The organism is Chryseobacterium sp. 27AL, from assembly GCF_057815395.1.
In genome coordinates this window covers 57,451-115,121 of record NZ_JBYRIW010000008.1, presented here as the reverse complement: position 1 = coordinate 115,121, position 57,671 = coordinate 57,451, and the positions used below count along the sequence as shown (strand labels likewise).

The window sequence follows — 57,671 nt, the reverse complement described above, 5'->3', positions numbered from 1 at the left end:
AAAACTATCAATCTTATCGTTGGCAATCGCATTACCCACATGCCTTTTTGCCCAGGATTCGCTTCAGGTAATGAATAATACGCAATATCCGAATACTTTTTCTTCGGGATCTGCTGATGTACAACCGTTCACAAACTCTTCAAAAAGATTCAATGACTGGTCAATTTCATTCGGGGCAGGTGTTCCATTAATGGAAGGTGCTGATCTTAATTCTATCAAAACTAACAGCAATAGTGGTAAAGATTTATTTGGATACTCTGCGTATGTAAGTGTAGATAAAGCAATTACTCATGCGTTCGGTTTAAAATTACAGTATGATCGTGGAGAAACAAGACAAGGTTATTTTAACACGAAAGATGCTGCGCCGGCAAATGCTGCGGCTAATATGCAGTACGGAGCAAGAACGCAATATGATGCGATCTCTATTTTGGGGGATATTAATTTCTCAAACTTACTAAGAAGAGTTGATAATAAGTCACCATTCAGATGGGCATTGCATGGTTATGCAGGTATTGGTACATTAGCATATAGAGCTTATCTTAAAGATGAAATGGGACAAAGATTAATGACAGAAGTTAAGCCATTTAAAATAAACTCAATATTTGGTCAGGCTGGGGCTGGTTTGAAATATAAAATCAGCAACCGCATAGATCTAGAAGGAAGAGTAATGTATGTAATAACAACTGATGATACATTTGATGGTGGAGGTTACAGAAACAGTGCTATAAATAATAGAAATGATAAAAACTCTGATAACTTCATCAACACAACTTTAGGTCTTACTGTAAACTTAGGTAAGCATGAGTCTCACCTGATGTGGCATGATCCTTTACAGGAAGCTTACTACAAAATCAATGTTTTGGAATCAAAAATCACTGATCTTGTTGTTTGTAAAAACGGAGATGCTGATAATGACGGAGTTTGTGACGACTGGGACAGACAGCTTGATACTCCTGCAGGGGCAAGAGTTGACGGTTCTGGTGTAGCATTAGACGTAGATTTAGATGGAGTAATAGACCTTTATGATAAGTGTGTAACAGTTCCTGGAAGCGTTGAAAATAACGGATGTCCTGACCAGACTCAGGGACAGGGAGCTGTAGCTGAGACTGAAACTAAATTAGAAGGAATCGAGTTTGATCTTAATTCAGACAGAATCTTACCTTCAAACACGCCGATCCTGAATAATGCAGTGAGCTATATCAACTCTTCAGATGGTTCTTACACTGTGGTAGGAGCTACCGATACTAGAGGAACTGAAGCTTACAACCAGAGATTATCTGAGAAAAGAGCGAATAACGTAAAAAATTATCTGATTCAGAACGGAGTACAGTCTGGTAAACTTGATGCTCAGGGTAACGGAAAAAATGACCTTAAATACCCTGAATGCAACCCGGCTTCTAAATGTCCTGAATGGAAAAACAGAGCTAATAGAAGAGTATATTTTAAAGCAAAATAAATAATAAATAACTTCTAAGTGAGAGGCTGCCATAGTAATGGCAGTCTTTTTTTATTTGATTCAGGAAATTATCTACTGTTCAGTACGTTGCTGATGCTTTGAATATTTCTCCCAAATACTTAAGTGTTCTTCTGAAAGCCCATACAATGATATTAAATACTCTGTAAACTAGACTCTACAGAGGATTTTTTGTTTATGCCAAACACTGTTTTATCCGTTGATTTTCTGTAGAGATCGTTGGTGATTCTGCTATTTTAATGCTTAAATACTCATGTGTTCAATTCACCTTCGTTAATGTTCATTTCACTTTAAAATTTAAATAATAAGGTATGATCTGATAATAATTTTGTGGCTGTTAATTCATTTAATATTAAAATTTAAAATATGAAAAACCTATTCAAAACTGCAAGAATCCTTTTTCTATTACTGTTTGTATTTCTGGGAATGAATGTGAAAGCGCAAACTTCTCAAGATAAACTCATTGGAAATTGGACAAACGAAGAAAAAACGAGAGTTATAGAATTTGTCAAAAACGGAAATTATTATGATGCCATTATCAGAAAAGCAGAAGATGGCAGCGTGATCGGTAAAAAGCAGATTTCCGGGTTGAAGCCAGCGGGAAATGGTAATTATACGAACGGAACGGTATATATTATTAAAAAAGGAAAAACAGCATCCTGCTCTGCTCAGATTACCAAAGATGATTTGCTAAACATTAAAGCTTCTTATGGAATGATGTCTAAAACTCAGGTCTGGAAGAGATTATAGATCTATGAAAGCATCATTTTTACTAATATTTGTCATGCTCTCCGGTCTTCCGATAAAGGGACAGATCGTATTTAGATCTTTTCAGGAGGTGATGAGCTATGCCGACAAACATAATATTTCCATACGTATTTCTGAAGCACAGCAGGAAATAAACCTGATAAAGCAAAAACAGTCGAAATCATTTCTCTACCCATCTGTCAACGCATCGGCAGGATTTAATGATAATATTACTTTGCAACCTACTTTAGTTCCCGCAAAACTTTTTAATCCCATGGCCCCGGAAGGAAGTTTTGAAGAGTTGACATTTGGTAAAACTTATCTTTATACGACCTCATTGCAGGCTCAGTGGAACATCATTGATTTTCAAAAGATCTTTGCCATTAAAACATCACAGTTCCAGTCGGAAGCGGGAAAGCTGAACACGGAAGTAAACCGGTTTAATACCTATAATCAGCTGGCTTCTGTATATTATTCGATCGTACTGGCTCAGCAATCCCTTGAAATTGACGAAAAAAACGGGAGTGTTACCAAAACAATGCTGGGTAATGCTTCAGAAAAATATCAGAAGGGCATTATTAGTGAATCTGATCTCAACCGAGTTTCGATACAACATTTACAGAATGAAAAGAAAATTAAGTCAACAAAAAGTAACCTGGACCAACTTTACCGCCAACTGCAGAGCATTCTTGATCTCCGCGAAGAAATTCAGATATCAGATCTCGGAACTGATGAGGATCGTATTACTGATTTTGATTTTCATGCTGTTCATACGGAAGTTCTTTTTCAGGAAAAACAGATCGATATTTCAAAGTCGCTTGTAAAGCAAAGCGAAGCCATGCGATATCCGACGTTGGGATTTGTCTATCAATATAATTATAACTGGGCGACAGACCGTCTTGCAGATTTTTCTAATGCAAACAATCTTCCCCAGCAGTTTTTCGGAGTTAAAATTAATCTGCCCGTTTTTAATGGCTTTTCTATAAGTCAGAAAATTAAAGAATCAAAGACTGATCTGAAGATTCAGCAGATGCAATTGGAAAATACGAAGATTGTAAAAGATAAAGAAGACGAAATACTCAAGATTCAGTATGATCAGTCTATTGAGGATCTTGAAAAAAGTACAGCGATATTGCAATTACAGGAACGAAATGATATTCATACCCAGAACAAATACGATAGCGGAATCATCGGTCTGGATGAGCGTCTTGATCGTTATTCTGATCTTTTATCTGCACAGTATGATTATCTCCGGAGCCTTTCTGATCTGTCTTTAGCAAAATATAAAATGTATTTACGCACCCTAGATTTCCATAAACCATAGCACGATCATGATAAACAGAATGAAAAGTACAAGCCTTTTATTATTGGCATTAATGCTTGTTTCCTGCACCAAAACAGAGAAAACCTCAGCGGTAAGAAAGAATATTGAAGACGCTGTTTTTGCAAGCGGATATATAGAAATGGAAGATGAATATATGATCTCTGCCAAGATCAGTGGAAATATATCAGATATTCCAATTAAAGAAGGTGAAATACTGACTGACAATAGTCTTATCGCAATCATCGAAAGCAATGTACAGGCAGAGCAGCTGAAAGATGCAGAAGCGGTTTACTCACAATCTAAGCAAAATGCATCCGGAAATTCTCCGCAGCTGTTGCAGCTCCAGGCACAGATTGATCAGGCTCAGCATCAGGTGGCTCAGGACCGGATAAATTTTCAGCGATATCAGGAACTCAGAACAAAAAATTCTGTTTCCCAGCTGGATCTTGAAAAGGCACAGCTTCAGTATCAGTCTTCACAGAATAATTTAATTTCTCTTCAAAAAAATTATCTGGATACAAAAAATGCTCTTGATCTTTCGAAGAGGAGAAGTGCAATAGGAGTAAATCAGCAACAGGATGTTTTAAAAGATTACACCATCCGTTCAGAAGGTAATGGTGAAGTTCTGAATGTTTTCAAAAAGAAAGGTGAACTGGTAAAGCAGGGTGAGAATATGGCAAGGATCGGCCGTGGAGATTTTAAACTAAAATTATACGTTTCGGAAGACGATATTGCTAAAATAAAAATTGGACAAAAAGCGGCAATTCATCTCAATACTTATCCGGACCAGGATTTTACGGCAACAGTTGTTAAAATATTACCAGCATTTGACGAGACAGAACAATCATACATTGTGGAAGCAAAATTTGACAAGACTCCCGAAACTGTTTTTTCCGGTACACAGCTTCAGGCAAATATTGAAACATCAAAGCGAAATAATGTATTGGTGATTCCCACTTCATACATTTCCAAAGGAAAATTTGTTACCCTGGAAAATGATGAGAAGAGAGAGGTGGTGATCGGCTCAAAAAATAATGAATGGACAGAGATTCGAAGTGGGATATCCGAAAAAGATATTCTGATAAAACCTAAAGATTAACAGAATGAATACAAATAGGAAAATATCCTGGGTGCATCTCTCATCCAAGGTCAAACAACTTTTTGTTGCTGTGCTGAGTGTGACGTTCGGAATATCAATGTACATTTTTATGAACAGTTTTATGTCCGGTGTCAATAGTGCCCAGACGCAAATAACTTTTACTTCCATGTCGCATATCAGAATCTACAATGATCTTCCAACTGATGTTCATCAAATTCTGAGAACAAAAGAAAATAACACGTTGGTGATCGTAAACAATGCCAGAAACATACGATATACCGAAGGAATAAAAAATACAGCGCCTATCCGGGAATCTGTTTCGAGGCTGAAAGAAATATCAGCGATAACAGAGCAGCTTAATGAGAATATTTTTATCAGAAATGGGGTTACAAAGATCAATGCATCCCTTTCCGGTGTCGATGTGGAAAATGAAGATCGTCTGTTTCATACCTCAGAGTACATGCAGCAAGGGAATTTTTTTGACTTGGAAAAGCGTGCGGACGGAATTATTCTGGGCTATAAGCTGGCACAGAATCTTGGGGTGGAAATGGATGATAATATTACAGTCCTTACTTCAGACGGGATTTCAAGAGTTTTTAAAATTATCGGAATTATGGAGACAGGCTCAGCAAGTGTAGATAAAACCAGAGCAATCATCTCCATTCGTACCGCACGACAGCTTTTCTCAAAGAACAGAAGTTATGCAACAGATATTCTGATTAACATCAATGATTTTAATAAGTCCAAAGAAATCTCAAAAAAAATAGCGGCAATGACCGATTACAAAGTCGAGGCCTGGCAGGAAGGCAACGCACAGCTGGATTCTGCAAATGTTCTCCGAAATATTCTTGCGGTGGCAGTTTCTTTCACAATCCTCATTGTGGCGGGCTTTGGAATTTATAATATTATGAATATGACCGTTAACGAAAAGATCAAAGAAATCGCCATACTGAAAGCAATGGGGTTTAATGGAAGCGATATTGTTGAGGTTTTTCTCACGCAGTCGGTTATCATAGGTCTTATCGGCGGTTTTACAGGTCTTGCATTCGGATATGTTGTTTCGATGATCGTGGATCAGATACCTTTTAAGATCGGTTCATTTACCACTTTACCGATAGATTACAGCCTTACCGATTATGTCCTTGCGTTTTCGTTTGGTCTTCTGATAACGGCAATTGCAGGTTATCTGCCCGCAAGAAATGCATCAAAAATAGATCCTGTAGCAATTTTAAGAGGATGAGAAATAATAGCATGGAAAGTATCATTAAAGATCTGATTATGATTTTGAAATTACTGATACTGTTTATTTACATTACGATGTTCGAAGCAGCAATTATCACATTTTTTTATGGATGGAATGTACAGAATGATATATAAAATTTACCACAATGAAAGCATTATCAGTGAATCAAATCAATAAATACTTTTATGAACCGGAAAAATTCCAGGTTTTGAGAGAAGTTTCTTTTGATGTAGAAAAAGGAGAATTTGTCGCTGTCGTAGGAAAGTCGGGCTCTGGGAAATCAACATTATTGTATCTTCTTTCTACGATGGATACCGATTATGAAGGAACGATTTTCATCAACAATACTTTAGTAACCGGTCTGAAACAGAATCAGCTCTCCGCTTTCCGGAATGAGCATATTGGCTTTGTTTTTCAGTTCCATTATCTTTTGCCTGAATTTTCAGTGCTTGACAATGTGATGCTTCCTGCGCTGAAACTTAAAAAATATCCAAAAGAGCAAATAGAGCACAAAGCGATGGAACTTCTCAGTTTATTGGATATAAAAGGGCACGAGCATAAAAAAGCTTCAAAAATCTCAGGCGGACAGCAACAGCGCGTGGCAATTGCAAGGGCCCTGATCAATGATCCGGCCATCATCATGGGAGATGAGCCAACAGGAAATCTGGATTCTAAAAATACAAAGATTGTTTTTGAAATATTCCGTGAGCTTGCCAAGGAAAGAGGGCAAACAATTATTGCAGTGACCCATGACGATGAGTTTGCCGCAAATTGCGATCGTATTATTGAAATGGCAGATGGAAAAATTATCGTTTAATAACTATAAAGTCTATAAATATTGCAACTCTTTATACAAAAAAAAAGATGAATTATATGAGAGTATATAAAGGGTTATTACTAATGCTGACCGTATTTTTTAATGATAAAATTTATGCCCAGGAAGGGAAGCCTGATCTCTTTGGAGTGAGTTATGGTTATGAAAAAATAAAGAATGATTCTGTCCAAGGAAAAATAAAAGATATTGATGCCTTTCTGAATTTTCCAATATATCGTGATGAGAAAAGAACAGCTGGTGGTAGACTTCAATTCAAATCAAGAAGCATTTCCGGGCTTGATCCTACGCTTTCTAAAGATCTTTACAATGCGGATGTTTTTGTTTTCTGGCAGTTAAAAATAAAGCAAAAATATAAAGTGTATTTCTTTGCCCAGGTTGGTGCTTATTCTGATTTGAAGGATATCAGCGAAGAAGATTTCCGCTATTCTTTCGGAGCAAGATATACTATTCAGCATAACGATAATCTTAAGACGGGCTGGGGAATCTCTTACAACAGGCAGTTCTACGGACATCAATTAAATCCTTTTATTTCTGTTGATTATCAAATCACACCAAAACTACAGCTGACGGGCTTGCTTCCGATCCGTCCGAAGTTGATTTATGCCATTAATGATAAGCTTTCCTGGACCAACGAGATATCTGCAAGTGCAGCAAGTTACAGGCTTTCGGCAAGTGAAGAAAGCAGCCGTTTTCTAAGAATAAACAATTGGTTTGGAATAAGCAGCCTGGAATATAAGCTTGCAGGCCATCATAAGTTTTCGCTGGGATTTGGATATGATTTCGTCAACAATCTGAAGCTTTATGAAGATACTGCCAGCAACAACTGGAGTATTTTCACTTTTGATTTTCGTCAAAAGTCAAAACCTATTCAGGAAATCAAGACGAGGGGATTGAGATTTAATGTCGGATATAGTTTTGGGCTTTAGATAAATTATAATAAACTTAAATCTTCGGTAAATGTTTACTAGATTTGAATGCAAAAGCAGGATTAATTCTGATTAATAAGAGCGTAATGTTGATTTAAAATGAAAAAAAGAATACATATCATACTGCCTGTAGCCTTGGCCATTATTTTGCCGGGACTTAATTTCTTTTCCATTTCGGAAACTTCAGGTATTCAGCCGGACGGATTTGCAGAGAAATGGCTGTATGCCTCTATTGTTTTGTATGTTCTCTGGTACATTTTACAAGCGGTCTCCAATATCAAAACAAAATATAAGAATCTTATTATTACAGGAGTTGTTGCATCTTTTGTCTTTATTGTGTATGTCCTTTTTGCCTTGTTGATATTTAAAATTCCTAATGCTATCAAATGGGTATTTATTGTTAAATTGTTTTTTGCCGCAGTATTGTTTTTTATCATTCAGTATGCACTGAAGGCCAATGAAAACATTTCAAAGCTTCAGCTGGAAAAAGAGCAGATCATGAATGAAAACTACAAAGTCCAGCTTCAGGAACTCAGAACAAAGGTAGATCCCCATTTCCTGTTCAATTCGTTCAATACCCTGCGTACTATGATCAGAAATCAACATCCTTCTTCGGAAAAGTTTGTTATGAGCCTTTCTAATTTTTACAGGCTGACACTTTCTTTAAACAAAACTTCAACCACCTCTTTAAAAGATGAAATCGACGTCCTGAAATCCTATTTTTTCTTGATGCAAACCCGAAATGAAGGCGCTCTCAAAATATCAATTGATATTGAAGATGCACTTTTACAGAAACAGCTTCCTACGCTGAGTCTTCAGATCATCGCAGAAAATTGTTTCAAACATAATAGAATTTCTTCATCAAAACCGCTGGAAATCAATATTTATACCGATAATAATTATATTTTTATAAAAAATAACAGATTACCGAAACTTACAGTTGCTGAAGTTTCCGGATTTGGACTTGAAAATATAGCGCAACGTTATGCTTTGCTAAAAATATCTGATGGAATCTTAAAAAATTCAGATGATGAGAAATTTGAAGTACAATTAAAATTGATTTAGCGATGAATGTTTTGCTGGTGGAAGATGAGCATCACACTGCACAGATGTTGCAGGAAATCATAGAAAGTGACAATGATTTCATTGTTATTAAAACCTTGGATTCTATCGCGGAGACCGTTTTATATCTTGCAAAATACGGACAGAATATAGATCTGATGTTTCTCGATATCCATTTGTCAGACGGGCATAGCTTTGAAATATTCCGTCATATTGACATCAGTATTCCGATCGTATTCTGTACAGCTTACGACGAATATGCACTCGATGCCATCAAAAACAACGGAATAGAATATATCCTTAAACCTTTCGAGGATGATGAAATACTGAATGCGCTTCATAAATTTAAACAACTGGCAGGAAGATTCAAAAGACAGATGAATTTTGAAATTCCTATGGAAACCCACAAGATGCCTGTGTATCAGGAAAGTTTTCTTGCCCGGCAGAAAGACCGAACAATTGTGGTCCTGACAGAAAATATCGCCATGTTTGCCATAGAAGATGATATTGTTTACCTTTATACATTCGACAGAAAGAGATATCCTGTTTTCAAAAATATAGAATATATAGCGAATGTCTGTGATCCCCATATTTTTTTCAGGATTAACCGGCAGATGCTCATTAACAGGAACGCTATTGTCACTATTCAGCCGTATTTTAACAGGAAGGTAATCTTAGAACTTAAAGTAAAATCTGAAAATCAGCCCATTGTCAGCCGCTTAAAGGTTAGTGTTTTTAAAGAATGGCTTGAAGGAGGAAAGTGATATATGATAGAAATATTTTAACTCATATTGATATTTTATAGATTATTATTTAAAAAATGACAGCCAAACAATCATTACAGTTTCATTTGATAGAACCTCATCATCAGATTGCTGATTTTGTATATTGTTTTTCCTCTTTCACTAATATGTCGACGATAGAGGAAGGAATCATTATCCCAAACGGCAAGATAGATCTTATTCTGTCTTTAACTGAAAGTGGAGTTTTTCATATTACCCTTTTGGGCCTGGAAACACAGCCCAAAATTGCACCCAAGCAGCCCATATCAAAATTTTTCTCTGTCAGCTTTCATCCTCTCGCTGTTGAATACATCCTTAAAATGCCTGTTGCTGACTTGCTCAATACCGGCAGGGTATTACCCGATAGTTTCTGGGAATTCACTGTTGATGATCTTACTGATTTTGAAGCCTTTTGCCTAAAGGTTACCGATAAGGTAATCTCTCTTCTTCCCGATGCTGTTGATCAGCGTAAACGGAATTTATTTAATCAAATCATAGCGGCTGATGGAGATGTTAAAGTTAACGAACTCGCCGACAACATAGGATGGAGTCCCCGCCAGATCAACCAATATTTTAACCGGCAGTTGGGTGTTTCGTTAAAATCATATTGTAATATTTTACGATTTCAGGCTTCACTGCAACATATCTGGGAAGGAAATCTTTATCCACAACTGAACTATACCGATCAATCGCATTTCATTAAAGAAGTTAAAAAACTTTCCGGTGTTTCCCCAAAAGAGCTGAATAAAAATGAGAACAGCCGATTTTTACAATTTTTGGTGTACGATAAGAAATAGCTTTGCAGTATATAAAATTCAATTATGCTGTTAGAAAACAAAAACGTAGCGATAGTTGGCGGAGGCCCTGGCGGTCTGACATTAGCCAAATTGCTACAACAGAATAACATCAATGTTAAGGTTTATGAACGGGATTTTGATGAAAATGCCAGAGTGCAGGGTTCACCACTTGACCTTCATTATGATTCCGGTCTGGCTGCTTTGCGTGAAGCCAATTTGCTGGACGAGTTTAAGAAAAACTTTCTTCCCGGAGCAGATCGTGAAAAAATCATGAATGAAAAGGCTGAAATTTTTTTCAGTGATCATGGTCATAAGCTGGAAGAAGATTTTAATAACATATATTTCCGTCCTGAGATCGACCGTGGCGTACTCCGAAAGATCTTACTGCAGTCATTAGAACCGGAAACTGTTATATGGAACAGCCATTTTCTTTCCATGGAACCACAAAACGGAGGTTGGCTTTTACATTTTAAAGATCGACCATCCGTATACGCAGATCTTGTGATTGGGGCAGACGGAGGAAACAGTAAAATTCGTCCGTACGTTACAGAAATTAGGCCTTTTTATACCGGAATTATGATGCTTGAAGGCAATATTCCCAATGCTTCTCAAACTGCTCCCGATATCAACGCTCTTTTAGAAGGTGGAAAAATCATGGCTTTCGGCAATAACCAAAATCTGCTCATGGGGCAGAAGGCAGATGGTGAAATAGGTTTTTATGCGAGCTTCCGTGCGCCGGAAGACTGGAAAACAAAGAATGGCATCATCCATTATAATAATGATGAAGTATTCCGATGGTTTAAAGATTCTTACAGTGAATGGAGCAGCATTTGGGATGAACTGTTTACGGCGGCTGTTTCACCATTTATACCGAGACCGATTTACTGTATGCCGTTGGATCAGTATTGGGAATCACAATCTAATGTAACCATCATTGGGGATGCTGCTCATGTCATGCCGCCATTTGCGGGAGAAGGAGTTAACATGGCCATGCTGGATGCACTGGAATTAAGTCACAATCTGCTTTCTGGTGATTTTGAATCTACGCATCAAGCGATTGCCTGCTATGAAGAATCTATGCGTAAAAGGGCATCGTTGATCGCAGGTGAATCTCTGGCCAATGGAGAGTTTATGCATTCTGAAAATGCGTTGCAGTCGATGGTCAAAATGTTCGAAAGGCATTAAAAATGCCGTTCAGCAGCTATCATTAAAATAACAACCTCTCGCTAAGAAAGGTTGTTTTTTATAATTCAAAATAAATTGTATCAATGTTTAAATATTAATACCCCTGATTCTGTACCAGGTAGCCCGGAACACTGGATGCTCCGTCGATCGCCGTCTGAGGAATCGGGAAAAGTCTTTTTCTTACATCTGTATTGGTTTTTGAAGTGTACGTATCTTCATAATGTCCAAAACGGATCATATCGGTTCTTCTTGAATATTCCCAGTAAAACTCAAAACCTCTTTCGCGGTAAAGGGTATTTAAATTAATACTGGTCAATGCAGGAGGCGTAAGTGAAGGTCTGGCAGTTCTTGATGCTCTTACGAAATTTACATCTGATAAAGCAGCCGCAGCATTTCCTTTTCTTAGCTGCGCTTCGGCTCTCATCAAATAAATATCGGCCAAACGTAAAAGAACGATATCTGCATTTCCTCTGTTTCTACCCGTATCAGAAGTTCTGCTGAACTGATATTTTGAAACCCTGTATCCGTCGGCATAATCTTTATGTGAAGGATCTTCCAGGTCTACTTCCAACACATGGTTTACGTAGTTTGTAAATCCATTTCTCTGCTCGATCATCGGATAAATTTTATATTGTCCATTCAACGTTTGAAAAGGCTGTCCATTCGCAGAATTTCTCAGCCCCCACTGAATTCCTCTCTGGATTCCTCTGTTGATTTCATACGTAGGACCATCAACAAGGAAATAATGATTGGCATCGTTGGCAGGGGTAACACCTGTTAGATCCTTTAAATTCTGAGGAACAGTGAAATTTTCTTTATAAAATCTGGCATCTGCCTGTGCCGGATCTGTGCTTCCGTACGCCTGTACCCAGGTCTGGTAGAAATCAGGAGTAATGGCAGGCCCATCTGTTCCGTTTGCTTTTGGAAAAGCTGCCAACGGATACTGACTTCCGGACAGCGACCAATATCCTAATCGGTTATGAGATGTGTTCAGATCCTGACGCTGATCGATGGCAAAGATCAGTTCTTTATTAGTGTGATTGTTATCATCAAAAATGGCAAAATATTCTGCAGATAAACTGAATAATCCCGAATTGATTACCTTGTTGGTATATTCAATGACTTTATCCATATCTGCTGTTGTAAATGAAGGTGTTCCGTAGGGATCTCTGTACACAGCGGCATTAAGATAAAGCTGTGCCAAAAATCCGTTAACAGCAGCCTGTGATATTCTTCCCGGTCCGTGAGTATTATCAAGGTCATTGACGACAGCAAGAAATTCACTTTCAATATATGAAATGGCTTCCTGTCTTCTTAAGATCTGGGAATTCTGACCGGTAGCATCTTTTTTAAAGGCTATTCCCCAGTAATCAAGGAACAGCATATTGTAGTAAGCTCTTAAAGCCCGCATTTCGGCCACAGCTTTGGCTGCATTGGCATCAGTAGCAGCAAGCGGCTGCAGTTTTTCAATCGCTGTGATAGTTCTTGAAATCATTAGCCTGAAAGCATCCCAGGTCTGTTGAACCACAACATTGGTAGTCGTCATCGTATGCTGATGAAGTTCGATATATTTCCCGCCGTCATACCAGTCGTTTCCGCTTCCTCTCGGAGGCAGGATTGCCTCATCTGTACTGATCAGCTGGAGACCGTAGTTTTTGGTATGGGTAAAGGCATCCGGAAGCGGGCCATAGGCAGGAGCAACAAAAGATTCCACTATATTGCTGGATGGCGCATCCACCGATTCATCGATTACCTGTTCATCAAGGTTCGTACATCCTACTGCGACCAATGCACTTAGACTTAGGATAGAGATTAAAAATTTATTTTTCATTGTTTTCTTTTTTAAATAATTAAATTAAAACGCTACATTAACCCCGAACATAAAGCTTCTTGCCTTTGGATAGGTACTGTAATCAATACCGAAAGACTGAATTCCTCCCTGAGAAATCCCTGTATTGATTTCCGGATCAAAACCTGAATATTTGGTAATGACAAATAAATTCTGAGCAGTTACAGACAGTCGTATGTTTCTTACATGATCGCCGATTCCTAAGATTTTAGGATCTAGACTATATCCAAGGGTGGCATTGTTTAATCTGAAGAAATCTCCTTTTTCAAGATACCTTGTTGAGATCACATTGGTGTTATTGGTACTTTCATTAGGAAACTGTGTTGCAGCATCTGTGGTGTTTTGTGAAAGGCCCAGTCGTCCTCTCGTAAAGAGGGTAGAAGCTGTGTTGTTGTAGATCATATTTCCGGCAACGCCGTTAAAGTTTAGTCCTAAATCGAAATTTTTATAAGCAGCTTTTAAGTATAAATTATATGTGAAATCGGGAAGAGCACTTCCTGCAGCAACCCTGTCATTATCCGTGATAATACCGTCTCCGTCGACATCTCTGAAGATATTGGTTCCGTCGGCATTTAATCCTAAAAATTCTTTAACGTAGAACGTCCCGATCGGTTCACCGTTAATATAACCATTGATCACGGCATTGGTTGTTCCCGGACCTTGTGCCTCTCCTGTAGAAATGATTTTGTATGGTGAATTTTTGATCACATTTTTAATAAAAGAAGCATTTCCGCCGATGCTGTAGGTGAATGCTTTATTAGGATTACTGTTGTAGTTTAAAGAGATTTCCCAACCGGTATTGTTGATCTTCATATCAGGAATATTCTTCCACATTTTGGGTGCAGGTTCTATGGGATCTACAGTATCAATCTGCAATACAATGTTGTTAGAAACTTTTCTGAAGAAATCAACCGTACCAGTCAGCCGGTTGTTAAGGATTCCGAAATCCAACCCAATATTGGTCTGGGTTGTTACTTCCCACTGAAGATCAGGATTGTCGGCTCTTACCAGGTAGATCCCTACAGGATAATTTCCACTGTCGTTCAAAGGATATGTCGATTGTGCCGTTCCGGCGGAATCAGCCCGATAGCTTTTTTTGGTAACTTTCCCCGGAATTTCCTGATTTCCGGTTTTACCCCAGCTTGCCCTTAATTTCAAATTGCTGATTTCCTGTACATCGGAAAGAAATTGCTCTTTGCTGATGTTCCATCCGGCGGCTACCGAGGGGAAAATACCATATTTGTTGTTGTCCCCGAATTTAGAAGAACCGTCGGCTCTCAACGTAGCAGTCAGTAAGTACTTGTCATTGAAATCATAATGTACCCTTCCGAACCATGATTGTAGTTCATTCTTATTGGCATCAATCGATGTGGTAGAATTATTTTTTCCGGCTGCAGGAATCTGATACTGTGGCTCAATGCCGTTGATTGGGAAATTTTCGTAGTACCATCCTCTAGCCGTACTCTTTAATCTTTGATAAGAATGTCCGGCCATTACATTAAAATGATGCGTATCAAGATTAAATTTGTAAGTAAGCGTATTTTCAACCAAAGTATTATTGTTGGAATAGTTACTTAAATTTAAAGTTCCGATTTCCAGAGGAATAGCGTGCGGCATATTCTGAATCACCCTTTCTGCCGAAGAATAATCTACTCCTAAGTTTAATTTATAAACTAAGCCTTTGATAATTTCTACTGAAGGCGAGAAATTAGCTAAAATTCTGTTATTGGTTGTAAAATCCTTGTAAATGTCCTGACGGATCAGCGGGTTGAAAGATCCATTATTGAAAACCGTTGTCGGAGCGCCGTTGGTGTAAGCAGGATATGTAGGATTTAAAGTAAGCATTGTAGAAACCATGCTGGTAACGCTTGGTCTGTTGTTTTCAGTTCTGGCACCACTGATATTAAAATCAACATTTACCCTTCCGTCAAAAGCTTTCTGAGAAACATTGATACGTCCTGAATATCTTCTCAGATTGTTATTATACAAAATACCTTCCTGATTTTCATATCCCAACGTTGCATAATAGTTCGAATTTTCCGTAGCTCCTGATGCTGAGAAATTGACATTATTAGAGATTGCAGTTCTTGTAAGCTCATCCTGCCAGTCTGTATTTCCGCCCATATCATCAAGCTTCGCACCCATAGCGGTTACCTGTCTTCTGAATTCGTCGGCACTGAAAACATCCATTTTATTGGCTAAATGGGAAACAGTAAGGTTTGAAGAAAGATTCATCTGCATTCTTCCTTTTTTACCTTTTTTGGTGGTGATGATGATAACCCCGTTTGCTGCTCTTGCCCCATAAATAGCAGCAGCAGAAGCATCTTTCAGAACATCAATAGATTCGATATCCTGTGTATTGATGAAGTTCATCGGGTTGTTGGCAACTCCTGTACTGCTGTTGTCGATCACAAAACCATCGATCACATAGAGTGGAGTAGTTCCTGAACGCAAACTTCCGACCCCACGGATCACGATATCCTGATTGGCCCCCGGCTCACCACTTACATTCGCAACATTTACCCCGGCAATCTTTCCCTGCAACAGTTGTCCTACATTGGCAACCAATCCTTTATTGAAATCTCCACTTCTTACAGATCCTATCGCACCCGTCACGTCAGATTTTTTCTGGGATCCATATCCTACCATCACGATTTCTTCAATATCCTTGAGTTTGTCTTTACTCTTGATGGTATCAGTTTCTTTTTTTTGTGCAAATGTTAAGCTGACACAACCCATCAAAACAGTTGGCACGAGGTAAATACGCTTCATTCCTTAATTATTTTCGTGCAAAATTAGGTTCGATTCTTCCCAATTGTCGTTAACTTACCGTTAAGTAACTACTTTTTAAATTTAACAAAATGTAAACTTTATTGCGAAAAATTAAATTATAGTAAATTAATTGTTAAGCCCGGACATATAAATGCTTCATAATGAATAATACGGCTGTTAACATTGGTTAATGAAATATTTCACTTCATTTTTAAGGGGTTCTTTTATCTAATTTTGCCCATTGTTTTTCAAATGTTTAATTATTAAAATAATAATCATTATGATTTATTCTTGTAAAAGTATTAACGCAAAGGTTTTTACGTTTTTCGCTATGTTTCTTTTTGGATCCATGTTGTTTGGGCAGCATCAAAAACCGGTTAATATCATTTTTATGATCGGTGACGGAATGGGCGTTTCGCAGGTGACCTCTGCTTTATATTTTGGAGACGGGAAACCAAATTTTCAGAATTTTAAATATGTCGGACTTTCTGAAACTTCCAGCATCAGCGACCGTGTGACGGATTCTGCGGCGGGAGCTACGGCTCTGTCAACGGGACAAAAGACGTACAAAAGGGCAATCGGAGTAGATAAAGATTCCCTGGCAATTCCCACGATTTTGGAACAGCTTCAGAATAAAGGATATAAAACGGGATTGGTTTGTCTTACGAGCATTACTCATGCTACCCCGGCGGCTTATTATGCCCATGTAAAAGACCGTGATCTTCATGAGGATATTGCTTTGGACTTTATAAAATCTGACGTTGATTTTGCAGCTGGAGGCGGTTTAAAGTTCTTTAATAAAAGGAAAGACCACAAAGATTTGCTGAAAGATTTGCTGAAAAAAAATTACAGAATTGATACAATCTCTCTGTCAAAACCTTCAGCAGGAAAGAGAAATCTGTATTTAATGGCACAGGACGAACTACCTAATAAAGTACAGGGAAGAAAAGATTTTCTTCCGGAAGCCACACAACTCGCACTGGACTTTTTATCGCAGAAAAATGAACCTTTTTTCCTGATGGTAGAAGGCTCGTTCATCGATTGGGGAGGTCATGCAAACAATGCTGAAATGATGGTAAAAGAAGTCCTTGATTTCGACAAAACAATTGGTGTGGTTATGAATTTTATTAAGAAGAATCCTAATACCTTACTGGTGGTCACTGCCGATCATGAGACTGGCGGTGCAAGCATAGGAAAATTTATGGAAAAAGATGCTTCAGGAAAGCTGCAGGAAGTAAAAGATAAACTTCAGGTGAATTTTATCGACGGGCAGCATACAGCAGCTTTGGTTCCGGTTTTCGCCATGGGAAAAGGAGAAGAACTGTTTTCAGGGATATATCCGAATAATACGATCTATCATAAACTGGTTGAGGCTTTAAAAAGATCCGGAGTTAACATAAAATAGAAACTATGCTTTTACACTTTAAAAAAATAAATATTGCTGTTGCATTAACGATAGGGAACTTTGTTTTTGCACAACATTATGCTGCCCATTCACACAACGATTACGAACAGAAAGTTCCTTTCTGGTATGCTTTGGGAGCGGGCGCAACATCTATTGAAGCCGATGTTTATCTTGTTGATAATCAGCTTTACGTGTCACATGAGCGGAAAGATCTTAAAAAAGAAAGAACTTTCGATAATCTTTATCTCAAACCTATCCAAAAAGCTTTAGAATTGGGTATTATAAAAGATCAGCCGGTACAGGTTTTAATTGACCTGAAGACAGAAGGAGAATCTACCCTGAAAAAGATCGTTTCCGAGCTATCAAAATATCCTGACATAACCGCTTCAAAAAAGATCAGTTTTGTCATTTCCGGCAATAAACCATCTCCTGAAAAGTTTTCGGCGTATCCGGATTTCATTACTTTCGATTATCAGTCAGTACAGAATCTTACCCCAGAACAATGGAAAAGAGTAGGACTTGTAAGCTTAAATTTTAAAGAATATTCTGGCTGGAATGGGAAGGGCGGACTGACGGTGGAAGACCTTCCGAAAGTAAAGGCAGTCATTCAAAAAGCAAAAGCCTTTCATAAGCCTTTCAGGTTTTGGGCCATTCCTGATGGTAAAACTTCGTGGGAATTCTTTGCACATGCAGGGGTGGATTACATCAACACAGATCATCCAAAAGAATGTGCCGATTATCTGAAAAAACTTGATGAAAGGACTTTTAGAAATACGTTGACCAGTGATGTTTATCAGCCTAAATTTTTATATGAAAATAAAAATATCCCGGTAAAAAACGTGATTCTTCTGATCGGTGACGGAAACGGACTTTCGCAGATTTCGTCTTCTGTTTTAGCAAATAAAGGACAGCTGACGCTGACTCAGCTTAAAAATATTGGATTGATAAAAACGACATCAGCTGATAATTTTACCACTGATTCTGCAGCCGGCGCAACTGCTTTTGCAACCGGAAAGAAAACCAATAACCGTTTTATTGGCGTAGACCCTTCAGGAAAAGCGATTTCGAATATCACTGAAATCCTTTCTGAGAAAGGCTTTAATACGGGAGTTATTACAACAGATGAGATCGTAGGAGCAACTCCGTCTGCGTTTTATGCTCACCAAAAAGACCGCGGCATGGAAAAGGAAATTGCATCAGACCTCATCACTTCAAAATTGAGTTTTTTTGCGGCAGGAGGAAAGTCGAAGGTTTCCAGTCTGAATAATTTTAAAGTGGCAGAAAACACAAAAGAAATTGCAGGAAGCAAAGCCGACCGGCTGGCCTATTACTTTTCCGATAATGGCGTGCCGCAGGTATTGAAAGGCCGTGGAAATATTCTGGCAGAAACCGTAGAAAGCAGCCTCGAATTTTTAAAAAATAAAAATAAACCATTCTTCATCATGATTGAAGGGGCACAAATCGACAGCGGCGGCCATGCCAATAATGTCGGAACGATTGTAACCGAAGGAATTGATTTTGACAGGGCTATTACAAAAGCCATCCGGTTTGCCGATAAAAATCCGGGAACATTGGTGGTCATCACTGCAGATCATGAAACAGGGGGCTTCAGCATCCCGCATGGTGATATGGCAACGAGTACCATTGAAGGTGATTTTACGACAGAAGATCATTCGGCGACACTTATTCCGGTATTTTCGTACGGACCAGGCACGGAAAATTTTATGGGAGTTTATGAAAACAATGAAATTTTTCATAAAATATTAAAATCTCTGAAGATCAAGGAGTGAGAGGCAAAATGTGATTAGTCAATACTTAATCTGTTAAAGTTATTCAATTTAATTGTAACTGTTAGATTAAGTATTGACTAATTCAATTTACACATTATAAAATTGCCAAATACCCTCTAAAAACAGCATATATCTTGCCGGCTGATATTCTCCATACGAGAATAGATAAATGGAATCATTGTTTTTTAAATAATGTATTTCTAAACCTTCTTCAGATGTATATTTTTCAATAAATCCTGTATTTACGTTAAATCTGTTTTCTTTAATGATGATATCAAAACTTTCTTCATCTATTTCTTTTTTTAGATCCCGCAGCGGTTTATTGTAAAAATCAATCAATTTGATTTTCTGATTTTCAATTTCAAAAACTTCCTGTAAACATTTTTTCTCATCACCATCAAATAGTTTTTGTCTGGTTATTTCAATTTTTTTGATCATATTTTTTTAGATTTAATTTATAATTACTAAAGGACAGTCTTCCTTAAACCTCAATTTAAAACTATTCTGCTTCTGAAATTAATTTCTCTATTAATTTCCAATCTACATTTTCATCAAAATGATCCCAATCTAAAATTTGATTTGGTCTGTTTTCAGAGGCTAAAGGAGATACATAAATTATACATCTATAAGCTGTTTCCCTAATACTAACATCAGTGTCTTTATCTTCTAAAATTGAATAGAGTTTTTTCATAACTGATGCTTTATTCTCCTTACGATATGTATTTGCCCAACTCATCAGAGCATCAGATCTTACCTCATCATCTTCATCGTTGGAAAACATTCCCCACGCTTTATCTCTAAATTCTTCCATTCCCCAATAGAAACATAAAACCCTGATGGATGCGCTACGAGCTTGTTCGCTTGGATGGTCACATAATTTTACAATGATATTCTTTAACTCATTTTTCTCCTGAAGTGTCCAATGATATTTTTTTCCGCAATCTATTAGTAAATCATATAATTCATTTCCGTCTGATTCATTTTCTAGTAATTGCTGCATTTCTTTTACGTTCAACCGATTCATGTGTGTTTGTGCAGTAGCTAAGTTTTAAAAAAACGGATAACTTTTTAGTTAACCGTTTTTTGTATTTTTATACTTGTTCTTGTACAGTAAAAGTATAATCTTATGATGGTGATACTTCCATTAGCAAATAGCGATTATTCAAATATATCGGTATAATCAACCAGCCCTTCTAAAAACTCATTAAAAGATGAAGCTAAAAATTCTAATTCTGCTTCTGAGTAATACACAAAAATATTTCCATAATCTTTTTCATCTAGAGATATTGCTAGATAACCGGTTTCTATATAACCAATACTTAGATAATTTTTTGTAAATAGTCTTGTTTTTCGACAAGAGAAGTACCATATTTAATAGATTTAAAACCGGATAACAGTATGCCATCATCAGGCTCTCCAAAATAAATATAGTAACTCAATGGAGATCCTCCATTATATTTTAACATATGGTCTTTATAATCTTGAGGTAGTGGTAGCCCTATTTCTTTTTCAAATTCATTTAATTCTTCTGGGGTAATGAGTTTATTTTCTATTTCAAAATCAATCATATTCTTATATTTAAAATTAGTTTATACCTAAAACAGTTTTTATTTGAACATGGCTTCCCATATGGGGTAAAGTTTTTTCATGGATGTCTCGTATAATTAATTGCATAGTACCTTTTAAATTTCCGTCTAAATCATCTAAATGATGCCATGTCAATTTTAATTTAGTTAAAATTTTTGAGCCGATTGATGGTTCAATCCCCATAGCTTTCCATGCATTGGCAAAATCGGCAGGACTTTCTACTCCTGTTATAGGATCTATCCCTAGTGTTTTGGATCTAGTACATTTGTGAAACAAAAACTACTCTTAATTGATTAAAAGTAGTTTTCTGCATTTATATATTCTTAATCAAATACAATCGGAACTTTAGCATCTTTAGTTTTTTCCTCAATTAATCTAATTATTTCTAATTTATCGTCTTCTGATATTAGCATTTTCGTGTGGTGACTCCCAATTTTTTATAGAATCTGTATCAGCATAAAATACTGGTGTAACAGTTAGTTCTCCAGTTATAATGATTGTCTTATCATCTATTTGCACTGTAATAGAGCCTCTTGTTCCTGTAATATTTTTAATTTCCATGAGGTTTATTTTTATTCGTTCAAATATATTTGCTTATTTCTGTTGAAACTTGATCTGCATAGGCGGCGTTAGTGTTTATATTTACGTTTTTATCTTCCTTTTTCAAAATTTTCAAATACAAACTAGAAAAAAATATTTTTAGCTTGGCACGAAAAGAGACAGCCCTTTTGAGACTGTCTCTTCTGTTTTATCTATTCTTGTTCCGGAGGAAAAGGATAATCTGCCAATGGTAATAATTCTTCTCCTCTCTTTGCTAAATAGTTTTGAATTCTACCTAATTCATAAGAGTATTCGAATACTAAGTCCTGATTAGTTTCTTTAAAATCAATTGTAACAAAAGGAGAACCATCTAAATATTCAACATTTTCTCTTTCTATATTTGTATTATTTTCTTTATTGAACTTGTAGGTAAATTGAACAACTGCTATCGGAGCATACATTATCTTTTTTATTTTCATTTTTTATTAATATTTTAAGTTATCTATTAAATTAATTTTTACATTTGGAAACATTTTACTAAAATCTTGTATCACTCCTTGGCAAGACATACAATAGGGTAGTTCTGATACTATTGAGATTTCCCCTTTTATTTGAGGATATATTCCTCCTTTTTTTGCTCCTAATTGTTCCGCTATTTCTGATAACATTACATATTCTGTATCAGCATTTCTTAACCAAGCATCAGGTGTATTTATTCCTCCTACTTTATCTACTTTATAAGCTTCAAAAATTTGTTTTCCAATATATTCATCACCACTCTTTCGTACTTCCATTTTATTAAATTTTAGATTTTCAATATTACCTTCGATATAAGCTTTATTTTTTCTCTGAAGATTTGCAATTAATTCTAATTTGGCTTCTTCAGGAATTTTCATTTTCTTTATTTTATAAATTTCCCCTGTTATATATTCATTTAAATGTTTCTTGGCTAGCGAATACTCTTTTGAAGAGCCTCTATAAATATTTTGATCTTCTACTAATTTAGAAGGCAGGTTATCTTTTTCCCCCAGCAAACTTTTCACCTTCGCCACATCATTCTCAGCAATAGCTTTCTCAAGTTCAGCAATTAGTTTTTCATCTTTGGCTAAAGTTCTTGCTTCTTCAAAAGCATTTTTCACCGCAAGCAGCTCTTCGGGGTTTAATCCCGTTTCTTTTATTACTTTGGCTAATTTTAGCTCGGCTATAAAGCTATCAAATGTAACAATTCCTTTTCGAATAGCAAATACTGCTCTGGCTAACAATTCGCCTGCCTGGGGAAGTCCGGGAATTGTGGCATAAGTAAGCTGTCGGGCTTTTACAAAACCGTCTAATATTTTTTTCTCCTGAGCCTGGGTTTTGGCCTGTCTTACAATATTTTGCTGTACTCTTTCCTCAAGACCTTCAATTTTAGCCAAATCACTTTCAAGTTTGGCTATTGCATTTGTGGCATCCTCTGCTTCATTAAAGGCTTTGCCGGCTGCGGCAATAGGCTTCGCAGATTTTAATACAGCTCCCAATGCTGCTGCATCTAACGCAACTCCTGCAATGGCAACGACTACCCAAACCAAACTCGGATCATCAGAGAGTAAACCGACATCATGAAATTCTTTATTGTCTTTGTATTCTTTTATTGTGTTGTAGGCAACATCAATACTCACTGCTAAAGACAAGGCACCCCCTGCAATGACTACCGGAGTGGCGGCGCCCCAGGTTACCACGATAAGCGCAAGTGCAAAAATACCTTCGCAAATAGCTAACAGTATTTCTAAACCTTTTAAACGGTCATATTTTGCGGTAATAATACGATCATAAATACTTCCTTTTTCAATATGTTGTTTTTTGTAAGAATCTTTGAATAAATTGTCAAGCTCATAAATATGCTCGGGATTCTCTGTGATATTATTGATTACACGATCTACTTTTTCGTTTTGTGAAGTGATGTATTCACTCAGAAATTCTTTTAAATCTTTTTTATTACTTATTTCTGCAAACTCTTCTTTATCAAAAGCCGAATCGTTAACTAGCGGATTTATAGATGATAAGTTGCTTATTGCTTTATTGCCTTCAGTTTTTTTACTTTTGGCATGAGCTTCCATTTTATTTTTAAATTCTCTCTCGGCTTCGGATAATTTATTGTCATAAAAATAAGGTTTAGAATCTGAGGATTCTTTATAGCTTTCTTTAGCCTCAGATTTTATAATCCCTTGTAGTAGAGAGTCTAAAAAAGCGTTATTGTTTAACCTCTTTTCTTCTTCATATAACGTATGTTTGTAACGCTGCAGCATTTCAACGCCAATGCGAATGGTTTCGGTTTCAAAAGCATTTTCGTAACGTCTAATATAATCTTCAAATTCTTTGATACTGGCAAAACCATTGGCTTTCATTGCTTCAGTAAGTTCCTTTTCTGCAAGTGAGTGCATTGGATTCTCGACAATAATAGGTTCTTTAATACTTCCTATGTTGGTAGTCGTAGAAATACCGAGATATTTAATATATTTATCATACAATTCTTCTAAACCATAAAGTTTGGTTTTTACAGATTCTAATTCATCACGGTTTTTAAGGTTTTTGTCCCGTTCTTTGATATACGCTTTCAGCGACTCTTCAATAGCCGTTAAATTATCTGTTTCCTTCGATACTTTACTTTTATAATCGGCTATTTCCTCCTCCGACAATTGTTTTAAAAGGTCTAGAATACGTGTATTTTGAATATAATCTGCAGTACTTGCCGGATTCCGGATAAATTGTTTTTTATTGGGTGATAAAGCTTCAGTTTCTTTTTCTATGGTATGTTCTTTAGCCGATATTCTGTAATTTACAGATCCTCCTTTGGCAACTATATCTTTCACCTTTTCATCAGTAAATTTTGGATTCCACTTCAGATGGCGGGTCAACTTCATTTGTTGCTCTGCAAAATGGTTAAGATCTTCATCGGTCTGAATGAGTTTACCATTAAATTTCTGGTTTTTTGCTACAACAATAGTATGAATAACAGAGTCATCATCTATAGAATTATTGGTTTTAGGTTTTTCTGTTGCTGATAAGACGGCATCATCCTTTTTAGGTTTTTCATCTTTAGTTTTCCCCAACACCTCATCCATTTTCAACAATGTCTCCCTGTTAAAAATTCCTGTTGCAGTAATATTATTCTTCTGTTGAAAACTTATAAGTGCCATTTTCGTCTCCTTCCAAAAAGAAGATCCGTTTCCAACGGCTTTATAGCCTAGTGTATTGAGCGCTTTATGGAGAATTAAAACATGCGGCCCTTTTTCTAAAAACTTTATAGTCACTGAACCATTTTCTACCTTTTTAAATGCTCTGTTTCTAAAAAAACCGTACGTTATTTGGGTGACTTCTGTTTTGGCGAGGGAGATGGTAACATCCTGACTGGTAATTTTTTCTTGATTTTCTTCATCTTCTTTACGATGGATATTTTGCGATCCGGACCTGCTGGCCCTGGGCGCAAATGTTTTTTTATGTCTGCTCATGGTATTGGTTATTAGATAAAATTCATTCTGCCGGACAAAGTCTTATTCTGATTTTTGGACAAACGGAATGAGGCGGGACTGGTTTTTCCCAAAAGCTTTTTCGTTTTCTATGGTTAAATAAGTGCTTAGTAATGAATGCGTAATTATAGTTTCCTCACGGTCATGTAGTGCCATGGCCACATTTTTCATAATATTTCGGATATTGGCTCCGGTGTACGCATATTCTTTAGCCAAATGTTTTAAAAGTTCATCACTTTCAAAGGTTATATTATTAGGAAGATAATGCTTCCAAAGTGATTCTCTGGTAACTTCTGTGGGTCTTATGACATTGATAGAAACGTCTATACGGCGCTTAAAGGCATCGTCCATATTGTTCTCAAAGTTAGAAGCAAGAATGGTTAATCCGTCAAATTTTTCTATTCGCTGCAATAAGTAAGAAACTTCCTGGTTGGCATAACGATCGTGAGCATCTTTTACATCAGAACGTTTTCCAAACAAGGCATCCGCTTCGTCAAAAAACAGCATACAGTTTTTTCCCTGTAGCCGGTTGAACAGCACTTCAAGATTTTTCTCCGTTTCACCAATGTATTTGCTGACTACCTGAGAGAGGTCCACATGGTACATGTCGATACCATACGTATTGGCAAGAATTCCTGCCAGCATGGTTTTTCCTGTTCCCGGTGCTCCGTAAAATAAAGCAATAAAACCGGGTTTAAAGCCATGTTCATTATTTTTAAAAAAGCCATTTTCCAAAGCATTGATATAATGTCCGATAGGTTTTATTTGCTCCCTGACGTTATTTTCCAGAATAATATCGTCCATGGTCAGGTCAGATTTATACAGCTTCCCCGGAAAGTAAGAGCCATGGTCCAGTTGCGGTTTTTTGCCTGATAAAAAATAATTCAGATAGGCCGTATCCAATTCAATTTTTCCATGAATGAATTCTGATGAAGAGCGGTTATAAACAATGTCGTTTTGTAAAAGAACACTTCCGTTGATGAGCTGTGCGCTGTAGTGTGACCATAACGATAAATTTTTCCCGGCCAGCAAAAAAAGCGCAGTCTGGAAAGTTGGTTTAAAACTGCGGTTAAACTTATTGTATTCGCCACCCGCCTCAATCGCAAAAGCATTACTGCTTTCTTCTATTTGCACAAATATTTTTAATATCGACGGATAATGCGCTGAAGCAATACCCAGAGCTAAAATTACCCTGTCAATCGCCGTGAGCTGAAGTGTATTTACAATAACTGAATAAGGAGATTCACTATCTGATTTCGGTGGCTCAGGAACTTCAGACACAATATTTAATTCTGCTTCATCTTCTAAAAACAATTGTTTGCACCGCATTTCAATAAGCGATTCCAGCCATTTCATTTCTTCACTTAAGGAATGATGGTCTACTTCATTGATTTGAAATAAATGATTAAATTTTTCGGCTTTTTCATTGATCTTTGTTTTCATCAATGATTTTTCGTAGGTAACAGGAGATTTCATACTTATAAGTTGAGGTTGTTGGAACAATATTTTAATGCGGGAGAAATATTCGGAAACTGTGTTTTTAATGCAAAACTGTCATTACCAATTCACAAAGATGAATTTTTCCTTCCAGGGCAATTTTACCAGACCAATTCCCCAGGCTAGTTTTTCGAGTAAAATATCCTGCGTTTTCCGCTCTACGGTGAGGGTATAATCATGGTCGGTGACAACCAGTTTACCCGGACGCTGAAAAAACTCATTTTGCAATAATGCTACGGATGAATGCTTCATCGGATTCCAGTTGTGCTGAACACTATCTATCACATTCTTAGCTTGCGTTTTATGCTTGCGTGAAAGTTTAATATGCCTGTTGATGGTTTGATTCATCGGAATATTACATAAGAATTTTTCAAAAGTCATGTCATATTCAGGAGCATTTGTTGTTCCGGTGGCAATATAATGTAATAAATGCGCACACAATTCAGGATCAATAAGTTCCTGAGTTTCTGCATGGATAAGATCACAATGTTCAAAAAAGGTTTTGATGAACGGATGTATCAGGATAAGTCCTGCGTTTTGAATGTACTGCCCGTCATTTACATTTACGTTTACATCATCATGGATTGCTGAATTATTTTGATGCATTATTTCTTCAGGAGTTTTTACATTTTCAACCTGATCTTTTATATCCGTTTTAAAACTTTCAATCCCTTCAAGAATTTCTTTTTCTTTCATAAAAGGAAATATATCAACAACCGTTTTCCAATTTTCAAAACCTTTTACATCGGAAAGCCCTGCTTTTAAAATTTGTCGTAAAAAATATTCCTGGAGATTACTGCCTGATGACATCAGATATTCCGACAGCAAACGCAAAACAAGTCGCCATACAGTGATTCTGTCCGGATGATTTAATTTTGATATATGCCGGATAATTTCAGCTTCCAAATTGATCTTTAATTCTTTATTTTCTAAAACAGCCAGGCACAATTGGGAAATTTGTCCGTCAGAAAGCTGATTAATGATCCTGTCCTGAACATGTTGCTTTGCCAAAACAGAAATTATACTTTTCTGAAAGTTTTTAGCTGCAATAATATTTTCAAATACCGGTTTTTCCAGGAAACCAATAGCTTTTTTATCAGAGTTCCACCAGGGCATAGATCCGTTTTCCAAAAAAAAGATAAAGGTCTGGATCATTTTTTCCTGAGTATCAATCCGATATGCTTTAGAATCCTTTTCAGTTTGCAAATCGGACATTTCACTGTCCATGGCTATTTCTGACAATTCTTCTTTAAAAAGTTGTGTGATTTTATCTCTTAATTCAGTATTCAGCGAGCTGTTTTTTATATTCAGATTCAGTTCCAGCCGGGGAATTTGCAAAGTGTGACCTCCTAATTTATGCTCAATACTATTGATGTATTTTTCTATTTCCGGGAAAACATCTACGGACAAAAAGCTGCTGATATCATCTTTTATGCGATAGGCTTTTTCTTTGTTGCTGACGGTAACTTCAACAAAAACTTTCTGAATGATATGATCCTGCTTCACTTCAAATAGATTAAATTATGTAATACTGATAGCTTTATTTCTTGTCAAATTCTCCTCCCCAAAAACCAGCCGGGCAAAGGCTCAGTTTTGATCTTTGCTTGGCGCTTAATCTGCATCCGCAACCTCGGATAAATCCGTTTTTTTGCGCATCTACAACTTCCAGTGTATCAGGATTCATCCATTTCATGGCGTTGCAGTTATTGCCGTTTTTTAGAGGACAGGCATTACAGATTTCTTCACGTAAAGAGAAAATATCTTCTTCATTTTGATTCGCCATGCCCAGTTTTGAACGTAATTCATTAAAATGGCCGCCAATGATTTCATTGCGCTTGCCAAAAAGTGTTTTAATATTCATACGATTTAAGTTTTAAGATTATTATTGGGGTCAAAATTAGAGCAAGAAATTCCATCTGACTAATTATGAGGGTTCTCCGTTCTGTCTTTGCAGTAAAAATCAAAATCATCTTTAAGGAATCATCGTTAGAATTTTAGAAAATGTCTGATTATAAAACGAATACTACTTCTTAAAAAAATTGCCATTGAATTTTACTTATACTTTTATCCCTAGATAAGAATTTTTTTCTGTCAAAATGAGACGGTATCATTTCACCATCGCTGGAATAGGAGAATTTTTAATTTGAGTTATTATTTTTATTTGAATATTTAAAATATTGATTAATAATCATTTATAAATCTATTATTTTTGAATTTTTATAAAATGTTAAAATTTTATTTACTGCAAAGACAGGTTTGAGACCTCAAAATATTTGTCTTTTGATTGGGTGTAATTGTATGTTTGCACCATAATAATAAAGAGCAAAAAATTATGATTGATAATGTACTAACGGTTTTAAAAGATACGCTCAATGGTGCAACTGATTTACATGATATTGTAGTTGTGGATAACATAGGGAAGCATGAAGATGATACCTCAGGTCTCGACAATAAAGTGGTAATCACTTTAGTGAGCGTTGAGGAAGAATCTACAATGAAAAACGCTTCAAGATATAATCAGGTAAAAGTAGACAATATACCGGTTCGCTATGAATTGGAGCCTGCCCCGGCTTATTTGAATTTATACGTAATGATCTCCGCAAACAGGACGCGATACTCAAATGCTTTGATAAATATTTCAAAAATTATCGAGATATTTCAGGCAAACAGTGTGTTGCAATACAATGATTTAAAGTTCAGAATCGAATTGCATTCTATTCCTTTTGAGCAACTAAGCTATGTCTGGGGACTGCTGGGCGGAAAAGTAATGCCTTCTGCATTCTATAAAATAAGTGTAGTAAAAATTGCAGCAGAAACACCACCAATCAATATAGAATTAATTGATGAAGTAGATGTTAAAAGCATCAAAGTCGATTGATCATAAAACTAAAACTAAAAACTAATAACCTTTAACTTAAATTTTTAAACATGCTAAATCCAACAACACCCGGTGTTTCAGTTGAAGAAATTACCAGGCTTCCCAATTCAGTTTCATTAATTGATACGGCTATTCCGGTATTCATTGGGTATACTGAGCTGGTACCCGCTGATCATACTGAGCCTTTGAATATCAGTTCTCTTTTGGAATATGAAAAAAAATTTGGAAAAGCGAAGGAAGAACATATTCAAATCAAGGATAAGCAAGATAAAGGCATAGAACTTATAGCTCCGGAAGCAAAGTTTTTAATGTATTATTCACTTCAAATGTACTTTGCTAATGGTGGCGGTCCGTGTCAGGTTTTTTCAGCAGGAACTTATGCCTCCGGAGAAGTTGAACTTGCCGATTTAGCTACCGGTTTGGGAGTGATTAAAGATACGCATGATCCTAAAATTATTGTTTTTCCTGATGCTGTGTCGTTGAACGAAGCCGATTTTTACAATATTTATAATCAGGCAATTGATAAGGTTGAATCATTAGCGAAAAACTGGTTTATATTATTAGACACGTATCACGGAAATTCTTTCATCCAATCAAACAATCTTAATACGATTGGTAATTTCAGAAAAGAAATAGCACTTACGACACACGCTGCAGCGTATTTTCCCCACCTGACAACCATTCTGAATTATACGTTTGATGAAACAAATACGCCTATCGTTCATACCGGACTGCAAGAAAACGGACAGACCAGCGCCAGTTTGTATGCAGGTGAAATTGCAGCTTTGGAAGAATTAAAAAATCTCGCAAGTGAAGAAATTATAACGGGATCTGCGAATGGTTTTGTATTGGCCGATTTATTAAGCCAGGCGATCGCCATCGCAGAAGAAATCAATGAAACTGCTGACGAAGGTAATGCAAAAGATAATTTAGTCCATTCCATCGGAGAGTCAAAAGCTGTATTGGAAGCCATTTATGACGGGACAATCGATGATTTTGTGGTGCCTGATGATTTGGATGCTGAGACACCGGTTTTCAGTGGCGAATTTGAAGCGTTGAAAACGGCGATTCTTGCTGTAAAAGATGAAGTAGGGGCAGCAAACGGTATCACGATGAAAGATTTAGAATCAGTCAATTCCGCATTATACAATCAGATAAAAAAAGAAATGGCATCTCTGAAGGTTGTATTACCGCCATCTTCAGCAATGGCAGGCGTATACGGAAGGATAGACAGTACAAGAGGAGTCTGGAAAGCGCCGGCCAATGTCAGTCTTAATTATGTTATTTCACCGACCGAAAAAGTTTCGGATAAAGAGCAATCGGATCTGAATATAAATGATTCAGGATCAATAAATGCCATCAGAACTTTTACCGGAAAAGGGACTTTAGTCTGGGGAGCCAGAACCTTTGATGGAAGAGACAAAATAGAGACTGAAGACAATGTATGGAAATATGTGCATGTACGTCGCTATTGTGATATGATGGAACAGTCGATAAACATTGCCCTGCAAACTTTTATTGATGAACCTACCATTCCTTTCACCTATTTACGTGCAAAAACTATGTTGGAAAATTTCCTCAACCAACAATGGATCGAGGGTGCATTAGCAGGAAGCACTCCGAAAGAAGCTTACAAAGTAGAGGTTGACGGAACCAAAGATGAAATTAATGATATTAATATTCTAAATGCAAAAATCGGAATAGCACTGGTACGTCCGGCAGAATTTATCGTATTAAATTTCTCGCACAAATTACAATTATCTTAAAAGAATATAATCAATCACGAATAAACATTCGAAGTTCTGCTTCGAGGTAAATTAATCTTAATTAAAAATTTTAACAAATGAATTACAAAACCCCTGGAGTTTACGTGGAGGAACATGAAAAATTTCCGCCTTCCGTAGCGCAAGTTGAAACGGCTATTCCTGCATTTATCGGATATACCGCAGACGGCCCGAAGAATAAACCAACAAGAATTTCTTCTATGTTGGAGTATGAACAACTTTTTGGAAAAGCAAATCCGGAAATGTTTGCTGTAGCTTTCAAAGACGGCGTTGCTACGGCAACACAAACAAAAGTAAGCGATTATAAAATGTATTATGCCTTGCAGATGTATTTTGCGAATGGTGGAGGACCTTGCTATATTGTTTCAGTAGGCAGTTACTCAGATCCTGTGCTGGTAGAGTCTACGACATCAGATAAAACGCTATCAAAAGGTCTTGAATTACTTAAAAAAGAAGACGAGCCGACACTTATTGTTTTCCCTGATCTTCAGGGGCTGGTACCTTCCGGTGCTGACGTTACTGCAGCAGGACAAGCCGCTCAGGTTGCGGAAGATAATGAGTTGTTAGCCTCTAAAGCTAAAGATGCGGCCAATGCTGTTGCTAATGTTGTTGTTATAGCTGTTGCAGGAGGAGAAGATCTGCAGACTACTATTGCGGCTGTCAAAGCTGAAGTTGCTAATTACCCTATTTCTGATTCAAGTACTCTTAGTCAGATTACCGAAAATCAGGCTGTCAAAGCTGTTCAGAATGTTGTTCAGAATGCTGATAATCCTGCAGATGCCGAATCGGCCGCACTAGCTGTTGCAAATATTTATAATACTCTCCTTATTACTGCTACAGCTAACGCTCAGGCTTCGGTTGAATATTATGATGTGATTTCTGATATTAGTGCTACTAATATTGCTGAGGTTTACGCTCTGTACAACAGTGCTTTGAATCAGGCAGAAGCGATGAAGGACAGATTTGTCATTATGGATGTACTGGATAATGATATTAACTTCAGAGACAGAGTCAATGCATCGGGTCTAAAATATGGTGCTGCTTATTATCCAAAATTAAAAACAGTTTTGAGCTATGATTATAAAGAAGATGATGTTTTGGTTACCGGTACATTTGGTATCTCCAGCTTAGCAGGATTAAAATCAACAAATTCGGATTTCTACAACCAGGCAAAAAATGCTATTGAGTCTAAAAAAGTAGTGTTGGCTCCATCATCATCAATGGCGGGAGTTTATGCTAAAGTAGACAGTACCTCAGGCGTATTTAAAGCACCTGCCAATGTCGGACTTAATTTCGTAGAAGCACCAGCAGAAAAGATTTCTGGCAGACAGCAAGATGCTCTTAACGTAGATCCTGAATTCGGAAAATCAATCAACGCAATCAGATCTTTCACAGGTAAAGGAACCCTGGTTTGGGGCGCAAGAACATTAGACGGAAACAGCAATGAATGGAGGTACATTTCGGTACGTCGTTTCTTCAACATGGTGGAAGAGTCTGTGAAAAAAGCAACAGAACGTTTTGTTTTTGAACCGAATACAGCCAACACATGGATTAGAGTACAGGCAATGATCGAGAATTTCCTTAATCAGCAGTGGCAGGACGGCGCATTGGCCGGAAGCAAGCCCGAAGAAGCGTATTATGTGAGCGTAGGCTTAAACAAAACCATGTCTGCCCAGGATATCCTTGAAGGAAGAATGAACATTGAGATCGGTATGGCTGCCGTACGTCCTGCAGAATTTATCGTGCTTCGTTTCTCACACAAATTGCAGGAAGCATAAAAATTAAACTAAATAACAATTAAATATAAAAAATTATGAGTACATATCCATTAGTAAAGTTTGCCTTTGAAGTAGATTGGGGCGGAACGAAGGTAGGTTTTCAGGAAGTATCGGGATTGAATATTGAAGCAGGTCTGATCGAGTACAGACACGGAGCCAGCCCACATTTCAGCAAGATGAAAATGCCTGGATTGATCGTAAACAACAACGTCACATTAAAAAGAGGAACCTTCAAGGCAGATAACGAATTTTTTGAATGGTTCCAGTCGATTCAGCTGAATACGGTGGAGAGAAGAACAATTACGATTTCTCTTTTAGACGAAAACGGAGAGCCTGCAGTAACCTGGAAATTGAAAAATGCTTTCCCATTGAAAATGCAGTCCACAGATCTGAAAGCTGAAGGTAATGAAGTTGCAATCGAAACTTTGGAACTTGCACACGAGGGATTAACTATTGAAAATACTAATTATTAATTTAAAAATCTAAAAAAATGAATTACAAAACACCCGGAGTCTACGTAGAGGAAATCGCAAAATTCCCACCATCTGTAGCACAAGTAGAAACAGCTATTCCCGCTTTTATCGGTTACACTGAAAAGGGACCAAAAAATGAGCCAACAAGAATTTCTTCGATGCTGGAATATGAGACAATTTTCGGAGAAGCAAACAAAGAATCTTTTGCAATTACTGAAACATTAAACAATGGAGTATATACTACTAATGCAGAAGTAACTCCCAGTCCTTTCAAAATGTATTACGCTATGCAAATGTATTTTGCTAATGGAGGCGGACCATGTTATATCGTTTCCACAGGAACAGCGGCAGGATATCCGGCTTCAGTAGTGAAAGCTGATTTGGAAAAAGGTCTTGCTACTTTAGAAAAAGAAGACGAGCCAACGCTTATTGTTTTCCCGGACGCTGAAGCTTTAGCTGATGGAGCTTACAGATTATACGAATTGGCTTTAGACCAGGCAGAATTAATGAAAGACAGATTTGTCATTATGGATGTTGTTGGAGATGTTGATGAATTTAAAGATACAACAGGACCTTCTGTAGGACCTAGTGGTAAGAGACTGAAATATGGAGCCGCTTATTATCCAAAATTAGAAACAGTTTTAAATTATAGTAACAAGAATACCGTTAGTTTTAATGGAAGTGCTGAAGATTTGGATGATTTAAAAACTACAGATTCAGCTAAATATAATAGAATTAAAAAAGCCATCGAATCTAAGAGAGTGGTACTGGCTCCATCATCATCAATGGCCGGAGTGTATGCTAAAGTAGACAGCACTTCCGGAGTATGGAAAGCTCCCGCAAATGTAGGACTTAATTATGTAGTTGCACCTACCGTAAAAATCTCTCATGACGAGCAAATGGAATATAATGTAAATGCAACCGGTAGATCCATCAATGCGATCAGAGCATTTACAGGAAAAGGAATCCTGGTTTGGGGTGCAAGAACATTAGACGGAAACAGCAACGAATGGAGGTACATCTCCGTACGCCGTTTCTTCAACATGGTGGAAGAATCTGTGAAAAAAGCAACAGAACGTTTTGTTTTTGAACCGAATACAGCCAACACGTGGATTAGAGTACAGGCAATGATCGAGAATTTCCTTAATCAGCAGTGGCAAGACGGCGCATTGGCCGGAAGCAAGCCCGAAGAAGCGTATTATGTGAGCGTAGGCTTAAACAAAACCATGTCTGCCCAGGATATCCTTGAAGGAAGAATGAACATTGAGATCGGTATGGCTGCCGTACGTCCTGCAGAATTTATCGTACTTCGTTTCTCACACAAGTTGCAGGAAGCATAAAAATTAAACTAAATAACAATTAAATATAAAGAATTATGAGTACATATCCATTAGTAAAGTTTGCCTTTGAAGTAGATTGGGGCGGAACGAAGGTAGGTTTTCAGGAAGTATCGGGATTGAATATTGAAGCAGGTCTGATCGAGTACAGACACGGAGCCAGCCCACATTTCAGCAAGATGAAAATGCCCGGATTGATCGTAAACAACAACGTCACATTAAAAAGAGGGACCTTTAAGGCAGATAACGAATTTTTTGAATGGTTCCAGTCGATTCAGCTGAATACGGTGGAGAGAAGAACAATTACGATTTCTCTTTTAGACGAAAACGGAGAGCCTGCAGTGACATGGAAATTGAAAAATGCTTTCCCATTGAAAATGCAGTCTACAGATCTGAAAGCTGAAGGTAACGAGGTAGCGATCGAAACCCTGGAACTTGCACACGAGGGATTAACTATTGAAAATAACTAATTATGGCTCTTTTATATCCTCCAACCAGTTTCTCTTTTATTGTTAATGGGATTTCGACAACAGAGGGTATTGATTCCAGATTTCAGTCTGTATCTGGTTTATCTACAGATATTTCAACCGAAGAATATGCCGAAGGAGGCGAAAACAGATTTCTTCATCAGCTTCCTCTGCGGCCAAAGTATCCCAATTTAGTTCTTAAGCGCGGATTGATCGTAAGTTCAGGGCTGATAAGCTGGTGCAGAAATGCCATGGAAAACTTCGAATTTGAGCCCAGGAATCTGGTCGTTTCTCTTTACGGAGGACTGCAGTCCACGGCCCCTTTAATGGTCTGGAATGTTGTCGGAGCCTTCCCGGTACGATGGGAGGTTTCAGAATTCAATGCGGAAGAGAGCAAATTGGCTATTGAAACAATAGAACTGAAATACAGATATTTCACGATACCTTCATCGTTAGCAAGCTTAGGCTTGTAATTTCTAAATCAAATCTGAGCACTTAAAAGTGTGTTTGCCTCAGGATAACTTTTAGCAAAAATATTTTTCACAAAAACAACAGATTGGTCTATCACAGGACTGAACACACCCGTTATGTGCTTGGATTTTTTAAAATAAACATGTTAAATCATTGATTTTTAAATATTTAATTTAAAAGTTGATTAAAAACAAACGAAATGCCAATAGAAATAAAAGAGCTTCACATTAAAATCAATGTGGACGAGAAAACAGCAGCAGCGACGAATGAAGCATCGGTAGATGTTGAAAAAATCATGCGGGCAGTGAGCGAAAGTGTAGAGCAGGCAGTACATATTCAACAACGAAAAAAAGAAAGATAATGAAAGGAGCACTTCAAAAACTTACGATCGGAACCTATGAAAACTCTGATTATGATAAAAGGATTGAAAATCATGCCTTTACAGCTTTTTTAAATCCTACAGGATATTCTGTAACCTATAAAACGGAACTCGAAAAACCACTATTACCGGGAGCTGCTAAAACTGATGCAAAATATGTTGCATCACCTTCAACTGATTTACAATTAGAATTTTTATTTGATGGTACAGGAGTTACAGAAACCTATTCTGGTAATAAACTGATCAATAAAATTAAAGGAAAAGCTTTTAAAAAAACATCTGTAAAAGATCAGGTTGATGCTTTTTATAAAGCCACAGGCGAGGTTTCTGGTCCGATACACAAACCTTATAATGTTATTCTTAATTGGGGTGATTTTGAATTTAAAGGCGTACTGGCAGAATTTACTGTAGAATATAAATTGTTTGACAACGAAGGGCAGCCTTTAAGAGCTATCGGAAAAGCAAAGTTTAGTGAATCTATAAGTCCTAAACTGGAAGAAGCCGGAAAGAAAAGTAGCTCACCAGACCTTACCCACAAAAGAACAGTAAAGGATGGAGATACACTACCATTAATGACCGAAAGAATTTACGGAGATTCTAAATACTACCTGGAAGTGGCTAAAGTAAACGGCCTGATCAATTTCAGACAATTAATTCCGGGACAGGAATTGTTCTTTCCGCCCATAGAAAAAGTTTCATAAGATGAATAACAGCGGATACATACAAACAGCAAAAAATCCTGACTTAATAACTTTCAAATTGATGTCCGGAGGCACAGAATTGCCCGGCAAATATGGTGTGAAAAGCATTGTTGTCGAAAAAGAAGTCAACAGAATTCCTTATGCCCGCATTGTTATTATAGACGGAAGCGTACCGGAACAGGACTTTAAATTAAGCAATGAAGATTTATTAATTCCGGGAAAAGAAATTGAGATCACAGCTGGATATCACTCTGAAGAAGAAACCATCTTTAAAGGCGTTGTTGTCAAACACAATATCAGAGTCAGAAACGGATCTTCTTACCTCATCATCGAATGTCGCGATAAGGCCGTAAAAATGACGTTGGGAAGAAAAAGCAAATATTTCTACGACAGCAAAGATAGCGATATCATCGAAGAGCTGATTAGCAGCAGTGGTGCCACTGCCGATATAGAGGCCACTTCAAATTCCCATAAAGAACTGGTGCAATACCAGTCTTCCGATTGGGACTTTATGCTGACTCGAGCACAGGCCAACGGAAAGCTTTGTTTTGTTGATGATGGAACGATCAAAGTAGCGAAACCTGATTTCAGTGGTGAAACGGTGGAAACTGTTGTCTACGGATCATCGGTGCATGAATTTGACGGAGAAATTGATGCAAGAGATCAGTTCAGTAAAATTACCGCCAAAACCTGGAGCTATACCGATCAGGAACTGACAGAAGTTGAAGCGCAGGATCCGGCCATCAGTCTTAACGGAAATCTTTCGTCCGGTGATCTGGCTAAGGTCTTTGGAATTGAAGACTTACAATTGAAACACGGTGGAAATCTTACACAGGGCGAGTTGCAGGAATGGGGCGATGCCAAAGCAACTTTTCAGCAGTTGGCCAAAACCAGAGGAAGAGTGAAATTCCAGGGAATTCCATCGGTAAAACCGGGAGTTACATTAACACTTCAGGGAGTTGGAAACCGGTTCAATGGGAAAATATACGTCACAGGTGTCCGTCACGAAATTGTTGATGGAAACTGGCTGGTAGATGCACAGTTCGGACTTTCTCCCACATGGTTCTCTGAAACTTATGATGTGAGTGAAATGCCAGGTTCTGGAATTATCCCAACCATCAGCGGACTTCATGTCGGAATCGTTTCACAACTGGAATCTGATCCGGATGGTGAAGACAGGATTTTAGTACAAATCCCCATCATTAATAACGAAGAAGAGGGAATCTGGGCAAGAATAGCCACCCTGGATGCCGGAGAAAACAGAGGATCTTTCTTCAGACCGGAAATCGGTGATGAAGTGATTATCGGGTTTATTAATGATGATCCCAATGATGCAGTAGTATTAGGAATGCTCAACAGCAGTACAAAACCGGCTCCTATTGTAGCTTCGGATGATAATCACGAAAAAGGATTTGTAACCCGAAGCGAAATGAAAATGATCTTTAATGACGATAAAATTTCTTACACCCTGGAAACTCCGAAAGGCAAAAAAGTGATCGTGGACGAAGATGCAGATGTCATTAAACTGGAAGATGAGCATTCTAATATGCTTACCCTCAATAAAGACGGGATCAGTATCGAAAGCTCAAAAGATATCAAAATCAAAGCAAAAGGTGACATCAATATGGAAGGTGTTAACATCAACGTGAAAGCCAGCGCTCAGTTCAAAGCGGAAGGAAGCTCAGGCTCTGAACTTAAATCAGGAGCAGTGACAGTAGTAAAAGGATCTCAGGTTAAAATCAATTAATCATCATGAAACCGGCAGCAAGAATTACAGATATGCACACCTGTCCTATGGTGACAGGAAATGTTCCGCATGTAGGAGGTCCGATTATTCCGGCAGGAGAACCTACGGTACTGATCGGCGGGAAACCTGCAGCAAGAGTAGGAGATAAAGCAGTATGCACAGGCCCGTTAGATACCATTGCATCAGGATCTTCAAGTGTTCTGATCGGCGGAAAACCGGCAGCAAGAATGGGAGATTCCACCGCTCACGGAGGAGTAATATCCGCAGGGGAAGCTACTGTTTTAATCGGTGGATAATTTAAAAATCTCCTGCAATAAGAACGTAAAAACATCAATAACAAAAAGGTTATCACAACTAAAACTCTATGTTACAGATGCAAGATGTTACAATTAAATAGAACAAATAACGTATGAAAATAAATACAGATTTTTTAGGAATAGGCTGGAGTTTTCCGCCTGAGTTTAATCAGACTGAAGGAACGTTGGGAATGACCACTGATGTGGAAGACATTAATAACAGTCTTATGATTCTGTTGTCAACACGTCCCGGCGAGCGCGTCATGTTCCCAAATTACGGATGTGACCTCCAGGAAATGCTCTTTAAGCCATTGGACCTGACGCTGATTACTCAGATGAAAGGAATCATTGAGCGCGCTATTTTATACCACGAACCCAGAATCAATATTCTGAGTATCGAAATTGATGCTCAGGACGAGCTTGAAGGCGAAGTTTTGATAGAGATTGACTACGAAGTAAGAAATACCAATACAAGAAGCAATATGGTTTTTCCTTTTTACAAAAGGGAAGCTACCGAAATATAATGAATTACGGGATGTCTGTAGCCATTTTACATACTACCAAACCCTACATGATATTGCATCTGACCATAGAAAGATAAATATAAACAAATGAAAAAAACAGATACATTTTCACATTATCGTGAAGGAAAATCACAAATGCAGCGCTTTTTAGCAGAACTAGATCCGGGCAATCTTGAATTACACGATTTCGATTTGTTTGATTGGCTGTTATTCGCAAACAATTTTGCACAGCGTGTAAACTATTTCGATAAAGATGATAATACAACACCGAAAGGAAACTGGGGAAACTTCTTCCTGGGTGATGATGCCGATCCTATCCCGCGTAGAGAAAGCGTTGAGTATAAAAGTATGAAAAAACAGGTTACAGATCTTATTTCCCAGTTCGAACAAGACAGCAGCCTGACACCTCACCTTACATTATTTGTCTGCTTTTTAAAATTATTGGATTTCTCAAAAAAAGCCTTTAATAATTTAACCAAAAGACATTTGGATTTCTACTATAACGAAATTCTGCAAATTGAAAAAAATGATGCTAAAGCAGATAAAGTTTATGTGATTTTCGAATTGGCCAAAAAAGCCATTCAGGAAAGAATTCCGGACGGAACCCTGCTGGATGGTGGTAAAGATGCCAACGGAAAAAAACGCATTTACAAAACAGGTGAAGAGCTTATTGCCAACCAGGCAAAAGTGGTTGAGATCAAAAGCTTCCTGAACGATGTTAAAAAAAGAGAGCTGAAGATGGCTCCGGTAGCCAATTCTGCTGATGGACTGGGAGAGAAACTTCCGGCAGAAAGCAATTACTGGTGGCCGTTCGGATACAATGCTGATGAAACAGCTTCAGGAAAATCAATCTACAAAGAGCTTCCGAAAGCAAAACTTGGTTTTTCAATAGCATCCTCATTATTTGATTTAAAAGAAGGTGAGCGAACAATTATCGTCAAGATTGATTTTATTAAAAATTCAACACAAAAATTACAAAATTTATCAAACACCGATATTGAAAATAATATCAAAGTGCTTTGTAGCGGAGAAAAAGAATGGTTATCCGGAATCGTTTTAAAATGTGTAAGAAACAACGACGATCAGCTGGAGCTTTCCTTTACATTATCCAAAGATTTTCCTGCAGTGGTGCAATACAACAAGGAAGTTTTAATGGAAACATTTCAGACCGATTTTCCTGTGGTAAGATTCATGATCGAAGGAGAAAAGTATTATGATATTTATGAAGCCCTTTCAGAAAAACTGGTAAAAAACATAGAAATAGCAGTTGATGTAAAAGGGGTGAAATCTGTTGAAATAGAAAACGACAGCAGCGCACTGAATGCCGAAAAACCTTATTATCCATTTACAGCACAGCCCATTAAAGGATCTAATTTCTACATTAAATGTCCTGAAATGTTTTCTAAAAAATGGCAGAATGCAGACATTACCATCAATTGGAAAAATACGCCGGATTCAATAAAAGATTTGTACAACGGATACGTCATTCAGCCGAATCAAAATATTAGCTTAAAAGATTTTGAATCGCTGAAAAGCTCATCAATCGTTCGTTCAGACGCCTATTTCACAGCTGATGCAGCACTTTTGGAAAAAGAAATATGGCGTGAAAAAGGCAATGGAATTGAGTTGTTTAAAAAATTAGAAAACGGTTACAGTACCCAATTTTCTATTTATAACACAAGCAATGAATCGGGGACAAGTGAGGCTATCAGATTGACACTGAATCAGTCGGCATTACAGGATGTGTATCCTAAATTATACACCCTGGCATTATCCAGCAACCCTTCGAGTGAAAAGCTTATTCCGAATGAACCGTATATTCCATTTGCGGAAGATATTGAGTTGAATTACAGCGCTAAAGAAAATGCATACTCTTATTTGAGCAAAGATTCCAGCGGAGAGGCATCAAAAAGTGAAGGTGTACAGGTATATCACGAAGATGCATTCGGGCAGTATGAAAAAGAAGTGGAAACCAAAAGCATTGTTCCCGTACACCAAAACGGAGGGGAATTGTACATCGGTCTGGAAGCCATGCCACAAGCTACCGTTTCTCTGTTGATCCAGATGCTCGAAGGAAGTGAAAATCCTCTGGTAGATACTTTCGATGAAAAAGAATTTATCGAATGGCATATCCTTTCAAATAATACGTGGATCGATCTGTCAAATAATCTGTTGAAAAACGAAACGAGAAAGTTCCTGGAGTCAGGGATTGTTAAATTTAAAATTCCCAAAGACCTCAATACAAGTCATTCAAGACTTACCGATGGATTGGTCTGGATCAGGGCCAAATCAAAAAGAAGTTATGATGCTGTTTGTAAAATCCAGGGGATTTATACACAGGCTGTTTTAGCGACATTCCAGAATCAGGACAATGATCTGGCGCATCTGAATAATGGTCTGGAAGCCAATACGATTTCAAAACTGATAACGAGGGTTCCTCAGGTAAAATCTGTCAACCAGCCATACAATTCATTCGATGGCAAATACAAAGAGGCAGATACGGAATTTTACAGACGTGTAAGTGAAAGATTAAGACACAAGCACAGAGCCATTACACAATGGGATTATGAAAGTCTGGTACTGCAGGAATTCCCGGAAGTTTTTAAGGTAAAATGTTTAAATCATACTTCTGAAAATTCATATATGGCTCCGGGACATGTCACATTGATGGTGGTGCCGAATATCAGAAATAAAAATGCTTTTGATGTCTATCAGCCGAGAGTGAGCAGAGCCAGCCTGAATAAAATTCAGAATTATGTCAATGAATTAAATACGATGCATGTTACGGCTCAGGTAATCAATCCTAACTATAAAGAAGCAAAAGTACAGACTAAGGTAAAGTTCTTCGAGCAATACGACGAAACATTTTACATGAGACAGTTGGATGAAGATATTAAAAAATATATATCGCCATGGGCTTTTACCGATTCCAAAGATATTGATTTTAATGTGGAACTGAATGTTAATCAGCTGATTAATTACCTGGAACAACTCTATTATGTGGATTACATTGATGAGATCAAAATACTGGTGAATGATGTTGTACAGAAAAAATCCCTGATCGAAGTAGATCCGAAATCGATCCTCGTATCTGCCAAACAGCACCAGATTACTATTGCAGAACAAGTATGTATTTAATAATTAATAAGAATAAAACATAACCATGTCAGAAAATAAGCACATTAGTATACCCAAAAATATAGAAACCGGAGATCAGACCGATTTTCACTTTCTGCGTAAAACAGGTATTGAATACATAGAAAAATTAGGAGGAAAGCTGTGGACAGATTACAACTCTCATGATCCGGGAATCACCACGCTGGAAGTTTTGAGCTATGCCATCACAGATCTTGGGATGAGAATGAATATGAATATGGAGGATATCCTAACCTCTAAAGACACAAATACAGATATTCATACGCAGTTTTTAAAAGCTACAGAAATTCTTCCTTCAAGACCTTTAACCGAGCTTGATTACAGAAAGCTGTTCATCGATATCAACTTTACATCCGGTCATAAAAGGCCGATCCGAAACTGCTGGCTGGTGCCTAATCATGAAGCATTGTATGTAGATTGTAAAACAGGTCAATTGGATTTTAAACCGATCGGAGATAAAACGCAAAGCTTTAACATAAAAGGATTATATGATCTTTATGTTGATTATGCCGAAGATATTGAAGATGAAAATAACGGATGCGGAAAATCTAGTGTAAACCTTCAGATCTTAGACCGGTATCATGCTAACAGAAGCCTTTGTGAAGATTTAGCCGAAATTAAAGAAATTGAAATTCAGAAAGTGGCAGTTTGTGCCCGCATCGGGCTGGTAAATAAAGCCGATGAAGAGCTGGTACATGCAAAAGTTTTAAGAGCAATTAATAATTACCTGTCTCCTGAAGTTCATTTTTACTCATTACAGCAAATGCTGGATAAAGGTCTGGCAACCGATCAGATTTTTGAAGGTCCGCTTTTGGATAATGGTTTTATTGATACCGAAGAACTTAGAAACAGCCAGCTGAGAAGAGAAGTCCGTCTTTCAGACATTATAAGTGAAGTCATGAAAATCGATGGAGTGAAAGAAATTCACGAAATTTCTATTGCAGGCTGCGATAATGTGATCAAGCAGACCAACGACTGGCTGATCTGCATTGAAAAAGGCAGAAAACCGGAACTTTGCGAGTTGAGTTCGTTCAGCTACAGTAAAGGTTCGCTTCCTTTAAATATAAACGACAAAAAAGTTCAGGAATACTTAGCAACTCTTAAAAGAGAAGAAGAAATCCTGAGAGATGATGCAAGACAGAATAAAGAACTGGCTTTACCACACGGAACGGCCTATGAGATTGCAGAATACGCAACTATTCTCAACGAATTTCCGGATACTTATGGTGTAGGAATTTCCGGAATTATCGGAAACAAAAGCCCGGAGAGAGAAGCGTTGGCAAAACAGATGAAAGGATATTTGTTGTTTTTTGATCAGATCTTAGCCAGCTATTTTAAACATCTTGAAAAAGTAAAAGAAGTATTAAGCGTTAGTGGTAATGTAAAAAGAACCTACTTCACGCAGGCATTAAAGAATATCAAAGGCTTTGAGGAATTGGTGCCGAATTATCCTGCAGAAAATGATGATGATCTTACCGATTCGTTGTATGAAGAACTGGATAACAGCGTTGAACGTAGAAATGAAATCCTCGATCACCTGATTTCCCGTTTTGCAGAAACGTTCAGCGATTACACGTTCCTGATGAAATCATTGTACGGAAAATCTGCTGACGAAATTATCTTAAGCAACAAGCAAAATTTCCTGAATGAATATGCATCATTAAGTAAAGACCGCGGTTTAGGCTACAATTATACATTGTTTGGAGATTCTGATATCTGGAATACAGATAATATTTCCGGGGCACAGAAAAGAATAGCCCGTTTGCTGGGAATTAAGGACTATACCCAAAGAAATGTATCCCAATCGCCTGTTTTAATTACTAAAATAATGAATGGCAATAAAGCAAGCTATACCTGGAAAGTAAAAGATGCTTCAAACAATATCATCTTATCATCCATAAAAAGCTATGAGATTGAATATGCTGCCACTAAAAATCTGAATGAAGCCATTTATCAGATTATTCAGATCGACCAGGAAGACCTTGAAAATGCACTGGACAAATTAGGGATTTGTGAAGACAATACATGTATGATCGGAAATATGAAGATTCGTTTTTCAGGGGGAGGCAATTATTATTTTGATGTTGTAGATGATACCGATGAGCAAAACGTAATCGCCACTCACAAAAGAACCAATCCTTACTCTGATCTGGAAACATTGAAAATCGGAATCAGGGAAACGGTAAAGTATTTCAAATATGATTTTACGGAAGAGGGTATATTCTTCGTTGAGCATTTATTATTAAAGCCAACCGTTAAAGATTACAAGCTTATGGGCGGTATCGGCTGCATGGAGATAGACCGTACTTTCAAAGTAATGTATGATATTGAAGATGTAGCTGAAGAAGATCCTGTAGAATATTCCGAAACCTTTATGTCTTCGTGCGAAGAAGACTGCGAAACCGATGTCTTTGACCCTTATTCTTACCGTATAAGTGTGGTGCTTCCGGGCTATGCGTACCGTTTTCAGGATCCTGATTTCAGACGCTATGCGGAAACTGTGATCAGACAGGAAATTCCGGCGCATGTCCTGGCAAAAATTTGCTGGGTGGGAGATCGTCTTACTGAAACCCAGACTGCTAAAAGCGACCTGTCTGAATTTGAAGTTGCCTTTAAACAATACCTTTCAGATAAATCGAAAAATAATACGGCGAATTTAGGAAACAGTATTAAGGATTTACTTACTGCCCTTACCCATCTGAATAATATTTACCGGCCGGGAAGACTTCTGGACTGTGCAAAAGATGATAACGACAGCCTGGACGGAAGAATCATATTAGGACAATCAAACTTATAAAAATTGACAAACAATGAATACCAAATTAGATAATGTAACAACCCAATATAGAAAGTTCAACGAAAATCAGGCGTTAACGGATGGGCAATTAAATGAATTTATTGATTATTTCGAAGATCAGGACAGGCTGTCAAGAACGCGGTTAAGTGGAGTAGGGGTAGTATGTGGTTTTAAATCAGAATCTTTAGATTTAAACGCAACCCTTGTTATTACACAGGGTGCCGGTGTTACTACAGACGGTGATTTAATAACACTCCGTCAGAAATTAGATAAGACATCAGATGTTTCTATCGATTTTGATGCTAAAAGCTATAAATATTATAGAACTTATATTGATGAGGTTGAATATAAGCATTTTCGCATCGGCGGAAATCAGGTGCCTCTTCTGGAAGTAATTACACAAGATGATTACGATAAATTAACAGATGCTGAAGGCTTCAGGCCTCTAAAAGAAATTGGCAGTGCCATCTACGATAAAGTTATCATTCTCTATTTAGAAAGCTATTCCAATGACGAAACCCCATGTCAGGACGCGGATTGCGATAACACCGGGGCTGAGCAGGTATCCAATCTTAAAGTGCTTTTAGCAGATTCAGAAATTGTTTCAAATCTCATTTCCAGTGGTGATGCAAAAGATACCATTTATAAAGCACACAGTGATTACCAGGTACTTTTTGATCAGATGCCTAAAATTGAGGCTAAAAGAGTTATTCTGGATGCCAGTATTGTAAAAGCAGCAGATTTAAAAGCAAGATTTGAGAATGCGGGTACTGCCGTTGCGGATTTAAGTAAAGGTTTTAGTGCCGTTGCAGACAATTTCAAGGTGAGTCTCAACTTTGGAGGGCAAAATCTTAATGATAAACTGACTTCTTTATTAAATCCGGTACCGGGAAGCTCGAGGCTAGAAGACTATCAATACCGATATGATCTCCTGAAAGATTTAATTGATACCTACAACGAGATCAAAGGACTGATCCTGCATCTTAATGCTGAATGCTGCCCAGGCATCAACTCATTTCCAAAGCACTTGTTATTGGGACGTGTGGGCGCTGCACTTGAATTAGGCGAACCGACGCCTTACCGTCATGGTTTTTATCATTCACCTGTAACCACAACCGAAGATGAAAATTATGAAAGAGTCGTAATGCTTGCTAATCGTTTTGTTCAGAAGATCAATGGGTTCCAGTCATATATAGGACCTGTTAAGATCACTCCTTCCAATATGTTTGTAAGATTAGGTGATAAAGCGATTCCTTTTTATTATAATGTAGACAAGTCATTATTGACTAAATGGAATTATGAAAAAACAAAAACAGACAGGGAAACGTACAACTTAAGTTATCATACAGGGAATTTAGCGTCAGATGACTTTGTTCAGAATCCATTAAATTACAATATCGATGATAACGATTTCTACAGAATAGAAGGCCACCTTGGAATGCCTTATAAAACAGCATTACAGAACATTAATGATCTTAAGGCAAAATACGGATTGGCTTTTGATGTCATCGCACTAGTTCTTCAAAAAGGGGAAAAACCTGTTGAGCCAACTAAAGAAGTAGTATCCATTGATGATTTAAGAAAACAGCTGGTATCGATTTCCAGTGACATCAGCAACCAAAGGACTAATTCACAAAGTACTTTATTTAATATTTCAAAATTAGACGAAAAATTAAAATTGCTGAACAAAGCTGAATTTTCTAAAGAAGGAGATGTGGTGACTGTTGTAAGGCAGGATCCTAAAAAAGATGATGTTGTAAGTGAGCTTTTAAGTGAATTTTTAGAAAGAAAATCGGGGCTGGAACATGTTGCCGGCGTAGAACCTGGCGGGACTTTTGTGTTAATTTATGAATCAGAAGCCAATAATCAGGTTCTTGCAGATTTCTCACTGCCTTATCTGTGCTGTTCAAAAGAAAAACCGAATATTCCGCCACTTGCCAAAGACGACAAAGCTTCATGCCTGATCGGACAATCTGTAACAATACCTGTTTTAGATAATGATTATGATGCGGATAATGATGCACTCACCGTAATTAAAAAATCAAATCCTTCACATGGATCAGTAATACTGAACAGCAATGGAACATTCAAGTATACCCATGATGGTTCTGCTAATCTTGAAGATTCATTCACATATTGTGTTAATGATGGCAGGGATGATAGTAATATTGCTACCGTATTTATCACGGTTAAATCTCCGCCGGTAGCTGTAAACGACCATGCTTCAGTAGCAAATAATGAACATGTGGATATTGCTGTTAAAGATAATGATTACGATTTAGGAAATACACCATTATCTGTCATTATAGATACTCAGCCGGCTTACGGAACAGCAACACTGAGACCTGATGGCAAAATCAGATATACTCATAACGGATCAAATACCCTTTCAGATTCTTTTACGTATCATATAAACGATGGGGAATTAGACAGTAATATAGCAACGGTAACCGTCAAAATTGGTCCGCCACCATGTAATTCGGGTATGGACGTTGTGTTCATATTTGATTACACGGGAAGTATGGGCGGTCAGATTGAGGCAGCTAAAGCCGGAGCAGGAAGTATTATTACAACAATACAGAATCAGTCGTCTCCTAATCCATACAGATTGGGTATCGTACTGGCTGATGAAACGGATTCCAGAACGAATTCCAGCTATAGCTCAGCAGCAGCATATACAAGCCTGCCGGCAGCACAGAGATTTGTTAATACGGGAATCGGTTCAAAATTCCAGTGGATTACGGCAATGGAGGTTATGTCTGAAAATAATGTTTCCACATTTACCAGTCAGCTTGGTAAAATCAATAATCCTACCGGAGGCTTAAGCCTCGGATGGGGAGTGGGAGGTCCGGAGCCTACCGATATGGCATTAAGCAGAGTGGTAGAGCATGATTTTGCCGGTGCATTCAGAACCGGGGTGGCCAAATATGTGATCATTATAACAGATATTGTTCCTGGAGGTAATGATGATACTGCAAACGGGCTGGACGTGACAGAAATTAACAGGCTGAAAGCAGTTTGCCTTTCCAAGTCTATCAAGGTGATTGTACTGGGAGCTGGCGTAGAGCAGAAGATAGAAGGAAAATACATCTGGAAAGAGCTTGCCAACGGAACCGGAGGTTCATGGAACACCAGCTACAATGCAAGTGCTATTCAGACTGCAATTATAAATGGTTGTGGAGGTTAATATGATAAAGACATCACATGATCAGAATCTCATATTCTATCGTGATGATATACTTCTTGGGCAGAAACTTTTCTGCCTGAGAAGCTTATAAGGGCTTTTTCATAAATCATTAAAAAATTAATAATAATGAATAATCAATTAAGTAATATATCAACCCAGTACCGTAAATTCAGTAAAGGACAGTATGTAACGCATCCCCAGTTCAATGAGTTTTTAGATTTTTTTGAAGATCAGGACCGTTTATCCAGAGTGATGCTTCAGGGGGTGGGTATTGTTTGCGGTTTCAAACCGAATCTTATTTATGCCGGTAAACTCCTGAGCAGCATACGCCTTTCGCAAGGAATAGCGGTAACTACAGATGGTGATTTGCTGACTTTAAGCAATACCAATGAGATTAGTGAAGATTTATATGTAAGTGAACTGAAAACCATTGATATACAAAACAAAGACTTCACACATTTTAAAGTATATGAGGATTTCAAAGTAAAATATAAGCCATTTCGTAAAAATAACGGACTTGGCAATCAAATTGAACTTTGGGAGCTGGCTACGGCAAAGGAAGCAAATTCGGATTTTCAACCCATCAGTAATCTTGCCGGTTTGGAGGATAAATATGTCCTTCTTTATCTTGAAAGCTACGAAAAGGAAATTAAACCCTGCAGAGGAGTAGATTGTGACAATCACGGCGTTCAGCAGATCCGGAATCTCAAAGTATTGGTTACTACCGCTGAAGGTATTATCAATATTCTTGGAGAAAATGTTCTTGTAAAAGATCCGGATAGCGGAGCGCTTGTACCGGCTCCGATGGATCGTATCCAGCCTCATCCATTATTTATAGAAGATATCCTTAAATATGGGAAGCAGGAGCGTGTTATTGTAGAAAAACTTATTGCAGAACAGGGCGTTAATGCATCTTTTTTATCTTCTGATATAAAAGGTTTGTATGCTGATGTTTTGGAGAACAATCAGTATGGTAAAGTTATTTTCGAAAAAATCAATGCGATTGCTCAGCTAATAGGGCTTCCTGCTGTTAATTATCAGGGATTTAAAAACACATTGGAAAGCTTTCTCGGTCAAAATGCGGGCTTTCAGTATGCATATGATGTTATCAAAGATTTATCAGATACTTATAGTGAAATTATAAAGTTACTGCCTAAAGCATTTACGGTAAATCTTCCGGACCTGGATTCTTTTCCCAAACACATTATGTTGGGAAAACTGGTTCCGGTTAAGCATCTGGATTTTTCAAGACACCGGTTTTACAATTCATCCGTTTTGGATGATGAAAAAAACTCTGCAAGAGTACAATTGCTGATCAGCCGTTTTACCCAGCAGGTACAGAATTTCAGAAACTTTACGGTTGCTGATAACGGCAGTGCGCAAATTAAAATCACTCCGTCACAGAAATTAAATCCTCTTAGTAATAAAGCGGTTCCTTTCTACTACACAATCAGTGAAGAGTTCCTGAAAACCTGGAACTATGATAAAACAGGCAATCGTTCATACAGAGATAATTTAGCCTTCAATAATTGGTTGTCGACGGATGTGCATATTCAGGAACCTCTACTGTTTAATATAGACAAAAACTCATTTTATAATATAGAAGGACATCAGGGAATGCATTATGAAAAAGCTTTCAATATGCTAAACCAGATCAGAGATGAAAAACAGTTGGGATTTGATGTCATGATGCTGTCTCTGGAAGAGCTTATAGATAATAAAGACATGTTTAAGGCATATTTCAATGAATATGTAGAAAAACATCCCGGACTGGAGCACAGACGCGGAGTGGAGAAAGGCGGTACTTTTATTATTATGTATGAGTCATCAGAAAACCCGGTGGTTTTTGCAGATTTTTCACTTCCTTATATTTGCTGCACCCCAAAAATTGATGTTAAATTAACACTTCCGGCTACGGTTATTTGTGCTAAAGCTGGCTCAATACCATTTACCGTATATCCTATGAACGGAGATGTAAAAGCGGTTGTTACTTCAGGCCTGGACGGAGGCGTAGAACAATCAGCCGGCGGACAATATGTCTTTAATCCTTCTCGGGTAAGCCCGCAATTATATGGAAAAGCCATTGCATTTACGGTTAACGGAAAACCTACCAGTTGCACGATCAAAGTGAATAAGGAATCTGATGTGCATATTGAGGTGGTTTCTGTTGTTTATCCGTCTGGAGATTCCAACGAAACTAAAGTGAAGTTTAAGATTTCGGGAACAGGGTTTACAACCTATGATTACAATTGGGATTTTTTGCAGAATGGTAATTTTGTCAATCTGAAACCTGATGGAGAAGGAAATGTAAACTACATTTATTACGATTTGAATCCAGCTGAAATTCCTGTAATAACCGTGAATGTAAATAGCAACGGCTGTACTCAGGAAATACCAATCAGAAATTGGTATAATGCTCCTGCTGCTCCTACTGTTACGTTTGATAATATTAATTTTTCAGATGGAATAAACTGCTGCGAAGGAAAGACGCCTGTGATTAAAGCAGAGGCAACAGGTCCTGGAAGTGTTTATTTAAGAGATGGGTCCTTTGTAGTGCGAGGGCAGGGCGATGGACCGTCGTCGCTTTTGTATTCATGGGAGAAGATCCAGGGTCCGACAGCGACTCTTTCCGGAGTCAATACTCCTGAGCTGGAGGTTAAAGACCTCGTTGCCGAAGAATATGTATTCCAGCTTACAGTTGTGGATGTTGACAGCGGTTTATTTGCTAAATCTGCAGAAGTAGTCGTAAATGTAATCAATGAAGACTAATAAAGGGATGATCATATCATCCCTTATATAACAACGAATATAAAATAACAACAAAAAAGTAATATAATGGCAACAGCAGCATGCAAAGTTTCATTTAAGATAAAATACACATCTTCCCAGCCGATTACACAAGCAACTGTGTACTATAAAATCAAAAATACATCATCGTTTACGAAATATGATCTGCCAACGGTGCCGGTAAGTGAGGTTACGCTGGTGGAACTTCCTGAAATTCAAACGCCGGGTGAATATGATTTAATGGTAGAATTGGGTGTAAATGGAGTCACTGCGACTCAGACAGGTTCTTTCCGGATAGGGAAATGTAATCCTTTGTCTTGTGCAGCACCATCTATTAAAAATGTTTACCTGGGAGAGAATGACCAGATCATTATGGATTATTCGGTGGACACGACAAATCTTTATGCGATACAATACCAGATCGCCACAGACAGCGATTTTAATGACATTGTTCAGTTAAAGGTAATTATGGCAAGTGATTACAATCCAATACAATATATTGAAATGAACGATGGGACTATTAAAGATAATACGCAACTATACATCAGGGTAAGAAAATACTGTTCATCATCAGATGTTTCAGATTGGTCAGATGTAGAAGGTTTTACTTCCGGAACATGGCTTAATCAAAAAGTTCTTTCTCCTTTTGATGCCTATTGTGTGTCGGACAAATTCAAAGGAGTTGATCCTACAGATATCAGAGAATTCAAGGCAAGTATATGTATTACAGACCGTAATCCATTAATGAAAAAGGTAAAACTTACGACAAGTATTCCACAGGAAGGAAGTTTTATTTATACCAATGGTTTAACACCTGAAAAACCTGCAAAACCAGGAAGTTTAGCAAGCTTTGATGACCCTCAGGGAGGGGTAAGTACCGGATTTGATCAAACTGGAATAAGATGGATCAGATTTGAAAATAATCCAGCGCTGATTTATAATGTTAACCCGGCGACCGGGCAAATTACCGGTATTTCCGGTTATAAGTGTAATTTCTAGTGTGTTTATCTAAAAGACTTATAAAATCCTCGTGATTGAGGATTTTATTAAGTCGATGATCTTTTACTTATCAAGTTTGTTTAAACTTTTATATAACCACAAACTAAAGGTTCGACTTAGTCAAAAGTTACTGAATACAATAAAAAAAGGTCACAATAGTTAAAAAAAATCTTCGATTTTTATTCTTTTGAGAGCTTTAAATATACTAATCATTGCGTTGTGATTATCTTTTGAGACTTTTGACTACGTCGAACCTTTGGTTTGCGGTTAATTCTGAAATTAGTTTAAACAGTTTTATCTTCTGTTATTCTTACGTCTGGTACTGATGATGTTGAAAAGTTTAGCAACGTCCTGAAGGTGGATTTCAAAGTCATCGTAATATTCATTTAGAGAATGAAGGGTGATAATCCCTTTCTCAACATCGTGATTGATGATTCTTTTTATCAGGATCCCTTTCTCTTTGTGAACAATTACAAAATCCCATTTGTCATAATGCAGCTTACTCATCCAGTAATCCTGTCTTACATTGCGGCATAAAATAATATCACCTTCCAGATAGCTTTCGTAGGATCCGTCGTCCATACTGTCACCTCTCACTTCAAAACACATGTATTCACCTCTGTGCTCTACATCATCCGTAAAAGGAATGGTAGGTAAGGTTTCTATGTATTCCTCATCTGCAAATCTGCTCAGATAGCCTGCTTGTGCATATTGGTTGGCAAGAGGAACGTACATTACTTTCATATCTGAAAAGACAACAGGCGAGGCACTGTCTTCATGTTGTTGCTTTTCCTGCTCCAGAAGCAAGTTGGTTACGAAATAAGCTGTTGTTTCAGGTATTTTACGTTCGCCTTTTTCCCAGTACTGTACGGCTCTCGTGCCGACACCAATGGATTTTGCAATGTCAGCCTGCTTCATGTTCAGTTTCTTTCTGATTTCTTTGAATTCTAAATAGTTCATTTTGATGTTTTTACGGTAATTGTGGAAAAAAATATGAAAAATATTCATAATTATTTTCAAAAAGCGAACAATGTTCGTATATTTGTTTCGCGGTTAAGATGAAACACTGCAAATATACAAAATTATATTGATGATTTAATTTTTTATTTATGTTTTAATATATAGTTAAAATTAAATATATGATTTGTAATCAGTATGTTTGGGTGTATATTTCATACTTGGTAATCTTTATGGTTAGATTTTCTCTTTTTTGTTCTGTTTGGCGCTGATAAGAACAAAGTAAATATTTTCTAATCTTAAAAATGTACAAAGTTCGCTTTTGTTTTTTGTTTTGAAAAATGAAATACTTGAAATAACGAATAAAATGCGTTTAGATTTATTCATTTATAAGTTTAAGGTTTAACCGTTTGTTTCTGCTCAAAACAAAATATAATCCTGTAGCAAACATTACTGTTCAACATATAAGATATCGGTTAATTATAGGCATCAGTAATAATTGTTGACACGTTAAAAAGCAAACAGACATGGTAATATGTTTACTGTCTGTTAGATAGAATGTTGCGCTCTTTTCAAATACAAATTATTTCCCTTTAAATGACGTTAATTGCTCATGAAATCTAATTCTTCATAAGCATTAGTGGGCGAATTTGATAAATAATATCTGTATGGTGAGGTTGGGATCTGTTTGTTGTAGAAATATGTGATGTCAACATCTAAAATCAAAAACTAAATAATGTAATTAAACATCTCTTCAGAGGCTTATGGCTAAGCCTTTCGGGTTTCTTGTGGGCTTAATCAGCTGCGGAAAATTTTGAAGTACAAAGATCCGTTTAATTCAAAAATAAACTTTAACATAAAAACTTTAACCAATGAAACGTAGCAAAGAATTAGTAGAAAAAAGAAAAGATTTTGTAATCGATTATGTAAAACGTAATCAGAATAAACAGATGAAGGTGATTGTAACCGAACTCACCGAAATGCTTTTTTTGTCCGAAAGAACAATATACAACATTATTCTCCAGGGATAATGTGAATTGTACAGGCAAAATCAATAAACTAACGCAGGGATCAAACCCAGAATCATACTGATAGAAGGGTATCTAAAGTCTATTCCAAACATAATTTGTAGGTAAAAACGCTAAGGTAAAAACGGTTTTGCTTTTAGTTCATTTTAATAAGAGATGCACTTAAAAAAGAAACCGTTACTCCTTAGATTAAGCAATTGAAAATTAAAAATAACTTTCCACTTAAAACTCAGAAACCATGAATAAAAAGAGAAGAAAAAAGATAAAACAAAACAGACAAAAACTACAGAATCCCAGAAAAGATATCAATGATCTTATCGACGAACTGGCTTATGGAGATGAAAACGAAAACATCCAGAAAAGCAAAAGGTTTTTAGATAATTTATACATCCTGGACCTGGAATAACAACATCCGAAGGTTGTGTAAAAATCGATTTAATACGTAATATATAATGAAAGAATGAATTTAGACAGTATAAAAGCTCTGTTAATCGGAACTGCCATTGCATTTTCAGGAGGATTATTAAGAGTCTTAATCTCCATACAGAACAAAGAAAAAAAAAAGCCGTGGGAACACGTCATCACCTTGATGATCGTTGTGATAGTCGGTTTCACCATGAGTTATTTAATGAACAGGGCCGAGCTGCATGATAAGTGGTATTCAACGGGAATATTATTTGTGCTTGGCTACGGTTATGATAAATACTTAAAGATGATCACCACCAACCTGCCCAACTGGATCGATAAATCAGTAAATCTTTTTATTGAAACCCGATATGGTATCAGAACAGACAGCCAGCCAGGTAACCAGGAAGAAAAAGTAATTGAACTTCCTGAAGATCAGGTTGAAAAGTAAAGTGAAGCAATTCTCAAAAAAATCATTACTGCAACTACAGAATCCATCGCTCAAAAAGCAAGGGATTCTCCAAAAAAAATATGATTTTTGAACCGGATAACCTAAAAACTCAAAAACATCAGAAAGCAAAAAACCTGGAGTGGCTCACCATTACCTGTTTCTCGTACAAAGCTAAGTGCCACTTCTGATTACTTACATTTCTTTAAAAATCTCCCGTAACGGGACTGATTTTTCACATTCAACAGGTATATAAAACGCAATTCACACGATTGCGTTTTGTATGCCTTTTAAATCAATATGAAATTAAAAAACTAAGTCAATGAAAACAGCAAAACCTGTAGAAGTAGACCCTAAAGTCCACCAGAGGCAAAGTAATAAACAAAAGCCGAAAGACCCGGTAGTTATACCACTTTCCGGAACAGAAATAACCAACGCACAGACCCAAAAGTCAGGAGACTCAGGAGTAAATTCAGGATTTGAGAATCCCGGTAGTAGCAAGATTGGTCTCAATGGTAAAATAGCAGCCGTTCATGGTTCGCAAACCATTTATGATCAGGGTTCTGAGGTCATGTATGGAAGATTTCAGGAAAGCCTGGAACAAACAGGTGATCTCAATCATCCTGATACCAAAGAGACGGAAAAGGGATACATGACAACCCTGAATCCGGATCAGGTGCAGGATTATCAAAATCTTAAAGCCGGAAATGAGGCTCCTAAAACGTTGCAGGAGCAGGCTCAGGTACATCAGCAAAACAAAAAAGGTCAAAAAGAAAAGATCAAATCAATTGATAAAGAAAGCAATGATATTTCTTTAGCTGATTTATCGCATTCTTCGGCGACACAGTTAGCGGATAATTTTAATGCCGTTCAAAACAACAGTACAGGTTTATTCAGCAGTAAAGCGGGTAAAGCGACTGCCGGACTGCCGAAGGTAAATGCAAAAACCGGGAGTGCTTTTTCCGGATCTAAGGCAAAAAGTAAGACAAAAGCAGATAAAACGGCAGCAAAATCAAGCAAAAAGACGGTGAAATCTGTGAGTCAGAAACCTAAATCAAAGGAGATTTCTTTTCCGCAAAATGAGCCTCTGAAAAAAGAAAGCTATTCTTTTAACACGGCGGCTAAAAACGGAGGTTTTGAAAAAAAAGCTCAAAATCAGTTGGATGCTGTTCGTCTGAATACCTCAGCTATCCCTACGGTTATGCAGCAAAATACGCGCTTAGATCTTACAGGTGAAGCTGATACGGAGCATTTGGCAATCGAGCAACAGGATATGGCTCAGGATATGAGTCTCAAAAAAAATCAGGCGGCAAAAGACATTCATAAAGATTATGGTGAAAATGACATCATTAAAAAACCACATGATGAAATGCTTAAGCCTTCACGCAAAATAAGTTCCAAAGCAATTAAAAAACAGCCTGTTGACAAGCTGAAACTTGAAGGTATTGATGAAGCACTGATTAATGCTCAGTTTGAACCTGTAATTCAGTCAAAAATAGGAGTTGAAAATGAAAAATACCAGTCAGCTGAACTGGAGCATAATCAAAAAATACTGGAGCAGGAAAAAGCTGCAGACACCCAAATAAGTAATGAAAAAGATGTATCGAAGGAAAAGCAGCTGAAATCGGTAAAAGATGCCCAGGCAGATGTACACAGTTCAAGAGCTGAATGGCAAAACGCACTGGATAAAACAGAATCTGATTTTGCGAAAAAATCAGGTGATCATGCCAGGACAACTTTGAGCTCAATAAATACGAAGAAAACAGAAGGTGAAACTAAAGCTCAAGGGCATGTTAATAAAGCCAATGAGGATGCGCGCAAGAAAAAAGAAGCGGCTGACAAAGAGGCAAGAGATAAAACAGCAGAAAAGAAAAAAGAAAGTAAAGGTTTCTTTGGCTGGTTGGCCGATAAAGCTTCGGAATTTATCAACGCGCTCAAAGAGGCACTGAATTACATTTTCACTAAACTTCGGGAAGCGGTTAAAACTATTTTTGAGGCTGCCAAGAAATTAGTTTTGGAAGTCTTAGAACTGGCCAGAAAAGCAATTGTAAGTCTTATCAAGGGATTTGCTTCGTTATTAAAAGGATTTCTCGATATTGCCTTGGCTGCATTCCCGGGTATCAGAGACCGGTTAAAAGCTAAAATTGACAAATATGTAGCAGTCGCTGAGAAATACGTAAACCAAACCTTTGAAGCCTTCAAAAAAGCGGTTGTTGAGATTATTGATTTCCTTGCTGATGTAGTGGATAATTTATTGGGAGCATTACAGGCAGTTTATGATTTTATTCTTGATTCAATTAATTTTATTGTAGCCGGAATTATAAAGATAATGGAATTTTTATTTAATCTGAATGTGGCTGCAGCAATGTCTGTTTTGGAATTCTTCGGAGCGTTGGCGGAAGAAGCATTGGGAGGTAACCCTGCAAAACCACTTCAGGATGTAGAGGTACCTTTAGGACAGGAAAGAGCATGGGGTTCGGCGATGGGAATGGAAACAGAAAGCAAAGTTGCTCAGGAAGGAAAATCATCTGTCAATGATGCAATTCCGGTCTTAACCAAATCTAAACTGGATGATGATGATGTAATTTTAGAATCTTATCCTGCCGTTTCGGTGGATAAAGATTTTATGAAATCTTTACCGGATCTGAAAGA

General features: G+C 37.4%; 48 protein-coding genes and 1 pseudogene (2 of these 49 only partly in view). 34 read left to right on the top strand and 15 right to left on the bottom strand.

Going from position 1 to position 57,671, the window contains the following annotated elements; genetic code table 11:
* The 11 genes from AC3WV0_RS12810 to AC3WV0_RS12760 form a co-directional block, all read left to right on the top strand.
* On the top strand, positions 1–1,456 hold the 3' portion of the coding sequence (locus AC3WV0_RS12810) for an OmpA family protein (protein ID WP_488846487.1). It extends 8 nt beyond the left edge of the window; 1,456 of the gene's 1,464 nt are visible here — the last part of the coding sequence; its start codon lies off the left edge, out of view; the stop codon is at positions 1,454–1,456.
* 384 nt (positions 1,457–1,840) lie between these two features.
* On the top strand, positions 1,841–2,224 hold the full coding sequence (locus tag AC3WV0_RS12805; protein WP_488846486.1) for a DUF2147 domain-containing protein: 384 nt from the start codon (positions 1,841–1,843) through the stop codon (positions 2,222–2,224).
* Positions 2,225–2,228: 4 nt separating this feature from the next.
* Complete coding sequence (locus AC3WV0_RS12800) at positions 2,229–3,545, top strand: TolC family protein (protein ID WP_488846485.1); 1,317 nt, start codon at positions 2,229–2,231, stop codon at positions 3,543–3,545.
* Positions 3,546–3,564: 19 nt separating this feature from the next.
* Entirely contained in the window at positions 3,565–4,644 is a 1,080-nt protein-coding gene (locus tag AC3WV0_RS12795; RefSeq protein WP_488846484.1) for an efflux RND transporter periplasmic adaptor subunit, read from the top strand.
* Between the two features lie 4 nt (positions 4,645–4,648).
* Complete coding sequence (locus AC3WV0_RS12790; protein ID WP_488846483.1) at positions 4,649–5,884, top strand: ABC transporter permease; 1,236 nt, start codon at positions 4,649–4,651, stop codon at positions 5,882–5,884.
* Between the two features lie 148 nt (positions 5,885–6,032).
* Positions 6,033–6,704, top strand: a complete 672-nt coding sequence (locus AC3WV0_RS12785; RefSeq protein WP_488846482.1) for an ABC transporter ATP-binding protein — start codon at positions 6,033–6,035, stop codon at positions 6,702–6,704.
* A 56-nt stretch (positions 6,705–6,760) separates the two neighbouring features.
* Positions 6,761–7,648 (top strand): DUF6268 family outer membrane beta-barrel protein, encoded by an 888-nt coding sequence (locus tag AC3WV0_RS12780; RefSeq protein ID WP_488846481.1) that lies wholly within the window; start codon positions 6,761–6,763, stop codon positions 7,646–7,648.
* A 99-nt stretch (positions 7,649–7,747) separates the two neighbouring features.
* A complete protein-coding gene (locus tag AC3WV0_RS12775) occupies positions 7,748–8,713 on the top strand; it encodes a sensor histidine kinase (protein ID WP_488846479.1) in 966 nt (321 codons plus the stop codon).
* Positions 8,714–8,715: 2 nt separating this feature from the next.
* A complete protein-coding gene (locus AC3WV0_RS12770) occupies positions 8,716–9,474 on the top strand; it encodes a LytR/AlgR family response regulator transcription factor (RefSeq protein WP_488846477.1) in 759 nt (252 codons plus the stop codon).
* 56 nt (positions 9,475–9,530) lie between these two features.
* Positions 9,531–10,289, top strand: coding sequence for a helix-turn-helix domain-containing protein (locus AC3WV0_RS12765; RefSeq protein ID WP_488846475.1), 759 nt, complete (start codon positions 9,531–9,533; stop codon positions 10,287–10,289).
* 24 nt (positions 10,290–10,313) lie between these two features.
* Entirely contained in the window at positions 10,314–11,474 is a 1,161-nt protein-coding gene (locus tag AC3WV0_RS12760) for an FAD-dependent oxidoreductase (RefSeq protein WP_488846473.1), read from the top strand.
* Between the two features lie 94 nt (positions 11,475–11,568).
* Here AC3WV0_RS12760 and AC3WV0_RS12755 read toward each other — a convergent pair whose 3' ends face one another.
* Positions 11,569–13,305: a RagB/SusD family nutrient uptake outer membrane protein gene (locus AC3WV0_RS12755; RefSeq protein WP_488846472.1), complete on the bottom strand. Its 1,737-nt coding sequence runs from the start codon at positions 13,303–13,305 to the stop codon at positions 11,569–11,571.
* Positions 13,306–13,329: 24 nt separating this feature from the next.
* Positions 13,330–16,095 carry a SusC/RagA family TonB-linked outer membrane protein gene (locus tag AC3WV0_RS12750; RefSeq protein ID WP_488846471.1) on the bottom strand — a complete coding sequence of 922 codons (2,766 nt, stop codon included), beginning with the start codon at positions 16,093–16,095 and terminating at the stop codon, positions 13,330–13,332.
* Between the two features lie 280 nt (positions 16,096–16,375).
* Between AC3WV0_RS12750 and AC3WV0_RS12745 the strand changes: the two genes are divergently transcribed.
* Both AC3WV0_RS12745 and AC3WV0_RS12740 read left to right on the top strand, forming a co-directional pair.
* Entirely contained in the window at positions 16,376–17,500 is a 1,125-nt protein-coding gene (locus AC3WV0_RS12745) for an alkaline phosphatase (RefSeq protein WP_488846470.1), read from the top strand.
* A gap of 5 nt (positions 17,501–17,505) precedes the next feature.
* Positions 17,506–19,290 carry an alkaline phosphatase gene (locus AC3WV0_RS12740; RefSeq protein ID WP_488846469.1) on the top strand — a complete coding sequence of 595 codons (1,785 nt, stop codon included), beginning with the start codon at positions 17,506–17,508 and terminating at the stop codon, positions 19,288–19,290.
* Between the two features lie 87 nt (positions 19,291–19,377).
* Here AC3WV0_RS12740 and AC3WV0_RS12735 read toward each other — a convergent pair whose 3' ends face one another.
* From AC3WV0_RS12735 to AC3WV0_RS12680, 12 genes and pseudogenes are all read right to left on the bottom strand, one after another.
* The gene (locus AC3WV0_RS12735) at positions 19,378–19,728 is read right to left on the bottom strand and encodes a hypothetical protein (RefSeq protein ID WP_488846468.1); all 351 of its coding nucleotides are present in this window, start codon (positions 19,726–19,728) and stop codon (positions 19,378–19,380) included.
* A 61-nt stretch (positions 19,729–19,789) separates the two neighbouring features.
* Positions 19,790–20,290, bottom strand: a complete 501-nt coding sequence (locus tag AC3WV0_RS12730; RefSeq protein ID WP_488846467.1) for a hypothetical protein — start codon at positions 20,288–20,290, stop codon at positions 19,790–19,792.
* A gap of 158 nt (positions 20,291–20,448) precedes the next feature.
* The gene (locus tag AC3WV0_RS12725; protein ID WP_488846503.1) at positions 20,449–20,577 is read right to left on the bottom strand and encodes a hypothetical protein; all 129 of its coding nucleotides are present in this window, start codon (positions 20,575–20,577) and stop codon (positions 20,449–20,451) included.
* A 32-nt stretch (positions 20,578–20,609) separates the two neighbouring features.
* Positions 20,610–20,858, bottom strand: coding sequence for an SMI1/KNR4 family protein (locus tag AC3WV0_RS12720; protein WP_488846466.1), 249 nt, complete (start codon positions 20,856–20,858; stop codon positions 20,610–20,612).
* Positions 20,859–20,874: 16 nt separating this feature from the next.
* Positions 20,875–21,153, bottom strand: coding sequence for an HNH endonuclease (locus AC3WV0_RS12715; RefSeq protein ID WP_488846465.1), 279 nt, complete (start codon positions 21,151–21,153; stop codon positions 20,875–20,877).
* 114 nt (positions 21,154–21,267) lie between these two features.
* Complete coding sequence (locus tag AC3WV0_RS12710; RefSeq protein ID WP_488846464.1) at positions 21,268–21,438, bottom strand: Imm74 family immunity protein; 171 nt, start codon at positions 21,436–21,438, stop codon at positions 21,268–21,270.
* 191 nt (positions 21,439–21,629) lie between these two features.
* On the bottom strand, positions 21,630–21,896 hold the full coding sequence (locus tag AC3WV0_RS12705; RefSeq protein ID WP_488846463.1) for a hypothetical protein: 267 nt from the start codon (positions 21,894–21,896) through the stop codon (positions 21,630–21,632).
* A gap of 6 nt (positions 21,897–21,902) precedes the next feature.
* A complete protein-coding gene (locus AC3WV0_RS12700; RefSeq protein ID WP_488846502.1) occupies positions 21,903–24,518 on the bottom strand; it encodes a deaminase domain-containing protein in 2,616 nt (871 codons plus the stop codon).
* A gap of 9 nt (positions 24,519–24,527) precedes the next feature.
* Positions 24,528–24,905 (bottom strand): annotated as a pseudogene (locus AC3WV0_RS12695) (peptidoglycan-binding domain-containing protein); the annotation flags it as partial.
* 42 nt (positions 24,906–24,947) lie between these two features.
* The gene (locus AC3WV0_RS12690; RefSeq protein WP_488846462.1) at positions 24,948–26,399 is read right to left on the bottom strand and encodes an ATP-binding protein; all 1,452 of its coding nucleotides are present in this window, start codon (positions 26,397–26,399) and stop codon (positions 24,948–24,950) included.
* Positions 26,400–26,480: 81 nt separating this feature from the next.
* Positions 26,481–27,926, bottom strand: a complete 1,446-nt coding sequence (locus AC3WV0_RS12685; RefSeq protein WP_488846461.1) for a contractile injection system tape measure protein — start codon at positions 27,924–27,926, stop codon at positions 26,481–26,483.
* A 34-nt stretch (positions 27,927–27,960) separates the two neighbouring features.
* Positions 27,961–28,281 carry a hypothetical protein gene (locus AC3WV0_RS12680; RefSeq protein ID WP_488846460.1) on the bottom strand — a complete coding sequence of 107 codons (321 nt, stop codon included), beginning with the start codon at positions 28,279–28,281 and terminating at the stop codon, positions 27,961–27,963.
* A gap of 471 nt (positions 28,282–28,752) precedes the next feature.
* Here AC3WV0_RS12680 and AC3WV0_RS12675 point away from each other — a divergent pair, with 471 nt between their 5' ends.
* The 17 genes from AC3WV0_RS12675 (at position 28,753) to AC3WV0_RS12595 (ending at position 52,181) form a co-directional block, all read left to right on the top strand.
* Positions 28,753–29,298 carry a Pvc16 family protein gene (locus AC3WV0_RS12675; RefSeq protein WP_488846459.1) on the top strand — a complete coding sequence of 182 codons (546 nt, stop codon included), beginning with the start codon at positions 28,753–28,755 and terminating at the stop codon, positions 29,296–29,298.
* Positions 29,299–29,348: 50 nt separating this feature from the next.
* Positions 29,349–31,064, top strand: a complete 1,716-nt coding sequence (locus AC3WV0_RS12670) for a phage tail sheath family protein (RefSeq protein ID WP_488846457.1) — start codon at positions 29,349–29,351, stop codon at positions 31,062–31,064.
* 77 nt (positions 31,065–31,141) lie between these two features.
* The gene (locus tag AC3WV0_RS12665; RefSeq protein ID WP_488846455.1) at positions 31,142–32,860 is read left to right on the top strand and encodes a phage tail sheath family protein; all 1,719 of its coding nucleotides are present in this window, start codon (positions 31,142–31,144) and stop codon (positions 32,858–32,860) included.
* Positions 32,861–32,895: 35 nt separating this feature from the next.
* Entirely contained in the window at positions 32,896–33,333 is a 438-nt protein-coding gene (locus AC3WV0_RS12660) for a phage tail protein (RefSeq protein ID WP_488846454.1), read from the top strand.
* A gap of 17 nt (positions 33,334–33,350) precedes the next feature.
* Entirely contained in the window at positions 33,351–34,673 is a 1,323-nt protein-coding gene (locus tag AC3WV0_RS12655; protein WP_488846453.1) for a phage tail sheath family protein, read from the top strand.
* Positions 34,674–34,708: 35 nt separating this feature from the next.
* Positions 34,709–35,140, top strand: a complete 432-nt coding sequence (locus AC3WV0_RS12650) for a phage tail protein (protein WP_488846452.1) — start codon at positions 34,709–34,711, stop codon at positions 35,138–35,140.
* Positions 35,141–35,142: 2 nt separating this feature from the next.
* Positions 35,143–35,610, top strand: coding sequence for a phage tail protein (locus tag AC3WV0_RS12645; protein WP_090001329.1), 468 nt, complete (start codon positions 35,143–35,145; stop codon positions 35,608–35,610).
* Between the two features lie 197 nt (positions 35,611–35,807).
* Positions 35,808–35,969 (top strand): DUF5908 family protein, encoded by a 162-nt coding sequence (locus tag AC3WV0_RS12640; protein ID WP_488846451.1) that lies wholly within the window; start codon positions 35,808–35,810, stop codon positions 35,967–35,969.
* Positions 35,969–36,688 (top strand): CIS tube protein, encoded by a 720-nt coding sequence (locus tag AC3WV0_RS12635; protein WP_488846448.1) that lies wholly within the window; start codon positions 35,969–35,971, stop codon positions 36,686–36,688. Before AC3WV0_RS12640 ends, AC3WV0_RS12635 begins: the two co-directional genes overlap by 1 nt.
* Before the next feature lies 1 nt (position 36,689).
* Positions 36,690–38,435: a type VI secretion system tip protein VgrG gene (vgrG, locus tag AC3WV0_RS12630; protein WP_488846447.1), complete on the top strand. Its 1,746-nt coding sequence runs from the start codon at positions 36,690–36,692 to the stop codon at positions 38,433–38,435.
* Positions 38,436–38,440: 5 nt separating this feature from the next.
* Entirely contained in the window at positions 38,441–38,731 is a 291-nt protein-coding gene (locus AC3WV0_RS12625; RefSeq protein ID WP_228400943.1) for a PAAR domain-containing protein, read from the top strand.
* Positions 38,732–38,844: 113 nt separating this feature from the next.
* Positions 38,845–39,255: a GPW/gp25 family protein gene (locus AC3WV0_RS12620; protein ID WP_312901376.1), complete on the top strand. Its 411-nt coding sequence runs from the start codon at positions 38,845–38,847 to the stop codon at positions 39,253–39,255.
* An 87-nt stretch (positions 39,256–39,342) separates the two neighbouring features.
* Positions 39,343–42,393, top strand: a complete 3,051-nt coding sequence (locus AC3WV0_RS12615; RefSeq protein WP_488846446.1) for a baseplate J/gp47 family protein — start codon at positions 39,343–39,345, stop codon at positions 42,391–42,393.
* Between the two features lie 25 nt (positions 42,394–42,418).
* The gene (locus AC3WV0_RS12610; RefSeq protein WP_488846445.1) at positions 42,419–45,208 is read left to right on the top strand and encodes a hypothetical protein; all 2,790 of its coding nucleotides are present in this window, start codon (positions 42,419–42,421) and stop codon (positions 45,206–45,208) included.
* 13 nt (positions 45,209–45,221) lie between these two features.
* Positions 45,222–48,395: a cadherin-like domain-containing protein gene (locus tag AC3WV0_RS12605; RefSeq protein WP_488846444.1), complete on the top strand. Its 3,174-nt coding sequence runs from the start codon at positions 45,222–45,224 to the stop codon at positions 48,393–48,395.
* Positions 48,396–48,521: 126 nt separating this feature from the next.
* Positions 48,522–51,164: a PKD domain-containing protein gene (locus AC3WV0_RS12600; protein ID WP_488846442.1), complete on the top strand. Its 2,643-nt coding sequence runs from the start codon at positions 48,522–48,524 to the stop codon at positions 51,162–51,164.
* A 66-nt stretch (positions 51,165–51,230) separates the two neighbouring features.
* Positions 51,231–52,181, top strand: coding sequence for a hypothetical protein (locus tag AC3WV0_RS12595; RefSeq protein WP_488846440.1), 951 nt, complete (start codon positions 51,231–51,233; stop codon positions 52,179–52,181).
* Positions 52,182–52,475: 294 nt separating this feature from the next.
* Here the strand turns inward: AC3WV0_RS12595 and AC3WV0_RS12590 are convergent, their stop codons facing one another.
* Positions 52,476–53,141 carry a S24 family peptidase gene (locus AC3WV0_RS12590; RefSeq protein ID WP_488846438.1) on the bottom strand — a complete coding sequence of 222 codons (666 nt, stop codon included), beginning with the start codon at positions 53,139–53,141 and terminating at the stop codon, positions 52,476–52,478.
* Between the two features lie 869 nt (positions 53,142–54,010).
* Here AC3WV0_RS12590 and AC3WV0_RS12585 point away from each other — a divergent pair.
* The 4 genes from AC3WV0_RS12585 to AC3WV0_RS12570 all read left to right on the top strand — a co-directional run.
* Positions 54,011–54,169, top strand: a complete 159-nt coding sequence (locus tag AC3WV0_RS12585; RefSeq protein WP_157450584.1) for a hypothetical protein — start codon at positions 54,011–54,013, stop codon at positions 54,167–54,169.
* A 235-nt stretch (positions 54,170–54,404) separates the two neighbouring features.
* The gene (locus tag AC3WV0_RS12580) at positions 54,405–54,572 is read left to right on the top strand and encodes a hypothetical protein (RefSeq protein ID WP_177175316.1); all 168 of its coding nucleotides are present in this window, start codon (positions 54,405–54,407) and stop codon (positions 54,570–54,572) included.
* A gap of 54 nt (positions 54,573–54,626) precedes the next feature.
* Positions 54,627–55,022, top strand: coding sequence for a hypothetical protein (locus tag AC3WV0_RS12575; RefSeq protein ID WP_488846435.1), 396 nt, complete (start codon positions 54,627–54,629; stop codon positions 55,020–55,022).
* 319 nt (positions 55,023–55,341) lie between these two features.
* On the top strand, positions 55,342–57,671 hold the 5' portion of the coding sequence (locus AC3WV0_RS12570; RefSeq protein WP_488846434.1) for a hypothetical protein. It continues 1,357 nt past the right edge of the window; the window shows 2,330 of its 3,687 coding nt (coding positions 1–2,330); the start codon lies at positions 55,342–55,344; the stop codon falls past the right edge of the window.

Bases quoted from the DNA above. Each gene is read 5' to 3' on its own strand.
- AC3WV0_RS12670 (WP_488846457.1), top strand. From the start codon at position 29,349: ATGCTAAATCCAACAACACCCGGTGTTTCAGTTGAAGAAATTACCAGG.
- AC3WV0_RS12605 (WP_488846444.1), top strand. From the start codon at position 45,222: ATGAATACCAAATTAGATAATGTAACAACCCAATATAGAAAGTTCAAC.
- AC3WV0_RS12650 (WP_488846452.1), top strand. From the start codon at position 34,709: ATGAGTACATATCCATTAGTAAAGTTTGCCTTTGAAGTAGATTGGGGC.
- AC3WV0_RS12640 (WP_488846451.1), top strand. From the start codon at position 35,808: ATGCCAATAGAAATAAAAGAGCTTCACATTAAAATCAATGTGGACGAG.
- AC3WV0_RS12635 (WP_488846448.1), top strand. From the start codon at position 35,969: ATGAAAGGAGCACTTCAAAAACTTACGATCGGAACCTATGAAAACTCT.
- AC3WV0_RS12745 (WP_488846470.1), top strand. From the start codon at position 16,376: ATGATTTATTCTTGTAAAAGTATTAACGCAAAGGTTTTTACGTTTTTC.
- AC3WV0_RS12620 (WP_312901376.1), top strand. From the start codon at position 38,845: ATGAAAATAAATACAGATTTTTTAGGAATAGGCTGGAGTTTTCCGCCT.
- AC3WV0_RS12740 (WP_488846469.1), top strand. From the start codon at position 17,506: ATGCTTTTACACTTTAAAAAAATAAATATTGCTGTTGCATTAACGATA.
- AC3WV0_RS12720 (WP_488846466.1), bottom strand. From the start codon at position 20,858: ATGATTGATTTTGAAATAGAAAATAAACTCATTACCCCAGAAGAATTA.
- AC3WV0_RS12790 (WP_488846483.1), top strand. From the start codon at position 4,649: ATGAATACAAATAGGAAAATATCCTGGGTGCATCTCTCATCCAAGGTC.
- AC3WV0_RS12675 (WP_488846459.1), top strand. From the start codon at position 28,753: ATGATTGATAATGTACTAACGGTTTTAAAAGATACGCTCAATGGTGCA.
- AC3WV0_RS12680 (WP_488846460.1), bottom strand. From the start codon at position 28,281: ATGAATATTAAAACACTTTTTGGCAAGCGCAATGAAATCATTGGCGGC.
- AC3WV0_RS12590 (WP_488846438.1), bottom strand. From the start codon at position 53,141: ATGAACTATTTAGAATTCAAAGAAATCAGAAAGAAACTGAACATGAAG.
- AC3WV0_RS12655 (WP_488846453.1), top strand. From the start codon at position 33,351: ATGAATTACAAAACACCCGGAGTCTACGTAGAGGAAATCGCAAAATTC.
- AC3WV0_RS12780 (WP_488846481.1), top strand. From the start codon at position 6,761: ATGAGAGTATATAAAGGGTTATTACTAATGCTGACCGTATTTTTTAAT.
- AC3WV0_RS12760 (WP_488846473.1), top strand. From the start codon at position 10,314: ATGCTGTTAGAAAACAAAAACGTAGCGATAGTTGGCGGAGGCCCTGGC.
- AC3WV0_RS12785 (WP_488846482.1), top strand. From the start codon at position 6,033: ATGAAAGCATTATCAGTGAATCAAATCAATAAATACTTTTATGAACCG.
- AC3WV0_RS12800 (WP_488846485.1), top strand. From the start codon at position 2,229: ATGAAAGCATCATTTTTACTAATATTTGTCATGCTCTCCGGTCTTCCG.
- AC3WV0_RS12625 (WP_228400943.1), top strand. From the start codon at position 38,441: ATGAAACCGGCAGCAAGAATTACAGATATGCACACCTGTCCTATGGTG.
- AC3WV0_RS12700 (WP_488846502.1), bottom strand. From the start codon at position 24,518: ATGGATGAGGTGTTGGGGAAAACTAAAGATGAAAAACCTAAAAAGGAT.
- AC3WV0_RS12705 (WP_488846463.1), bottom strand. From the start codon at position 21,896: ATGAAAATAAAAAAGATAATGTATGCTCCGATAGCAGTTGTTCAATTT.
- AC3WV0_RS12595 (WP_488846440.1), top strand. From the start codon at position 51,231: ATGGCAACAGCAGCATGCAAAGTTTCATTTAAGATAAAATACACATCT.
- AC3WV0_RS12575 (WP_488846435.1), top strand. From the start codon at position 54,627: ATGAATTTAGACAGTATAAAAGCTCTGTTAATCGGAACTGCCATTGCA.
- AC3WV0_RS12690 (WP_488846462.1), bottom strand. From the start codon at position 26,399: ATGAAATCTCCTGTTACCTACGAAAAATCATTGATGAAAACAAAGATC.
- AC3WV0_RS12615 (WP_488846446.1), top strand. From the start codon at position 39,343: ATGAAAAAAACAGATACATTTTCACATTATCGTGAAGGAAAATCACAA.
- AC3WV0_RS12645 (WP_090001329.1), top strand. From the start codon at position 35,143: ATGGCTCTTTTATATCCTCCAACCAGTTTCTCTTTTATTGTTAATGGG.
- AC3WV0_RS12710 (WP_488846464.1), bottom strand. From the start codon at position 21,438: ATGGAAATTAAAAATATTACAGGAACAAGAGGCTCTATTACAGTGCAA.
- AC3WV0_RS12795 (WP_488846484.1), top strand. From the start codon at position 3,565: ATGAAAAGTACAAGCCTTTTATTATTGGCATTAATGCTTGTTTCCTGC.
- AC3WV0_RS12730 (WP_488846467.1), bottom strand. From the start codon at position 20,290: ATGCAGCAATTACTAGAAAATGAATCAGACGGAAATGAATTATATGAT.
- AC3WV0_RS12770 (WP_488846477.1), top strand. From the start codon at position 8,716: ATGAATGTTTTGCTGGTGGAAGATGAGCATCACACTGCACAGATGTTG.
- AC3WV0_RS12755 (WP_488846472.1), bottom strand. From the start codon at position 13,305: ATGAAAAATAAATTTTTAATCTCTATCCTAAGTCTAAGTGCATTGGTC.
- AC3WV0_RS12805 (WP_488846486.1), top strand. From the start codon at position 1,841: ATGAAAAACCTATTCAAAACTGCAAGAATCCTTTTTCTATTACTGTTT.
- vgrG (WP_488846447.1), top strand. From the start codon at position 36,690: ATGAATAACAGCGGATACATACAAACAGCAAAAAATCCTGACTTAATA.
- AC3WV0_RS12610 (WP_488846445.1), top strand. From the start codon at position 42,419: ATGTCAGAAAATAAGCACATTAGTATACCCAAAAATATAGAAACCGGA.
- AC3WV0_RS12765 (WP_488846475.1), top strand. From the start codon at position 9,531: ATGACAGCCAAACAATCATTACAGTTTCATTTGATAGAACCTCATCAT.
- AC3WV0_RS12775 (WP_488846479.1), top strand. From the start codon at position 7,748: ATGAAAAAAAGAATACATATCATACTGCCTGTAGCCTTGGCCATTATT.
- AC3WV0_RS12665 (WP_488846455.1), top strand. From the start codon at position 31,142: ATGAATTACAAAACCCCTGGAGTTTACGTGGAGGAACATGAAAAATTT.
- AC3WV0_RS12580 (WP_177175316.1), top strand. From the start codon at position 54,405: ATGAATAAAAAGAGAAGAAAAAAGATAAAACAAAACAGACAAAAACTA.
- AC3WV0_RS12735 (WP_488846468.1), bottom strand. From the start codon at position 19,728: ATGATCAAAAAAATTGAAATAACCAGACAAAAACTATTTGATGGTGAT.
- AC3WV0_RS12660 (WP_488846454.1), top strand. From the start codon at position 32,896: ATGAGTACATATCCATTAGTAAAGTTTGCCTTTGAAGTAGATTGGGGC.
- AC3WV0_RS12750 (WP_488846471.1), bottom strand. From the start codon at position 16,095: ATGAAGCGTATTTACCTCGTGCCAACTGTTTTGATGGGTTGTGTCAGC.
- AC3WV0_RS12600 (WP_488846442.1), top strand. From the start codon at position 48,522: ATGAATAATCAATTAAGTAATATATCAACCCAGTACCGTAAATTCAGT.
- AC3WV0_RS12585 (WP_157450584.1), top strand. From the start codon at position 54,011: ATGAAACGTAGCAAAGAATTAGTAGAAAAAAGAAAAGATTTTGTAATC.